Raw genomic sequence first — 55250 nt, forward strand, 5'->3', positions numbered from 1 at the left:
TCCTCGCCGGGCAACGCGAACCATGGCTGGCCATCGACCCCGAACCGCTGGCCGGCGACCCCGGGTTCGACTTGTGGCCGGCGCTGGACAGCCGATGGGAGGAGGCGGTGGTGGCGACCGACGACGTGACCCGTACGGTCCTCCGCCGCTTCGACCTCCTCACCGAGGCGCTCGGCCTGGACCGGCAGCGGGCGGCCGGGTGGACACTTGGCCGCATCCTGCAGAACGCCTTGTGGGACGTCGAGGACGGCAAGACCGTACTGGAACCGGCCCAGGTCGCCCTGGGCATGACTCTGCTACGCCGTTAGGCACCTCCTCTGCGGCCTGCCTGGCCGGGAGCTGTTCCATCGGCTGCGCCCCTGACAGCGGCGGGCCGAGAACGGAAGAGTGTGTCTAGGTGGTGGCCTGGGCTTGGCGGATGCGGTCGTTGAGGGTGCGCCGCACGCTGTCGACGTCGGTGGTGGAGTTCTCGGCCAGGGTGTCCATCAGTTCCGCGCAGGCTTGGGCAGCGGCCTCCGACCGGGGCAGCATGATCTTCTCGTAGGCGGCGGTGGCCTGGTCGAGGTCGGGGTGGGTGGCGATGGCGGTGGCCAGGTCGCTGCCGTCGATCAGGGCGAGGTTGGCGCCGATGCCGAAGGGCGGCATGAGGTGGGCCGCGTCGCCGAGCAGGGTGATGCCGGGGACGTGGTCCCAGGTGTGCCCTTCGGGCAGGACGTGCAGGGGCCGGTTGACGAACCCGCTGTCGTTGTCGCGGAACAGGTCGAGCAGCATGGGGTGCCAGCCGCCGAACAGGCTGCGGAGGTAGTCGCACACCGCCGCGGTGTCGCCGAGGTCGAGGCCGGCGGTGGCGTACCAGTCCGCCGGCGCGTCGAAGGCGGCGTAGAGGCGGATGTGGGCGCCGCTGTTGCGCTGGGCCGAGATCATCTTCCCGTCGGCGCGGGCCGCCAGCGTACCCGGGCCCACCCAGCGGGCCAGGTCGGGGTGGCGAACGTCGACATCGTCCAGGAACGCCTCGACGATCGTGGCGCCCGTGTAGCGAGGGACGGCATCCGAGACGGCGGGGCGGACCCGGGACCAGGCGCCGTCGGCGCCGATCACGAGGTCGAAGTCCGCGGTGGTGCCGTCGGCGAAGCACAGGCGAGCGCCGCCGCCGTCGAGCGGTGCGACCCCGTCCACCGGGCACCCCCAGCGCACGGTGCCGGGGCTGAGGGAGTCCAGCAGCAGACCCCGCAACTGGCCCCGGTCGATCTCCGGGGCGTAGCTCTCGTCGCGGCTGTCGGTGGGCCGCTCGTGGTGTACCAGGGCGGCCGTGAAGGGGTCCAGCCCCCGCAACTCCTGCCCCTGCGCACGGGCCAGCGCGGTGTACTGCTCGAAAAGGCCCACCGCCCGCAGTGCGGCCTGGCCGGTCGGTACGTGCAGGTCCAGCATCCCACCCTGCCAGCGGGCCTCGCGGGAGGCCTCCCGCTCGAACACGACTGCCTGGATGCCGTACGTCTGCAGGCCGCGGGCGCAGGCGAGGCCGCCCACGCCGGCGCCCACGATCGCGATTTCGGGGTTCATGGCACATACCTCCTGTTAGCGGTTCCGAGGGGTTCAGAAAATCATAGTGACTCCGAATTCGCAATAGCTCCGATTTCGCACTCGATCCGGTTTGCCGTACGCTGAGCGCGTGAGCGAAGGAGCCGGACGCCGCGAGCGCAGGAAGGCCCAGACCCGCAAGGCGCTGGCCGACGCCGCGCTGCGGCTGTTCCTGGAACGCGGTTACGACCAGGTGGGCGTCAAGGACGTGGCCGATGCCGCCGACGTGGCGGTGTCCACGCTGTTCGCCTACTTCCCGAGCAAGGAGGCGTTGGTCTTCGACCTCGACGGCGACCTGGAGGCCGAGGTCGTCGCCGCGGTGCGCGACCGTAGCCCCGGCCAGTCCATCCCGCAGGCGCTGCGCGAGCACATCCTCAGGCGAGCGATCGAGGTCGCGGCCTTCCCCCACACCGCCGCCCTCGCCCGCATGGTGGAGAGCACCCCGGCACTTCGCGACTACGCCCGCCGCATGTGGCTACGCCACGAAGCCGCCCTCGCCCGTACCCTCGCCGACGAGCTCGGCGCTCCCCAAGACGACATCACTTGCGCCGCGTTCGCCAGGTTCGCCCTCGAAGCCGCCCACGTCATCCACGGCCACCCCGCCCCCGAACAGGCCGCCAACGCGATCTTCAACCTGCTCGAACACGGCTGGACCACCGCCTATCCCGGCACCTGAACACCGGCGCCCTGAGGATGTTCGGACATGGCGTAGCCGAGCAGCCGGCGGGAGAACAGGTCCTCGACCGCAGGCCGTTGAGGGGTATGCAGAGGTAATGCGCAGGGTGGGCTAATTCCAGGCGCCAGGCACCTGGTAGGGCACCTTGTCCTCGAGTTGCTCCTGGTCGAGCACCTCGCTTCTCAGGGGGAGCAGAACGGTGACCTCGCGTCCCCAAGCGGAGTAGCGGGTGTCCGTCTCGACGCGGAGCAGGGAACCCTTCCAGTGGTGCAGGACACCCCTGGCCGTAACCCGCTCCACCAGTCCGGCCGGGCTCAGCCGGAGGGTGTAGGAGATGCTGCTGACGGGCTTGCTGATGGCGTAGCCGCGGAAGTGAGCGGCGAAGGAACTGGATACCTCAACCAGCTTGTCGGTCTTGATCGTGCCCTTCACTACCCCCTCCCGCCAGGACGTGCGGTGTGCCAGCAGCGCCTTGAGCGTCGCGGGCTCCAAGACCTCCAGCGGCGGGTTGCTGGCGGGCAGATCGGTGGCGGAGTAGCGCACCCAGTTCGTGCCCTGCGGCAGCGCGTCGGCGAATTGGGGGCCTGAGACGTAGTCGTCATAGCGTGACGAGATCACCCTCAGGGGCGTCTCTTCCAGAGCGGCGTCCTCCGCCATGCCGAGTTTCTTCAGGCCGCTCATCATCGTCTTGCTGAACCGCAGGCGCTGGGACGTATCAGCGGCGGTCTCGCCTTGCGGGCCGAACCCGACCGTGCCGTCCACGTCCACGGTGTAGTGCATGCCGCGACCGTAATCAATCTTCGCGGTGGACACGATGTTGACGCCCTTGCCGCGGGTGAACGCGGCTTGAAGCGCCTTTACCGGGTCGATCCGGGGCGCTGCCTGCGCAGGGGTGGCGACGAGCTGTGCCAGACCCGCGATCAGTGTTACGCCGACGATGGTCCGCTTCATCACGATCCCTGGAAATTGGTCGGAGGGTCGCAACAATCTTGTGCATACGAGATCAACTGTCAAACCGAACCGGGATCGTGGGCGAACGGAACGCCGCCCACCTGTCTGAGGTTCTTCTCAGGCCCCGAACTCGCGAACTCGGGGAGGGCTGGTCGCGTCGAGGCTGTCGCGGGCTCTTGCCCACGCTTGGTCGAAAGCGTCGAGAGTCAGCGGCTGGGGATTGTGCCCTTCCCACTCATGGACGGGTTGCTCGGCTATTCGGTCGTAGACGGCTCCGTATCGTCTGACCTCGCCGCTGTCGAAAACCGTCTGCCATTCGGCCAGGGAGGCGGCGGCGAGAGGCCGCTCGTCGGGGCCGCGGAATTCGATCTGCCGGGTCACCCAGCCTTCGTCGTCGGCCTCGATGTAGTACCAGATGTCTTCTTCGGCCCAGTGACTGCGGAACCAGTGCGTCATCGTGGCGTTCCCCCTGGGGCGAGTGGGAGGGCGTGGAGCTTCCCGGCGACGGGTGGGTGGTGCGAAGTCGCTCGTTCTTGAGGCCGAGGATGTCGACGGCTCAGGAAAGCACGGCGTTCATTTCCGGGACCATCGAAGATCAAACCTCGGGAAGCGATCTCTGGGTTCGCCTGTTCCGCCAGGTCATGAAGGCGTCCATGCGCATCCTCCACTGCATACATCTACGCTGTAGACATGAACTACAGCGTAGACGACCCGAACATGGCGAGCGACATGGTGGAAGCGCCCGAAGTGCGATTGCACGTCGAGCGGACCGGCGACGGACCCCCGCTCCTGCTGATCTCCGGAGGCGGGGGCGATGCCGGCATGTACGCGGACGTGATCCCATTCCTGGCCAGAAGCTTCACCGCGATCACCTACGACCGGCGCGGCAACTCGCGCAGCCCGTTCACCGATCCCGCCGCCTCGATCACGGTTGCCCGGCAGGCCGACGACGCGGTCGCCATCCTCGACCACTACGGCATGGAACGCGCCCATGTCTTCGGCAACAGCGGGGGCGCGATCATCGCCCTGGAGATGGTGACCAGGCACCCGGACCGCCTCCTGGGCGCGGTGGTGCACGAGCCGCCGCTGGTGCAACTCCTCGCTCCCGACAGCCCCGAACGGCGCGAGATCGAACACATCGGCCGCCTCGCCCGAGACGGCCACCTGATGCGCGCCTACGCCGCCTTCGGCGCGATGACGCTACCGGACCCGCCGCGCGTGTTCCTGTCGCCATCCGGCCAAGCCATGATCGCTGCCGCCACTCACCTCATGCTCGCCGCCGACGGCCTGGTACGAAAGGTCACCCGGCGTACGCCGGACGCGATGACCCGCCAGCTCCGCAACGCCGGGCTGACGCTGCGCCGCGAACTGCCCGCCTTCTGCTTCGACTACCAGCCGGACCTGACCGCGCTGGCCGCCACCACGGCACCCTGGTGCCTGGCCACCGGCCGCGACAGCGTTGGCAAGCCCTACTACGCTCCCGCACACCTGCTGTCTGAGCGCCTGGGCGTAGCCTGCCAGGAGTTCCCCGGCGGCCACGTCCCCTTCATGCAGCACCCGCACGAGTTCACCACGACGCTCACGAAGATCCTGGAGGGCTTCCAGCCATGACGGCCGACCCCAGCCCGCCGGTCAGGTTGCCAGAGCCGCCCACCCGGCCCACCCTCACCCGCGACTATCTCGCCGCCGCCGCGCTCGCCCTCATCGACGCCCACGGCCTGCGTAAGTTCTCCATGCGCAAGCTCGGCACCGCTGTCGGCTTCGACCCGATGGCCGTTTACCGCCACTACGACGACCAGGAGGACCTCTTCGACGGCGTCGCCGAGACACTGTTCACCGAGGTCGACGTCGACACTCTGCCCTGGGACGGTCCCTGGCGGCAACTAGCCCAGACCTACTGCCTGCGCCTGCGCGACACACTCCTGCGCCACCCCCACGCCGTGCCGCTGTTCGCCACCCGGCCGGTACGCTCACCAGCCTCCATCGACACCGGCGTGAAGATGCTCACCAAGCTCAGCGACGCCGGCATCCCTCCGGCGCAGGGCTTGCGCATCTTCCGTTGCCTGCGAGAGTTCACCGTCGGCCACACCCTCGCCATCGCCGTGACCAAGCTCGGTGCCGACCGGCGCAGCCGCAAGCCCCAGCCCGGCAGCCCCGACTACAACCTGCTCGCCGAAGCCGCCGACGCCACCACCCTCGACGACCACTTCGAGATGGGGCTCACCGCGCTACTGAGCGGCTTCGAACAGCCCGCCCGCTGAAAGGGCGTGGGCTCTTCCTCCTACGCCGAGGCGTCTCGACAGCGGCATCGACGTACGCCGAGGCGTCTCGACGGCGAGTTGCTATTGTGCAGGCAAATATCTGCACAATGGCCGACGTGAGCCTCGACGCGAGAGCGATGGACTCGGTCTTCAAAGCACTGGCCGACCCCACCCGACGACTCCTGCTCGACCGTCTGCGCGAGCACGATGGCCAGACACTGAGCGAGCTGTCCGAACGCCTGAACATGGCCCGCCAGTCAGCGACACAGCATCTCGACGTCCTTGAGCGGGCCGACCTCGTCACCGTCGTACGACGCGGACGGGAGCGGCTGCACTACCTCAACCCGACACCGATCCACGAGATCGAGGAGCGCTGGATCTCGGGGTTCGGCAAGCTTCGCCGGCGAGCGATCAGTGCCGTCGAGAACCAGGCAGCGACCTATGTCCATATCACCTACATCCACGCAAGCGCGGAGCAGGTGTGGCAAGCCCTGACGGACGCGGACCTGACGGCGCGCTACTGGGGACACGCCAACGTTTCAGGCTGGCGGCCGGGCTCGACCTGGGAGCACCAACGCGTCGACGGATCAGGCGTCGTCGATGTCCTCGGCCGGATGGTCAGGGCCGAACCCCCGACGCGCCTGGTCATCACGTTCGGATCGCCGGGAGAGCCGTCGGTCGTCACCTTTCTCGTCGAACCGCACCACGACATCGTCCGCCTCACCGTGACCCACGAGAATCTCCCCAACCAGGAGATGCTCACCGGCGTCTCGCACGGCTGGCCGGCCGCGGTGGCGAACCTCAAGTCGCTGCTGGAGACCGGCGAGGTCCTTCCGCAGGCGCCCTGGGACATGTCTCGCGCGCACGCCTGAGACGGGGCACTCGGGCCGAAGCCGCGAGCGCGCGGCGGCAGGCGGAGTGACGCGCCGGATGTCGTCGCGGCGATGGTTGAGTCCGAAACGTGCCAGTGCCAGCTGCTTCATGACTGCTTGGGTGGAGTTCCCAGTCCACGTGCACCTGCCTGAACGGGAACCATGTCAACCACCACCCTGGCCCCGCCACGCCCGCCTCTCATCAGCTGGCTCGCCGTCACCTCACTCATGCTGGGCATCTTCGCCATCGTCACCAGCGAAATCCTGCCCATCGGCCTGCTGACCGCCATCGGCGCCGACTTCGGCATCTCCGACGGCACCACCGGGCTGACCATGACCCTGCCCGGCATCGTCGCCGCGGTCGCCGCACCCGCCGTCACGCTGACCACCGCGCGCCTGGACCGCCGGGTGATGCTGTGCGTCTTCATGGCGGTGCTCGCCGTGGCCGACGTACTGGCCGCCGTGGCGACCTCCTACTGGATGATGCTGATCTCCAGGGTGCTGGTCGGCCTCACCATCGGCGGCTACTGGTCCATCGGGGCCGGGCTGGCCGGCCGTCTGATGCCGCCGCGCGCCGTCGGCACCGCCACCGCGGTGATCTTCTCCGCCGTGCCGCTGGGCTCCGTGCTCGGCGTACCGGCCGGAACCTTCATCGGCGACCTCGCCGGCTGGCGAACCGCCTTCCTGGTGCTGGCCGCGCTGGCAATCCTGGTCCTGGCCGCCCTGGTGATGCTGCTGCCACCGCTGCCCGCCCACCAGGTCACCAGCCCGCGCGTCCTGCTCGACCTGCTACGCGCCCGAGGTGCCGGCATCGCCCTGCTGGCCACCTTCCTGATCGTCCTGGCCCACTTCGGCACCTACACCTATGTCACGCCCTTCCTCCAGAACGTCACCGGCCTGCCTCCCGTGGCCGTCAGCGCCGTCCTGCTGGCGTACGGAATCGCCGGAATCGCCGGCAATTTCCTGGCCGGCAAGGCCACCGCCACCCGTCTGCGCGCCGCCTTCGCGACCTGCGGCTGTCTGATCGCGGCCACCACCCTGCTGATGCCCTCGGTCGGCGGCACAGCCGTAGGCGCCGTGCTGTTGCTCGTGGCCTGGGGCCTGGCCTACGGAGGTGTGCCCGTCTGCTCGCAGGCCTCGTTCATCAGGGCCGCCCCCCACGCGCCCGAAGCCGCCACGGTCGTCTTCACCTCCTCCTTCCAGGCGACGTTCGCCCTCGGCGCGTTCGTCGGCGGCCGTGTCGTCGACGCCTTCTCGGTCTCCACCGTGATGATCTGCGGCGGGCTGGCCGCTCTGCTGATGGCGGTGTCCCTATGGTCCCTGGCCAAGGTTCGCAAGTGTGGCGACGGCGTGGAGATATGGGACAGGTAGCGTGCAAACGGGCGTATGGGTGAGGCACCGCGCCTACCGTCGCAGGTATGCGGACCGTCGATGTACTGGTCGTGGGTGCGGGGCTGGCCGGGCTGCGCACAGCCCGCTCGCTCGCGCGACGGGAACTGAAGGTGATGGTGGTCGACCGCCGCAGGTCGCTGTCAACGGGCATCCGTACGACGGGCATCTTCGTACGACGCACCCTCGATGACTTCGACCTGCCGGACCAGCTGCTCGGGCCCGGCGTCCGGGACGTGCTGCTGTATCCGCCGTCGCGGCGGTCACCGATCCGGCTCACCAGTGACCGCGACGAGTACCGCGTGGCCGACATGGCGGCCGTCTACGAGCACGCGCGCCGCGCGGCGGAGTCGGCCGGGGCGCGGGTCCTCCTGGGGGTACGGTATGTCGGCGCATCGAGGGGTTTTGTGCGGTTAGCAGGTGCGGACCCGGTGACGACCCGGTTCATCGTCGGCGCGGACGGCGCCCGCTCCCGGGTGGCCCGTGATCTCGGCCTGGATGTCAACCGGCGCTCCCTGCTCGGTGCCGAGATCGTCCACCCGATCGCGCCTGGCACGACCGATCCGGCATTTCACTGCGTCCTGGACCCCCGGGTCGCTCCGGGGTACCTGGGGTGGGTCATCGACGACGGTCAGCACGCGCATGTGGGCGTCGCGGGATATCCGGCCGCGATGCGCACCGGCATCCGCCACCTGCTGGACGCCTTCGCCGCGGACGCGCCCGGCCGTGCGGCGCCGACCGGTCCGGTCGAGCGTCGAGGCGGTCCGATCCCGGTCGGTGGTGTGCTGCGACGGCTGGCGTGCCCCGCCGGGCTGCTCGTCGGAGACGCGGCGGGCGCGGTGTCGCCGCTGACGGCCGGCGGGTTGGACCCCTGTCTACGCATGTCCGAATGGGCCGCGGCGGTCGCCGCCGGGTACCTGCGTACCGGCGATCAACGCATCTTGAGCCGGTACGACGGGGGCGCGTTGCGGGCCCGCTTCCGAGGTCGCCTGTTGCTGCGCCGCGGGTTCGCCGGCATCCGATCTCCCGCTGCGGCAGAGGCGGTGGTGGCCCTGCTACGTGGCCGTGCCGGTCGTGCTTTGGCGGCGCGCGTGCTGTTCGGGGACGGCTCGTTTCCCGATGTCAGCCCACGGCTCGCGGATCCGGCGATCGACCACCTATAAGCCGATCGCCCGGAGTTCGGCGCTCGCCTCCTGTTCCCGGCCGGGCAGCAGCCGCAGGGTGCAGGCGCGCTCGAATCGGGCGTCGATCGAGGTCCACCGTTCGATCGCCTCCGCCAGCGCGGCACGATCGCCGTAGAAGATCGCGCGGGTACGGGCCAGGGTGGCTGCGGCCCAGGCGTTCTGCTCCGCGTACGGCAGGGCGGCGGCAAGCCGGTCGGCGGCATCCGGCAAGCCCGCGACCACGGCCAGCTCGGCGCCGGCGGCGCGGGCATAGGCCTCGTACCAGCGTACGGCGAAGGGGGCGAAGGCGTGCTCGACCAGCGTGGCGGCCCGGTCGTGGGCGCCGGTGTGGAGGGCGACCCTGGCCTCGACGAAGGCGGCGAACGGCGCCAGGACCGGTGCGGAGGCCGCGTCCGCCGCCCTGGCCATCTCCAGCGCGCGCGAGCGCCACAGGTCGAACTCGCCGCTGCCCGCCAGCCCATGGGCCAGCGCCACGGCGGAGACCGCGGTCGACATCCAGGCGCTGCGCGGGCTGCCCGCCTGATGCCAGGCATCCCACATGGCGGGCGCCTGCCGGAAGACCTCCGGGAAACGACCACTCAGCGCGAGCGGCCTGATGGTCTTGGGGATGGACAGGTAGGGGTGCTCGCCGATGGGGTCTTCGCGCTGCGCGCGGTCGGCGACGGCGAGTGCGGCCGGCAGGTCGCCGACACACAGCTCGGCACGCGCCGCGGAGTGGAAGGTGTCGACGATCTCGGCCGCCGCGGCCGGCTCGTGCGCCGGCAGGTGCTCGATGAGCGTGAGCCGCTCCTGGCAGATCCGCTGAACGGTGCGTAACCGGCCGGCCCGCGCGTACGCCCGGGTGAGCACGTCCAGCGCGCCCAGCAGGACGATGGTGTCGCCGCACGCGCGAGCGGCGTCGACGGCGGAGCCGGCGAGCTCCAGGCCGCCCTGATCCCAGGCCCGCGCGGTCGCCACGAGCGCCGCGGTGCGCGAGTCGGCGGGGTCGGCGCTCGCCTTGTCGAGCAGCGCCGACACGGACATCGAGTCGCGATCGTCCGCGCCCCGGTAGCGGTGGGCGACCATGAGGGCGGCGGCGAGCGTGGCGGCCTGCGGGCCGCCGTGTTCGGCCTGGTCGGCGGCCCGCATCAGCAGGCGGAAGGCCAGCGGGCCGTCGGCGATCGAGACGGCCGTGGCGGCCGCGCGCAGGAGGTCCTGATGGCGGTCCGCGGCGTCGCCGGCCCGGTCGGCGGCGGCCAGGTAATGGCCGATCGCCTCGCGGTGGAAGCGCCGCGCGAACGTCAGGTGCGCCAGCGACCTGGCCAGCTGATGCGCCTGCCGGTCCGGTGCGGTGGCCGTGTCGGCGAGCGTGGCCCGCAGATCATCGGCGACCAGATCGAACTGTGGCCGCCAACCGCCGTCGAGCCGTGATTCCAGCGTCGCCGCGGTGCCTGCCGCCCAACGCAGCCGGAGCTGGAGCGTCTCTTCCCTCTCGCCACGGTCTTCGAGTTGGTCGGCGGCGAAAACTCTGATGGTCTCCAGCAACCGCCAGCAGCCGCCGCCCCCCGCTCCGACCAGGCTCTTGTCCGTCAGCCTGCCTATGACGTCGGCTATCGCGCTGGGCGGCGTGTCCGGCATGATCGCCGTGGCCGCCGCCAGGTTGAACCCGCCGATGAACACCGCGAGGCGACGCAGCAGCGCGCGTTCCTCATCGTCCAGCAGGTCGTAGCTCCAGCCGATGACCGCACGCAGCGAGCGGTGGCGTGGCGGCCGGCCACGCGCGCCGGACAGCAGCCGCAGCCGGTCCTGCAGCCCTACGCGCAGGGCGTCGATGCCGAGTGCGGGCACGCGTGAGGCGGCCAGCTCGATCGCCAACGGCAGCCCGTCGAGCCGGGCGCACACCTCGGCGATCGCCGAGGGCTCGGCGGCGAACGCCGGGTCGATGGCGCGCGCCCGATCCAGAAACAGCGCCGCCGCCTCTTCCGCCAGCGGCGGCACCGTGATGACCCGCTCGCCGGCGAGCCCCGGCCGCTCCCTGCCGGCGATCAAGATGCCGGCCTGGGGACAGGCCGAGCGCAGTCTTTCCACCAGATCGCTGACCTCGTCCAGCAGGTGCTCGCAGTTGTCGAGCACCAGCAGCGATCGTCCCAGCGCGACCCGCTCGGTGACCGCCTGCTCCAGCGGCTGGGGCGGACGTTCGGCCAGGCCCAGCGCGTCGGCCACGGCGCGCAGGACGTACCCCTCACCGATCGGGGCGAGATCGACGAACGCCCCACCGGCGGGGAACGACGTCGAGGCCGCCTGCGCCACCACGGCGCCCAGCCGCGTCTTGCCGACGCCGCCGGGCCCCACCAGGCAGACCGGTGTGGCGTGTGCCAGCGCCGCCAGCGCCTCCTGCCGTTCCTGACGGCGTCCGATGAAGGAGGTGTGACTGACCGGGATGCCCTCGATGCGCCCCGGCTTGGCCGAGGGCGATGGCTGATGCCGGGTCATGGCCGCCAGGGCGGTACGGCTGCTCAAGCCGTACTTGCGCAGCAGCGAGGAGACGTGACTTTCCACGGTGCGTACCGAGACCCGCAGCCGGTGGGCGATCTGCGCGTTCGTCAGATGCTCGGCCACCCCCGCCAGCACCTCGGCCTCGCGGGGCGAGACCTCCCGCGGTTTGCCCGGCACCATGCGTCCATTGTGGCCTCCGTGTCTCTTCCGTAGCGAATCAGTGCCGACCTCGTAGTGGTCAGGTGATCTCCACGGATGTCCCGGCATGGCCGGGCGGGCCAAGGTTGCCGGTGTCCGAGGACGACAGCGCCTTCTACCGAGAGGCTCTCATGATCGAACACGCCACCTTCGTGGCCGAGCACGTCTATGACCTTCCACCGGCCGAGGTGTTCTCGGCCTGGGCCGACCCGCTCGTCAAGGCGCGCTGGTCCAGCGGTCCCGCCGAGTGGAATCCGCGGCTCGACGTGGACTTCCGGGTCGGTGGGCTGGAGCGGTATCACGGCACCCCGGTGAGCGGCCCCGCGCACACGATCGAGGCACGTTATCTCGACATCGTGCCGAGCAAACGCATCGTCTACAGCTACGACGTGCTGCTCGACCAGGTACGCAGCCTGGTCTCCCTGGCCACGGTCGAGTTCGTCCGGGACGGGCCGGGCACCAGGCTCGTCCAAACCGAGCAGGTCGCCTTCTTCGCCCCCGAGGACACCGCCCAGTTCGAGCAGCACATGAGGAACGTACTGAAGTCCCTGGACGCGGAGCTGCGCGGCCATCGCTCAACGACGACTCCGGACGCCCGGCACACCGAGAGCCACGAAGCGGGTTCCAGATGACTATGAACGTCGCCCCCTCCACAATCCGCGATGAACGCCGGCTGAGGGCGCTGACCGTCCTGGCGCTGCCCACCCTGCTGGTGGCCATCGACATCTCCGTGATGGGCGCTGCCCTGCCGTCCATAGCGCGCGACCTGCGGCCCAGCGCCGCCGAACTGCTGTGGATCACTGACAGCTACAACTTCCTGGTGGCCGGATCCATGCTCGCCATGGGCGCCGTCGGCGACCGGATCGGCCGCCGGAAGATGATCCTCGTCTGCGCGGCGATCTTCGCGCTGGCCTCCGCCGTCGGCGCCTTCGCCGCCACCCCGCTGCTGGTCATCCTCGCCCGGGCCGTCATGGGCGTGGCCGGGTCGGCCATCATGCCCGCGTCGATGTCGCTCATCGGGGTGCTGTTCACCGAGGAGAAATCACGGGTGCAGGCGATGGGCGCGTACATGACGGTGTTCCTCACCGGCATGGCGGTGGCCCCGTTCGTCGGCGGGCTGCTGCTCGCCCACTTCTGGTGGGGCTCGGTGTTCTTGATCAGCGTGCCGGTCATGGCGATCACCATGGTCGTCGCACCACGGGTGCTCCCCGAGACCCGCTCCGACCAGGCGCCCCGCGTCGACCTCATCAGCACCCTGCAGAGCCTGGCGGCCGTCCTAGCGATCGTCTACGCGCTCAAGGCCTGGGTCAACGACGGCGCCGACGCCTCGGCCTGGCTCACCTTCGCGGTCGGCGTCGTGCTGACCGTCCTGTTCGTCCGGCGGCAACGGCGGCTGGACGACCCGCTGCTCGACCTGGCCCTGATCCGCACCCCGGCAGTCGGCCGTACGCTGGCCGCCCTGTTCCTCACCTCGCTGGTCATGGGCGGCAGCTCCCTGTTCTTCAACCTCTACCTGCAAGACGTGCAGGGCCTGACGCCGCTCGCCGCCGCCTGGTGGACACTTCCGCAGATCATCCTCATGATCGCCGCCTCCAACCTGGGCCCCTGGCTCCACCGCGCCTTCGGCCATCGCACGATCGTGGGGCCGATGCTGCTGATCATGATGCTCGGCTTCATCCTGTACGCCGTCCTGCCCGTCACCTGGATCGGCCGCCCCCTGGCGGCGGCCGGAGCCGCGCTGGCCGCCTTCGGCGTCGGAGCCGCCTTCCCGCTGCTCATGGACCGCGTCATCAGCACCACCCCGCCCCAACGCGCCGGAGCGGGAGCGGCGCTGGCCCAGGTCAGCAACGAGCTCGGCATCGCGGTCGGCCTGACGGTCCTGGGCTCCCTGGGCACCGTCGTCTACCGCGCCCGGCTGAACCTGCCGGACTCGCCGGCCGCCGTCAGCATCGTCGACGGCATCGCCGGCGCCCACGGAGACCCGCATCTCCTGGGGGCTGTACGGGCCGCCTTCACTGACGCCTACAACCTCGTCGGCCTCGTCGGCGTGGCCGTGACCGCCCTGGTATTCCTCCTCACCACCCGCCACCCCCGAAGGAGCTTTCCATGAGGAAGATCGTCGCAGAGTTGTTCTCGTCGCTGGACGGCGTCGTCGCCTCGCCGGACCAGTGGCACGGCCCGTACCACAGCGAGGAGATGGAGCAGGACATCCAGGCCGGTCTGGCGGCGGCGGACACCATGCTGCTGGGCCGGCACACGTACCAGGAGCACGCCGGCTTCTGGCCAGGGGTGAGCGGCGGCCTGGCGGACCTGATGAACGGCATCCACAAGATCGTCTTCTCCGCCACGTTGGCCGCGACCGAGTGGCGCAACTCCACGCCGGCCTCTGGTGACGTCTCCGAGGAGGTCGCGCGGCTCAAGCGGCAGGACGGCAAGGACATCGTGATCACCGGAAGCGTCACCCTGGTCCAAGCCCTGCTGCGGGCCGGCCTGCTCGACGAGCTGCGGCTGCTGATCGACCCGATCGTCGTGGGCGAGGGCAGGAAGCTGTTCGGGGACGAGGGTGGGCGGCTGCCCTGCACGCTCATCGCCTCGCGGGTCTACAAGACCGGCACCATCTCCGCCACGTACTCGCTTACGACCTGACGCTTCAGCGTCCTGGGACCTGGTCGTAGTGCTCGGCGATCTCGTCAGCCGTACGTCGGCGTGGCTGACGATGCACAGGGTCATGGAGCTGTGGCGACCGGGCGCGCTGGGCGTGTGGGACCGGTGATGTGGAAGACCCTGTCAGCCATCGACGAGGACCGGGTGGCGGGGCGGGCCGTCGGCGAGAAGAGCGGTCAGCAGGTGCGGTAGCCCGGCGGGTCGCAGGAGGTCGGTGGTCTCGGTCAGCTCTTGTGCCGTCCACCAGCGGTGGCCGGTGATGCTCGTCCTTTCGAAGTCCTCCATCCGGGTGGTGTCGATCTCGAAGGCGGGGACGCGGGCCAGGTAGTAGCGCTGCCGTACCTCGTAGGTGACGCCGTCTCGATCCATGGTCCAGGGGCGTCCGCGCCACACCTCCGGGCCCAGGCGCACGCCCGTCAACCCAGTCTCCTCGTACAGCTCGCGCAGTGCCGCGTCCTTATGGGTCTCACCGGGTTGGAGACCGCCGCCGGGGGCGTACCAGCGAAGGGTGCCGTCGAGCCGGTTACGGCTGGAGAACAGCAGGAGCCGATCGGCGGCGTCGATGAGGACGACTCGGGCGCTGGGGCGCGCGATCAAGCGGCCCTTCCCATCCTTCGTACGAGCGCGGGGTGCAACCTGATCTCCTTCGGGGCGAGGGGCGAGGCAGGTGACGGGTCTCAGGCGGAGGCGATCAGCCGAAGCCGTTGGGGCAGAGGAAGGCTCTGATGGCGCTCGGCGCGCTCTTGAGGAGTGCCGACTCGTTCTCCAGTGAGCAGAAGTCACTGCCGATCTCGGCGTTGAGGAATCGGCTCGCGTTCCGCTTCGCGATCAGGTCGATGCCGCCGACGCTGGGGGAGTCGAGCTCGGCCGCGACCCAGTAGCCCACGCACCGCTTGCGGGCGACCCTGGCGTCCTGCGGCAGGCCGCCGTTCAGCGCGGCGGCCTGCCGGAGGATCGAGCTCGCGGACGCGCACGGCACGCCGGTGGCCGAGCGGCGTGCGCTGGGGGACGCGCTCGCCTTCTCCCTTGTGGCGGGCGTTTCCTCAGGGGTCTCCGTCTCCTCAGGAGTCTCCCTCGTGCTGGTCGTCTCCTCGGGAGTCGGAGTCGGAGTCGGCGTCGGGGTCTCCGTCGTCTCCTCGGGGTCGGGGTCGCGCTCGTGTCCGGCGTCAGGTTCTCCGCGGGCGTGGACGTGGGAGGGTCGCTCAGGCTCCGGAGTGCCTCCGGTATCCCCTCCGAACCCACCCAGACCAGCGCGCCGATGGCCACGATCGTCGCCAGGACGGCGGCGGCCGGCCACAACGGCACGCGATTGGCAGGTGGTGATACCGGCGGCGGCATGACGATCGTGCCCGACTTGGGTGGGGGCGGCATCGGGGTGGTGCCCGCCGTGAGTGTGGGCGGCATGGGGGTCGTGCCCGCCCTGAGCGCGGTGACCTGGGCGAGCAGCTCGTCCGACGCGGGCCGGGCCGTCCTGTCCTTGGCGAGCGCGCTCCGTACCAGGTCGCGGACCCGCGCGGGCACCCCGGACAGGTCCGGATCGACGCTCATGACGCGATAGGCGAGGACATCGGGGGCTCCGGTGCCGAACGGCGGGCGCCCCGTCGAGGCGTACGCCATCAGCGCGCCCCAGGCGAAGACGTCGGCGGCGGCGTCCGCCTGGTCGCCCCGGTACTGCTCAGGGCTGATCCAGCCGGGCGAGCCGATCAGCGCGCCGGTGCCCGTGAGCCCGCTCTCGTCGAGGGCCCGGGCGATGCCGAAGTCCAGGACCTTCGCGCCGGAGGCGGAGAGGATCACGTTCCCGGGTTTGAGGTCGCGGTGCACGATGCCGGCACGGTGGATGTCGGTGAGCGCCTCGGCGATGTCCACGCCGAACGAGAGCAACTCGTCCGGCGGGAGTGGGGCGTTGTCCTGTACGTACGTGCTGACGGTCGGCCCAGGGACGAACTCGGTGGCCAGCCAGGGCGGCATCGCGGCGGTGTCGGCGGCCAGCACCGAGACCGTGCAGCGCCCCTGTACCCGGGACAGGAGATCGACCTCGCGGACGAAGCGGGCGAGAAACTGCGGATCAGCCGCTAACCCCGGATGGATGACCTTGACCGCGACCCGGGAGCCGTCGTCCGCGATCCCCGCATAGACCACGCCCATGCCACCGGCGCCCATCCGGCCGACGATCCGGTACGGACCGATCGCCTCGTGCTCGTCCTCCATCAGGGGGCCGAAGCCGCCAGGATCACTCATCGAGGCTCCCGATCGCCGGATCATCGCAACAGCAGTGATCTTATTGACGCGTGCCCGGCTGTGTACGCCCGCCCTCGGAGCGTGGTCGTCGGCAGAGTGATCGCGAGCGGCTCGGTCCGGAATTGTCCGGCATTGATAGCCACGTAGATCAATTCCGGTACTCTGCCGGACGTGCGGCGATTGATCACATCCCGCGGGCTATGGCTCGCGCTTTTGGCGGCCATAGCGGCAGCGGCGATCGTGGTGATCGCTCGCTCTCGACGACGCCCGGTCCAGCAGGAGGAGGTGGCTTCCGATCCCCCTTCGATTCCGGCCAGGACCGAGAAATCGCAGTGGCCGCCGGCTCCGATCCTCGGCACTCCCACTGCCGAGGATCTCCAGCGTTACGGCGCCGAAAAGCCCTCCCTCTTCGACCGCGCCGAGTTCACCAGATTCTTCGAAGGCGGCGAACCGAGGGAGCCCCTGGACGACGCCACCCGCCGCCGCCTGACTCGTTGGGGCATCGCCGGACTCGCGATTCTCGTGCTGGCTCTCGGTACTCAAGCCCTTGAATCCGTGGCCTTCCCCGGGCACCCGCCCCCATCTGAGGTTGAGTTCGGGCCATGCCTTGAGAGCACCTCGGATAGCCGTACGGACTGCTTGTTCGCCGGAAACGAGCAGGAGTACGGAAACGAGCAGGAGTATGGTCCGGGCGGCGTTGACGCGTCCGAGTATCAGCAGCCGGCAGAAAGTGGAGAAGCGCAGGTCCGTCTGGACGCGGACTGCCGGCCCGTGGGCACCGCCCCGCGCGTACGGAAACTCGACGCGAAGGTGAAGCGGGCAGTGGACCGGCAGTGGCAGCGCATCGAGGACTGGCTGAAGACCAACGCCCCCCGGAGTTATCGCACGCTCGGCAAGAAGGGAGACGCGGATTCCATCGCGGCCGCGGAGGCGTATATGGGTGTGCGATTCCCCGACGATCTGCGGGCCTCGCTGCTGCGGCACGATGGGGCCGTCTTCCTCGAGGACACCTGGGCCTTCGGTTTCCTGGGCAACTCGAACTTGAGCGTCCGGGAAATGCGTGACACGTGGCGAGAGCTGTGCGACATCGACGGTGAGGAGCAAGGTGATGGGGGATTCTCCGATCCACGATCGGAATGGTGGGACGGGCGAATGCTCCCTGTCGGCGCTGACGGAATGGGCGACCACCTGGTGATCGACTCGGCGCGGAAGGACATCGGGGGCACCGATCACGAGGGCACCATGGACTTCACGCCGGGAGGCATCCGAATCCGCTCGTTCTACGCCCTGCTGAAGACCACCGCCGACGCCATGGAGAAAGGCGGCTCCATCGGCTACTGGAAACCCAAGGCGGTCGACGGCGAGCTCGACTGGGACGTCCTCTGAGCGCCCGATACAGGCAATGATCGGTAGGCGCGCACCATGGGGGTTTTCGTCGATTACTTCACGGTGGACTCCGAGCAGTCCGCCCGGCTGGCCCTGTCCGGTGGGCCGGCCGCCTTGAATCTGCCGTACGTCGACTGCAAGGGCTGGCTCGACGAGCTCGACACGCTGGCCGCCGAGCTGAGCGGACGTGACCTCAGCGAGTTCGGTGACAGCAAGGTTGTCGTCGACGACGGTGAGTCGGCGGGCGTGGAGCTGGCGGCGCCCGAGACCACCGCCGCGCTCGCCGCCGTGGATGACGCGCGGCTGCGCGAGTACGCCGAGGAGGAACTGCTCGACGAGTTCGAGATCGAACGCGTCACGGGCCTGCGGGACCTGGCTCGCGAGGCGGTACGGCTCAACCAGGGGATATATCGCTGGTCGTGCTTCTGAGCGCCGCGAACAGCTCCTCGCGGAGCGCGGGCGGCAGTTTCCGGCCCAGCTTCGAAGGGTTCACCAGCGCGTGGTCGTCGTTGTCCTCGAGTGCCCTCTCCGCGAGGAACTCCAGACTGAAGCGGGCCTGGTTCCGGTGGCGTGGGTCCGGCCAGCGTTCGACCAAGGGCAGCGCCGCCTCCACCCGTGCGCTGATCCGGTCGAGGAGCGCGTAGCCGGGCAGGCCGGGAAAGCGCTGGGCCCGCAGGTCGATGTGCCGGAAGGCGACATCGTCGAGCTCCGCGCCGGTGAAGTCGTTGCCGATGAAGTCATTGCGGTCCCTGCCCAGTGCCGCCTGGTCGTGGGTCGGACGGCCCCAGAAGGTGACATTCCGCACGCGGCCGAGGAAGACGCAGTCGACGAACTCGGCTTCGGACGTGGACGTCTGGTCCCTCAGCCGGGACCCGTCGAACACGCACCTCTCAAACCGGACGTTGCCGAAGGAGGTGTACGGCGCGAATCGGGTGCGGCGGAACACGCAGTCACGGAAGACCGACTGCGGCCAGCGGGCACGGTTCCACCACCCGCGCCCGCGGGTGGCCCCCATCGACAGTTGTACGAAGGCGGTGCCGGAGAAGTCGCAGCCGTCGAACCGGCTGCCATGGACGCTGAAGGAAGCGAAGTGGATCCCGGAGAAGTCCACGCTCACCAGGAGCGCCCTGTCGAAGGTCACACTGGACACTCCGGCGGGGAGGTCGAAACGCTGCTCGCGTAGTGCTCCTTGGACGAGCAGCGACCGTACGTGATCACGCATGCGCGGAGTCTCGCAGCCCGATCCGACAAAACAGCCGGGGAACTGGGGCGGGGCGGCCATCGCGAGCGAGGCACCACCGACTCCTGGGCTCACCCATCGAGTCGGAATATTTCCGTATATGGACAGGCTGACCGGATCATGTCCAGGATTCTTGTGACCGGCGCCGCCGGCAACGTCGGACGGCAGGTCATCGCCCAGCTTGTGTCCGCCGGCGCCCCTGTGCGAGCGCTCGTGAGAGACGCTCAGCAGGCTCGGCTCCCCGAGGGGGTCGAGGCGGTCGAAGGTGACCTGTCCAGGCCGGGCACGCTGGAGGGGGCGCTGGCCGAGGTCGAGACGGTGTTCCTGATCTGGCCCTTCCTCACCACGGAAGGGGCCTCCGCCGTCCTCGACGCGGTCGAGGGTCGTGCCCGCCGCGTCGTCTACCTCTCCTCGTCGGGGGTGGACGACGAGGCCGAGCGGCAGACCGACCCGATCAACCAGCTCCACGCCGACATGGAGGGCCTGATCGAGAGGTCCGGCCTGCGGCGGACCATCCTGCGGTCGAACACGATCGCTTCCAACACTCGCGGGTGGGCCGAGCAGATCCGTGGTGCGGGGGTCGTCCGTGGCCCTGACATCGCCGCCACCGCGGTGATCGATCCGCGCGACATCGCCGCCGTGGCGGTACGTGTGCTGATCGAGGACGGGCATGCCGACGCGACGTACGTGCTGACCGGTCCGCAGGTGGTGACCAGGACCGAGCAGGTGCACGCCATCGGGGAGGCGATCGGCCGTCCGTTGTGCTTCGAGAAGGTGCCCGTGGAGATCGCCCGGCAGCGGATGCTCGCGGACGGCAGGCCGCCGGCCCTGGTAGAAGCCCTGCTGGCCAGCGCCGAAACGCGACCTCGCTCAGCATTGATCACCTCCACCGTGGAAGAGATCACCGGAACTCCGGCGCGTACGTTCCGGGACTGGGCCATCGACCACGCCGACGACTTCCGCTGAGCGGGCCTGAACGGTCTGCCGGAGGGGAGCGGAGCGGGTTCTCTAGGCGTGCAGGAAGCGCGCAAATCGCTGTAAAAGGCGAATTATTGACTATATCTGTACGAAGCGCGTATCGCGCTCCTTGCTCGGCCCCTGCGGGCCTCTGGATCCCCACCCTCACGCAATCTGCCTCGAATGTCCGTTTTCTCCGGTCATGTGTTTGTTTGTCTTTTTTATGGGGCAGGTGGAGACCGGTTGTTCCAGGCGAGCGTGAAGGCAAGGAGCGCTGGTCATGAAAGACAAAGTTCAGATGGGGCTGGCCATCGCCGCGGGCTACTACCTCGGCCGACGCCACAAGCTGCGTTGGGCGACCACGCTGGCCTTGGCCGGAGTGCTCAGCCGGCTGCGCGGTCAGGGAGGCGGCCTGCTGTCGCAGGGAATCAAGATGCTCGGTTCGTCGCCCGAGATGGACAAGATCACCGACCGCCTGCGTGGCGAGCTGATGGACGTCGGCAAGGCGGCAGCCGTGGCCATGACGAGCAGGCAGATCGAATCGCTGACCACGAGGCTGCACGAGCGGGCCGAGGGCCTGCGCCATCCGGGCACGCCTGAGGACACGGACGAAGACGAAGAGGACTACGAAGAGGGCTACGAGGAGGAAGAAGAGGAAGAAGCGCCTGAGGAGGAACCGCCCAAGCCGGCACGGAGAAGGAAGCCCAAGGCCGAGCCCGCACGCGCCACGCGGCCGGTCACCAGGACACGGAGGCGAGCTTGATGGCTCAGGTATCGAAGGCGGGGCCCATCAAGAAGGTCACGGACGCCCTGCCGACAGACGTCAAGAAGGTCGCGGGTGCCCTGCCGACAGAGGCGCTCACCCAGGAGCTCAAAAACCTCGCGCAGGCCTTCATCGAGCGAGCGCTGCGATCCGTGAGCGACAAGGTCGAGGACGTGGCGGGTCGGCTCGCTGATCCCTCGGCAGGCAGCGGGGTCGGCGGTCTGTTCAGCGCGCTCACCGGATCGGATGATTCCGGCGGCAAGTCCGTCAAACGTTCGATGATCGGTGGTGCGATCAAGGGGGCCATCAAGGGCCTGTTCAGCGGCATGACCAAGGGGACCAAGAAGCTGCGCTTCATCAACATCGTCGAATCGATCGACGTCGGCGCTCCCGTACGGGTGGTCTACAACCAGTGGACACAGTTCCAGGACTTCCCGACCTTCATGAAGAAGGTGGAGCACGTAGAGAACGAGAGCGACGAGAAGCTGTCGTGGAAGACGCAGATCTTCTGGTCTCATCGCAGCTGGGAGTCGCACATCGTCGAGCAGGTGCCCGATGAGCGGATCATCTGGCGGTCCAAGGGACCCAAGGGCTACGTCGACGGCGCTGTGACCTTCCACGCCGTAACTCCCAACCTGACCCGGGTCCTGCTCGTACTCGAATATCACCCGAAGGGGCTGGTGGAGCACGTCGGCAACATGTGGCGTGCGCAGGGCAGGCGCGTACGGCTGGAGTTCAAGCACTTCAGGCGGCATGTCATGACGCAGGCCATGCTGCACCCCGACGAGGTGGCCTCTGATGGGTGGCGCGGCGTGATCCACGACGGCGAAGTCGTCAAGGACCACGAGACCGCTTCCCAGGAGGAGCAGGCCGCGCAGGAGGAGGAAGAGGAACGGCCGGAAGAGGAACGGCCGGAAGAGGAACGAGCGGAAGAGGAACGAGCGGAAGAGGAACGGCCGGAAGAAGAGCCGGAGGAAGAGGAAGAAGAGGGAGAAGAGGGCGAGGAACTGCCAGAGGACGAGCTAGAGGAAGAGGAGGAGGAAGAGGAAGAGCCTGAGGAGGAGGAAGAGGAGGAACCGGAGGAAGAGGAAGAAGAAGAGGAAGAGGAGCCGCCTCGCGCGGCCTCCCGGAGGCGGGGGCGCGCCCAGGAGCCACAGTCGCGGCCGGTTCGGCGCAGGGCCGGTTCCCGGACGACGTGACACGGGGCGGCGGCCGCAAAGACCGGCGGGGACGGCGTCCCCAGAGACCGGGGGGCGGTGTCCCAGAAGACCGAGGGAGAAACAATGACCGTGCAACCCGCGACAGGCGGAATATCCGGTGGTCCGTCTCCATCGGGCCTGGCCGACGTCATCGACACGATCCTCGACAAAGGGCTCGTCATCGACGCCTATGTCCGGGTCTCACTCGTCGGCATCGAGGTTCTGACGATCGATGCGCGCATCGTGGTGGCCAGCGTGGACACCTACCTGCGCTACGCCGAGGCCGTGAACCGGCTGGACCTCGCGGAGTCCGGAGGACAAGGGCTGCCCGAGATCATGCAGAACGTGACGCAGGGCAAGGGCAAGAACGTCACCCAAGGAGTCTTGGAAGCGGCAGGGGAGAAGCTGAGCGACTTCGTCGGCGAGCGCGGCGAGAAACAAGAGACGCGCAGCCGGCGGCAAGAGCGAGAGGAGCGCTGAGATGGCGCAGTCTGCGGAAGCCGCGAATGCCGCCGGTCAGGATGTTCCTGAGCAGGTCACCAAGACCGCCGGCGTCTACATCTACGGTCTCGTGCCCGAGGACGTCGAGGTGTCCAGCGACGCGCGGGGCGTAGGGGATGAGACTTCGGAGATCCGGCTGGTACGGCATGGCGAGATCGCCGCTCTGGTGAGCGACGTCACGCTCGACCGCCCGCTCGGCACCCCCGACGACCTGTTCCGGCATGGGGCCTTGCTCGATGCCACCGCCGCCGAGGTGCCCGTCATCCCGCTCCGCTTCGGCTCGGTGATGACCAACGAGGAAGCCGTCGTCGAGGAACTGCTGACGCCGCACCACGATGAGTTCCGCAGCGCGCTGGACGAGCTGGAGGGACGGGCCGAGTACGTCATCAAAGGACGCTACGTCGATCAAACGCTGTTCCGTGAGGTACTGAGCGAGATCCCGGAGGCCGCGCAGCTGCGTGAGCAGATCCAGGGACAACCGGAGGATCTGACGCGGAACGCCCGGATCCGGCTCGGGGAGCTGATCAACCAGGCGGTCGTGGCCAAACGCGAAGCCGACACGCAGGCGGTGGCCGAGGAGGTGGGCCCGCTCGCCACCCTCACCGTCATCCGGGAGCCGTCTCACGAACAGGACGCGGTGCACGTTGCCGTGCTCATGGAGACGGACCGGCAGGACGAGCTGGAGCGGGTGGTGAACGAGTTCGCCGAAAGATGGTCCGAACGGGTGGAGATGCGCATATTGGGCCCGCTGGCACCGTACGACTTCATCACGGCGCGGACACAGGAGTGATGACGGGTGGGACTGATCAGCCTCATCTTCGGCTTGCCGCTCGCGCCGGTCAAAGGGGTGATCCGGCTCGGCGAGCTGATCCAGGAGCAGGTGGAGCGGCAGACGCATGACCCGGCGGTGGTCCGGCGCCGCCTGGAGGAGATCGAGCAGGCCAGGGCCGCCGGCCTGATCTCCGAGGAGGAAGAGGCGCGGGCGATGAAGCAGACGCTCGAATCGATGATGGGCAAGCCCGGCCAGGTGGTGCCCGGCCAGGTTGAGACCGTCGCGCCGGCAGGTGAGGAAGAGGAGGGGTGATCGCATGCCTGTCAGGCGCAGTGTCCGCGAAGAGCGGGCGGCCGGCAGCCAGGCGGCAAGACGCTCACAGGAGGAACCCGACGAGAGACGGACGGAACCACGTCAGAAACGCCGCCCACGCGGCCTGTCGGTGGCGGACGTCGGCGAAGCCGGTTTGGACCACATCGCCGACCTGGTCTCGGGGGAGCCGGAAGGCATCACGATGGTGAAGCCGGTCGAGCGCGGCTGGGTGGTGAACGTGGAGGTCTTGGAAGATCACCGCATTCCCTCTTCCGGTGACATCCTCGCGCTCTACGAGGCCGAGTTGGATCCGGAGGGCAACCTGCTGTCCTACCGGCGGATCCAGCGATACCGGCGGGGCAGCGGCACCAGCGCGGAGGGCGGTTCGCGATGACCGAACCGGGCTCCGTGATGCGTCAGTCCGGCCTGCCTGCCGGGCGGCCCTCCGGCCACGAGCCGGCCAACCTCGGCGACATCCTGGAACGGGTTCTCGACCGAGGCATCGTGATCGCGGGAGACATCCGCGTGAACCTCCTGGACATCGAGCTGCTGACCATCAAGCTCCGGTTGATCATCGCCTCGGTCGACACCGCCAGGGAGATGGGGATCGACTGGTGGGAGCACGATCCGTGGCTCAAAGGGCAGGACCGGGAGCTGCGCGAGGAGAACCGCAGGCTCCGACGACGGCTCGCCGCGGCCGAGGAGGGCGCCGCACTGCCGCGCGGGCCGACCGCGGAGGTCGAGTCCGTCGACGAGCGAACAGCTGAAGTGGACGAGCGAGATGAATGACGAGTGTGATGAATAACGCGGGCACTTACCTGTACGCGGTCACCCGCGACGAGGGTTCCACGCTTCCCGAAGACCTGAAGGGTGTGGCCGGCGAGCGGGTGCGCGCGATCACGCATGCCGGACTCGTCGCGTACGTGAGCACGGTCCCGCTGGACCGGTTCGGGGAAGAGCCGCTGCGGCGGTCCATGGAAGACCTGGACTGGCTGGGCGAGACCGCTCGGGCGCACCATCGCGTGGTGGAGGCGGTGGCCCGGACGACGCCGACGGCTCCGGTCCGCCTTGTCACGGTCTACAGCGGTGAAGATCAGATCCGGGATCTCCTGGACCGGCGGCATGACGATTTCGCCGAGACGCTCGGGCGGATCGCCGACCGGCAGGAGTGGGGGGTGAAAGCGTACGTCGATCCGGCCGCGCCGCCGCCCGCCGAAGCGGGGGAGGAGAGCGCGACCAGGCCGGGACTGGCGTACCTCAAGAAACGGCAGGCGAGCCTGCGCAGTCGTGAGGAGAGCTGGCGCCAGGCCGCCGCGCGTGGGGAGCACATCCATGACGCCCTCAAGTCCGTGGCGGTCGCCAGCCAGCGGCATCGTCCCCAGGACCCGCAGCTGTCCGGTCGTGCCGAGTGGATGGTGCTCAATGGCGCCTACCTGGTCGATCTCGACCGCGGCGCGGAGTTCGCGCGGGTCGTCGACGGGCTGCGGGGCGAGGGAATCGACGTGGAGCTCACCGGTCCATGGGCACCGTACTCCTTCGCCGCCTTCGCCGAGGCACCGGAAAGGCTGGAAGGGGGGACGGGCGATGACGCTTGACGAGCCCCGAGGCGCCGTGCTCGCCCGGGAGGACCGGCTGCCGCCCGAGCGCGTGGCGCTCGTGGACCTCCTCGACCGGCTTCTGGCGGGTGGGGTGGTCGTGAGCGGGGACCTCGTCCTGTCCATCGCGGACATCGACCTGGTGCGCATCTCCGTACGCGCACTGATCATGTCGGTCCGGAGCACCGATGAGGAGTGACCTCGAGAAGGCTTCCTCGGTGCGGAAGGTGCCGTCGCGACGGCTGCGCATCGAGACCGACGCCGAGGCGGTGGAGCGCGACCTGTCACGCCTGGTGCTCACCCTTGTCGAGCTCGTACGCCAACTCGTGGAGCGTCAGTGTGTGCGCCGGATGGAGCAAGGGGACCTGTCGGACGAACAGATCGAGGCACTGGGCGTGACCTTGATGCGGCTGGAAGAGGCGATGACCGAAATGTGCGACAAGTTCGGTCTGTCGCCCTCTGACCTCAATATCGACCTCGGACCGCTCGGGACCCTGCTTCCCCGGGACTAGCTGTCGGCGAGGACCTGCGCCAGCGCGTGTGAGGCCTGGCGGATCATGCCGGGATTGGTCTCCCAGTAGTACGGCAACGCCATCACCGCCTGGGCGAGCGCCCAGCCGCGGCCGCGTAGCCAGGAGGCGTCGTCCACGTCGAGTTCGCGCCGGAATCGCCGGCGGCTGTCACCCGCGAAGACGTTCCACGCGGGCTGGAGGTCGCAGGCGGGGTCGCCCACGTTGAGGCCGCCGAAGTCGATGACCGCCGACAGGCGGCCGTCGACGACGAGCAGGTTGCCCGGGAGCAGATCGCCGTGCAGCCAGACCTCCGGGCAGTCCCAGGCCGGGGCGTCGAGCGACTCCTGCCACGAGCGGAGCGCGGCGTCGCCGTCGATCCGGTCGCCGAGCTGGGCGATCGCCTGACGAACGGATGCGTCGCTCTCCGCGAGCGGGCCGCCCCGGCTGTGCGGGGAGCGCGGCGGCGCACCGGCCGTGGGGAACTGACGGAGCGCGGTCACGAACGCCGCGAGATCGACGGCCGCCTGGTCCAGGTCGTCGATCGTGCCGTTGGCGTTCGCGCCGGGCAGCCACTCGTACACGGACCAGTCGTAGGGATAGCCCTCGGCCGGACGCCCCATGGCCAGCTGCACGGGAAGCGCGAGGGGCAGGTGCGGCGCGAGCCTCGGCAGCCACTCCGCCTCCTTCGCCGCCTGCTTGGTGGCCCACTCGATGCGCGGGAGCCGAGCGACCAAGTGGTCACCGAGCCGGTAGATGTGGTGGTCGGTGCCGTACGAGGCGACGGGAGCGATCGGCAGGCCGGCCCAGCGCGGGAACTGCCCGGCGAGCAGGCGGCGCACGAGGGCGACGTCGGTCTCGATCTCGTCGGCGTGCATCTTGGTTGCGCTCATCGCCGTCATTCTTGGTGAACCGCCTTGATCGTCGCAACGGAGTTTCGCCGGCAACGGCCGGGACCGGCCCGGCCGTTGTCGTGAAAAGTCAGGCCGAGGTGCGCACAGCCGGGTCCTGGGCGGTGGCCGTGGTGTCCCGTTCGGGCCGGCGCAGCACGGTCAGCGCGACGATGAAGGCGGCCACGAGCAGCGCGGCGGAGATGGTGAAGGCCACGTGATAGCCGCCGGTCAGCGCGACCGCCTGGCTCTGCCCGGCGGACAGCAGATCCTCGGTACGGGAGGCGGCCAGCGTGGACAGGACCGCGACGCCGATCGCCATGCCGACCTGCTGCGTGGTGTTGAACAGCCCGGAGGCCAGGCCCGCGTCGTCGGCCTTGGCGCCGGACATGCCGAGCGTGGTCAGCGCCGGCAGGACCAGGCCGCCGCCCGCGATGAGCAGCATGACCGGGAGCAGGTCGGTGACGTAGTTGGCGGTCACCGGGACGCGAGTGAGCCAGCCCATCGCCGCCAGCAGGAGCGCCAGGCCGGCCAGCAGGACGGGGCGGACGCCGAAGCGGGTGTTGAGCCGGGCGGAGACGAACAGCGACACGGCGCCGATGGCCACCGCCGCGGGCAGCATCGCCAGGCCGGTGCCGAGCGCGCTGTAGCCGAGGACCTTCTGCATGTAGAGCGCCACGAGGATCTGGAAGGCGAACATGGCCGACAGCGCCAGCATCTGGACCAGGTTGGCACCGGAGACGGTACGCGAACGGAAGATCCGCAGGGGCATCAGCGGGGTTCTGGCGGTCGCCTGACGGATGACGAAGGCGGCGAGCAGGGCGAGGGATACCGCGCTGAGGCCGAGGGTGTGCGCGGCGAGCCAGCCGTACTCCTCGATCTTGACTACCGTGTAGATGCCCAGCATCAGGCCGCTGGTGACCAGTACGGCGCCGATGACGTCGGCCCCGGCGGCGAGTCCGGCGCCGCGGTCGCCGGGCAGCGCCCGGATCGCCAGCGCGATGGTGGCCAGGCCGATCGGCAGGTTGATGAAGAAGATCCAGTGCCAGCTGAGCGCGTCGGTGATGACCCCGCCCAGAACCTGGCCGATCGAGGCGCCGGCGGCGCCGGTGAAGCTGAAGATGCCGATCGCCTTGCCGCGTTCGGCGGGCTCGGTGAACAGCGTCACCAGGATGCCGAGGACGACCGCGGAGGCCATCGCGCTGCCCACGCCCTGCAGGAACCGGGCGGCGATCAGCAGGCCGGGCCCGGTCGCCGCGCCGGCCAGCAGCGACGCGGCGGTGAAGACCGCGTTTCCGGCCAGGAACATGGTTTTACGGCCGATGAGATCACCCAGCCGGCCGGCCAGGAGCAGCAGTCCGCCGAAGGCGATTCCGTACGCGTTGACGATCCAGCTGAGCCCGGCGGGCGAGAAGCCCAGATCCCGTTGCATGGCCGGCATCGCGACGGTCACGATGCTGCCGTCCAGGACCGTCATCAGCATCGCGGCGGACAACACCATGAGTGCCGGCCAGCGCGATGGTTGGGGGGAAGGTGCGGTATATGACATGGCCATCTCCTGCTCAAAGGGCGAACAAGAGGAACCATAACAGATAGTTCCGTTGCAGACTATATGTCTCGGACCTTCTTAGCCCTTCTGTCGAGCCCTTCGAACCCCTTGCGGCGCCTCGGCGGGAGTGGCCAGATGCCCCGTGACCAGCCGATTCATGGCCCGCAGCAGCACCTCGGCCTCGTCCTCTGGCAGTGAGGCCAGGGCCGCCCGATGCACGCCATCGACGATCGTCTGGCTCTGCTTGGCAACCTCCGCCCCCTTCTCGGTGACGGCGATGATCCGGGCCCGCCGGTCCGTGGTGGACGGGCGGCGCTCGGCGAGGCCCGCCTTCTCCAGGGCGTCGACGGTGACCACCATCGTGGTCTTGTCCATGTCACCGAGCTCGGCGAGCTGGATCTGCGTGCGCTCCTCTTCCAGGGCGTGCACGAGCACGCAGTGCATCCGCGCCGTCAGCCCGATCTCCGCCAGCGCCGCCGCCATCCGCGTCCTCAGGATGTGGCCGGTGTGATCCAGCAGGTACGACAGGTCCGGCGCGGTGCGGGAAGGGGCCATGGCAGTCATGCCGTCCAGTTTAGCAATTAGTTCCGTTACGGATTATCCCCATGCTTCGCGTCGCCCTTCCTGGCGGCTTCGGCCACGCGGCGGACGGCGCTCTTCCCGGCCTCGCCGGGTGCTCGCACCTCTGCTCTGGAGGAAGCGAATCCGGCCGGATCATCGAGCGCCGGGTCCTGGCTGAGGATGCGCTGGTGCAGGCGCTCGATGTCCGCGCCCGGATCGGCCCCGACCTCCTCGGCCAGCCGATTCCGCAGGGCGGCGAACGCGCCCAGGGCCTCGGCCGGTCGGCCGGCGCGGTGGCAGGCCAGCATGAGCAGGCCGGTCAGCTGCTCGTCGGGCGGCCCGGCGCTGGCCAGGTCGAGGATCTCGGGGACGAGCAGCGCATGGTGCCCGAGCCGCAGTTCGGCCTCCAGGCAGTCGATCACCGCGGCTCGGTGCTCCGCCTGCAGCTTGGCACGGGCGTTCGCCGCCGACTGGCCGGTCAGGCCGCTGAGCGGCTCGCCGGGCCGCAGGCCGCGGGTGCCCCACTGACGAAGGGCGTCGCGCAGGATCGGTACGGCCTGCGCGTCGTCACGCACGATCAGCGGCCGCGCCTCGTTCACCAGATCGCGGAAGCGGTAGACGTCGACCTGGTTCCGGTCGGCCAGCAGCCGGTAGCCGCCCTGGTACTTGGGCAGCATGTCGCCCAATTTCGGCCCGGCGGAATGTCCCAAATGGGCGCGCAGGTCACTCGCATAGTGCTGGATGACCTTGCGTGCGCTGTTTATCGGCTCCGCGCCCCAGATCTTGTCGATCAGCTCCTCCATGGTGACCGGCCGGGTCCCGGCGAGCAGGAGCAAAGCCAGCATCAAACGTTGTTTTCGGTCACCGACATAAACCCGCACACCGTCCCGGTAAGCCTCCACGCCGTTCAACAATCGAAACTGCATCGGTCCACTCCTTCGTACTACGTGTATTGGATATGACTAACGGCGTTCATAGAATTCCTATGGCTGACCAACGGCGCGGCACCGAGCCGATACCCAGGCCGACCGGACAGCGGGCGGCACAAGGCTCCCCGGACGAACAGGAGAGAAATAATGGGTACTGCCAAGGAAAGCCGGTCGCAGCGCGCCGCATGGTTCAAGGCGACCTTCAGTGACAACGGCGGCGGCTGCGTGGAGGTCGCGCTGGGCGAGAACGTGGTCGCGGTTCGCGACTCCAAGGACCCCGAGGGGCCGGTCCTCTACTTCAGCGGTGAGGAGTGGGGCGCGTTCCTCGCCGGGGTGCACGCGGGCGAGTTCGACCTGAGGTGATCCGCGGAGGACGCCGTGACGCGCGGGTCGCGGTGTCCCCGGGAAGTGCGCGAGGTGCCCGCTCCCGGGGGCTGGGCGGACGGTCGTGCGCAAGGCGGGGTCACCGATCCGCGGCGCGGACGTCGGCGCTGATCGTGGCGAGGAAGTCCCGCGCCTCGTCGCCGAAGACGGCCATCCGGCTCAGCAGGGACCACTGCCGCTGATAGACCGCGATGTCGTCGGCGTGGCCGGCGGTCAGCCTCACATGCGCGACTTCTATCTCCACAAAAGTATCCGCCGCGCTGCCGTCGCTCTCGTAGACGGTGAAACCGTGCGGGGGGCAGACAAGTGCTTCTGTGTTGTGCGGTATCAAGCCGATGGAGACGTTCTCCAGGGTGCTCAGCGAGGCTATCCGGTCCAATTGGGCGAGCAGGAGTTTGGGCGATCCCGGGCGGCACCTCAGCGCCCCCTCGGTAATGAGGAATTCGAAACGCCGGCTTTCCTCATAGAGGGCGAGCTGCCGTTGCAAACGAGCCGCGACGGCCATGGACAGATTGCCCTCGCTGTACGGCGGGTCGAACAACGCGAAGATGCGCCGGGCATACTCGGCGGTCTGCAACAGCCCCGGAACGACGGTGGGCTGGAATCCCCGCACCAGCTGCGCCTGGTCCTCCTGCTCCCGGATCTCGTCCTGCAGGTGCGCTTGCCGCTGGAGCGCGGCCCGCCAGCTGTGCATCTCGGTGAACGCCGCCTCGGTCAGGTCGGTCAGCCATTCCCGGGTCTGGCTCGAGGCCGCCACCGCCTCGCCCCACGCCGTCACCTCCGGCAGCGAGGGGATCACGCTCCCCGACTCGATGCGGGAGACCTTGGACTGGCTGATGCCTACCCGATGCGCCAGGTCGCGCCCGGAGATCCCGGCCAGGTCACGCAGGCGCCGCAGCTCCGTGGCGAGACGCTCACGCTTGGTGCGCTGTTCCGCGCCGTCACCGTTCATCCGCTCCGCACCCTCGACAGCATCCGGCGCACCATTCTCTACGAACCAGTTTGATGCCAATTGATGATGCACTAAATCAGCTAATGTCGCACACGTCAAACTGGTGGGCAGTGCACGATCCTGCCCTGATCGAGGGAAGGATGGCTGGTCCACGCGTGGAGGGGCTCACATCGGCGGGACGGCAGGGTGATTCATAGTGATTCAGAGGGGGCGGGCTCGGTCTCGGTGGGGGCGAGATCGGCTGCGCGCGGCGGGCTCCGGGCCCGGCCACCGCGTTCTGCGCGCCGCGGTGGCCGGGCAGCCAGAGGTACGCGCGCGGGCGACAACCGGTTCATGCCCAGTAGAGCGCGCTCAACGACAACTGACCAGACCTCAACCGGAGCGTGCCCCATGGCAGCTGGTCAGACCTCATCTGGAGCGCGCCCCACGGCGCTCGGACCCAGCTGGAGCGCGCCCGACGGGCACCTGGTCAGACCTCGGTTTGGGCGCGCCACGACGTCAACTCATGCGGTGCAGCTCCCACGGGTCGTGCGCGGAGAACACCTCCACCCCGTGCACGTTCGCCAGCTCGCGCAGCCGCTCCTGGCTCGTCAGCCGCGCCCCCTCGTCCACCTGCGAGTCGAGCTGCACGCTGTCCATCAGCGGATGCGCTTGCGGGTCGTCGGCCGACAGCTCGCGGTGGTAGAAGTAGGCGTCACCGGCGTGCAGCAGCCACCGGTCGCCGTCCCTGACCGCCACACCCGCGTGGCCCACCGTGTGCCCGCCGAGCGGCACCATCAGGAAGTCCGGCGAGAACGTCGAAGGCCGCACCCCCTCGACCCCGTTCCAGGTGTCGCCGGTGCCGGGGTAGGTGACCCAGCGCGGGCCGTGCGCCCAGTGGCCGGGGCGGTAGCGGCGGTTCGGCGCCTCCGTCAGCGCCGCCTGCAGCTCGGCCGCCATCACGTGCACCTCCGCCTGTGGGAAGTCGGGCAGCCCGCCGCTGTGGTCGACGTCCAGGTGGGTCAGCAGGATGTGCCGTACGTCCGCCGGGTCGTAGCCGAGGCCGGCGATCTGCTGGACGGCGGTCTCCGCCGGCCGGAGCGCGGGCCCGACCAGCTCGACCCACTCGGCCTCGAGCAGCTCGCCGGGCCGCGTCACGTCGTCCAGTCCCAGTCCCGCCTCCACCAGGACGAGCCCCGAGTCGGGGGTCTCGACCAGCAGGGCGTGGCAGACGGCGGGCGCGGAGGGCAGGGACTCGGTCGAATCGATCTCGCGCATCGAGCCGAGATTCAGGTGATGGATTGTCATGTGCTCTAGACTGCGACTTGAAGCGCGGTTCAAGTCAAGTCAAGGAGCGGGCTGTGGACGAGACGTTGCTCGACATCGGCGAGGTGGCGCGGCGGGCGGGTCTGGCGCCGTCGGCGCTGCGGTTCTACGAGCGCAAGGGGCTCATCACGGCCGACGGGCGCAACGGCCTGCGCCGGTCGTACCTGCCCGAGACGCTCGACCGCCTGGCGCTGGTCACCTGCGCGCGTGACGCGGGGTTCACGCTCGCCGAGATCGCCGCGTTCCTGCAGGCCGGGCCGTCCGACGCCGTGTTGCGTGAGCGGATGGCCGCCAAGGAGCGCGAGGTCGACGAACGGATCGCGCAACTCACCCGGCTGCGCGACAGCCTGCGCCATGCGGCGGTCTGTGACCACGATCCGTTCGTGGAGTGTCCCGACTTCAAGCAGGCCATCCGCCGCGTCAGCGTCCCCTAGCGGGGCCGTCCTCCGGGTGGTCCGTCACACGACCGTCTTAGCCCCTGTGACGGTCCTGTGGTGGCTGGTGTCCTTTTGGAGGGATACCCCCTCCGGGGAGAGGAGGAAGCCGGTCCGTGGTGGCTGAGGTCCCTCAGGAAGATGCCCCCTCCGAGGCTGTGGAGGAGGCCGGTCCGTGGTGGTTGGGGTCCTTGGGAGGTGCCCCCGTTCCGGAGAGCGGGGGAAGCCGGTCCGCGGTGCTGGGAGGGGGGACCCTCTCCGGGGGGTCAGCCTGCGCTCACGTACTGCCTCGGTCGCAGTGCGTGGGCGCGGAGGGCGGCCAGCGCCGCGAGTTGGCCGGAGCGGGTCACCCGTACGGCGAGGTCGTCGGCGAAGGCCAGGCCGAGTGCCTTGAGCTGGGCGACCAGGTCGATGACCGGCGTGGCGACGTCCTCAAGGCTCGTCGCCGGATGCCAGCCCTCGCCGCCGACCACCTCGGCCACCCGTTCGCGCAGCTCGGTGGGCGACATCAGGGCGCCGTCGGCCAGCAGCATGAGCGCGGCCTCACGTGCCGAGACCTCGAACTCGTGCTCGCCCCTGGCCAGGAGCAGCTTGGTGACCGCGTCCCACATGGCCTCGGGTGAGTCGAGCAGTCGCCGGCCGTAGTCGGTGATCGACAGCCGGACGCCGGAGCGGCTGATCGCACCCAGCTCGCGTTCGGCCAGCTCGCGCAGCCGGAGTGCCTCCGGTGAGGGGGCCAGGCGCATGGGGAGGCTGCCTTCGGAGGCGGCCAGTGACAGCAGGCCGTGCAGCGCGGGCAGCTTCTGGACCGAGACGGGAGCGTGCAGCCGTACCTCGAAGGGCTGGGCCAGCTCGCGCCGGGCCGGGCCGCGGCCGAGCACCCAGCGGTTGAGGCGTTCGCCGTGCACGCGGTGCAGCCAGCTGTCGCCGCCCAGCTCGGTCCGCGGCGCGGTGAGCCAGCGCTTGGTCAGTGCGCCGGGATCGACGCTCTCGCCCGAGACGATCGCCAGCTCCAGCGCCGCGGAGCAGGCGACGTGCGCGCCCAGCTCCTCGGGGCCCATGATCATGCTCCATTGGAGGTCGGGCACGTCGGGCGGGAGCACGCCGGTGGCCTCGAGCGCCACCTGGTAGGCGCTGGTGCCCGCGTCCTCGCCCTCGCGGGCGTAGGTGCGCAGGATCTTGGCCGTGGTAGCCGATTCGCACAGCCCGGCATAGCGCTCCAGCCCGCCGACCTGCAGCAGCCGCCCGAGCGCGCGGGCCAGCCGCTCATGGTCGCCACCGACCTTGAGCGGCAGTGTGTACCAGAGGAACTCGCAGACGTCGAGCTGCGTAACCGTCTCCAGCGGCTCCCCGCCCGTCAACCACTCCACAGCGGTCCTGGCCTCTTCGGCCAAGTCCGGCTCGGAGCGCTCCAACTCGGCGAGCAGGGCGGTGACGTCTGGTGCACTCATGCCTCGAAGTTTGCCGTATCGACCCCGGGCCTGACGATGACCGAAACCGGTGCGTATTGGGTCTTGCACTGCGACTACCCTATGAAATTAGTAAATATGGAACTGTGACCGGATCAAATCCACCGCTTGTCGAAGAGCATCCGTGCCTTCCACTCGGTGTAGGGGATCAGCTCGGCGGACAGAACCGGATGCAGCCACCAGAAGTTGATCAGTGCGAGTAGTGCGAACGCGCCGACGGCCGCAGCCCCGAGCGTACGCCTCAACGGTACAGCCCCACCCGGTGTCTTCGCTGAGGGGCCTATCAGCAAACCCGCGCACAGGGTGATGGCCAGCACCATGAACGGCACCATCGGCACCGCGTAGAACAGGAACATCGTGCGGTTCTCGGTGATCGCGAAGTAGAACCAGGGCAGCCAGCCCATCGCGTAGGCCAGCAGCACCGCGCCCGCCCGCCAGTCCCGCGTGGCGACGTACCAGGCGATCAGGGCGATCAGCGCGGCCAGCGCGCCGAACCAGATCACCGGCGTGCCCACGCCGAGCACGGCCTCGGCGCAGTCCTTCGCGCCGCAGGCGCCGCCCTTGTTGCCCTCGTAGTAGAAGGCGACCGGGCGCAGCAGCAGCGGCCACTGCCACGGATCCGACATGTAGGGATGTGAGGTCGCCAGCCCGCTGTGGAAGGAGAAGACCTGCCACTGGTACTGCACCCACGACCGCATCGAGTCGATGACGAAGTAGATCGGGCCCGACGAGGTGGCCTGGTCCCAGTTGCGGCCGTAGCCGGCCGCGCTGACGAACCAGCCGGTCCAGGTGGCCATGTACGTGACGAACGGGGTCAGCGCGAAGGCGACCAGACCGGTCGGCACGTCCTTGGCGAAGGCGCCAGAATAGGGGTTGCGCAGGCCGACGGCCCGCCGCGCGCCGAAGTCCCACAGCAGGCTCATGACCGCGAAGGCGGCCAGGAAGAACACCCCTGACCACTTGACCCCCATGGCGGCCCCCAGGCAGAGGCCGGCGGCGATCCGCCACGGCCGCAGCCCCAGCCAGGGCCCCTGCGGCGACAGCGGCGAGGTCTCGTACCAGTCGACCAGCCGCTCGCGCGCCCGGTCGCGGTCGACCACCAGGCAGGCGAACCCGGCCAGCACCCAGAACATCAGGAAGATGTCCAGCAGCGCCGTACGCGACAGCACGAAGTGCAGCCCGTCGAGGGCCAGCAGGAGCCCGGCGAAGCAGCCGAGCAGGGTCGAGCGGGTCATCCGGCGGGCCAGCCGGGCCAGGACCAGGATCGACAGCGTCCCGATCACCGCCGCGGCGAACCGCCAGCCGTAGGGGTTCATGCCGAACAGCCACTCGCCCGCGCCGATCATCCACTTGCCCAGGGGCGGGTGGACCACGTAGGAGGCGCACTTGTCGAGCGTCGCCTCCGTGCACTTCTGCCAGATGTCGGTGTTGCCGGCGATGAGCGCCTTATCGGCATCCTTGATGGTGACCCGCTCCACGAGCCACGTGATCAGCGAATAGCCGTCCTTGGCGTAATAGGTCTCGTCGAAGACGACGGCCTTCGGGTGGCCGAGCCCCATGAAGCGCAGCACCCCGCCGAACACGGTGATGAACAGCGGCCCCAACCAGCCCCACAGCACGCTGCCACGCATCGGCGGGACCATCCGATCTCGGATGGATCGCGTCCCGGGACTGCTCTCGTCCGCCGCCGGTTGGCCACTTGACTGACCAAAGGTTTCGTACGGGAAATCGGTCACCGCCATTCGGACATCGTACGGGCCTCAAGCCAGTGCTTACCCAGGAAACAGAGTCTTATCGGGATGCCCTGCCACAATGGCCGGGTGACAGTAAAGGGCAGGTTGGTGCTGGCAGGGGCCCCCATCGGGCAGGCGGGCGACGTTTCGCCGCGGCTGCGCGAGGTGCTCGAGAACGCCGACGTGGTGGCGGCCGAGGACACCAGGCGCCTGCGCAGGCTGGCCGGCGACCTCGGCGTGGAGATCCGCGGGCGGGTCGTCTCCTACTACGACGCCAACGAGGCCGGACGCGCGGCGGAGCTGGTCGAGACGCTCAAGCAGGGGCAGACGGTGGTTGTCATCACCGACGCGGGCATGCCGGGTGTGTCCGACCCCGGCTACCGCCTGACGCATCTCGCGGTCGAGGAGGGCATCACGGTCACCGCCCTGCCGGGTCCGAGCGCCGTCACCACCGCGCTGGCCGTCTCCGGTCTGGCCAGTGACCGGTTCTGCTTCGAGGGCTTCCCGCCGCGCAAGCCTGGAGAGCGCGCTCGCCGCCTTTCTGCGCTGGCGAGGGAGGAGCGCACGATGGTGTTCTTCGAGGCGCCCCACCGGCTCCAGAGCGCGCTGGAGGCGATGGCGGAGGCCTTCGGCCAGGAACGGAAGGCCGCCGTCTGCCGCGAGCTCACGAAGACCTACGAAGAGGTACGGCGTGGCGGCCTGAGCGAGCTGGCCGCATGGGCGGCGGCCGGCGTCAAGGGTGAGATCACCGTCGTGGTGGCCGGTCACGTCCCGGACGACACCGAGCCCGATATCGAGTCACTGGTCGCCGAGGTGGACCGCCGCGTGGCCGGCGGGGAGCAGCGCAAGGCGGCCGTCGCCGACGTGGCCAAAGAGGCGGGTCTGCCCAAGCGGGAGCTCTACGACGCGGTTCACAGGAGATCGTCCACGCCATAGGGTGCGCATCGTGAAGAAATGGGGGATTTCCGCACAGCGGCTGGTCCCGCCGATGCAAGGGGGCGCCCTCTGGGGGTGGCTGGGGCCGATCGCGGTCGCCCTCTTCGGCGGAATCCTGAGATTCGTCAGGTTGAGCGAGCCGAGGGCCATCGTCTTCGACGAGACGTACTACCTCAAGGACGCCTACTCGCTGCTCAGGTTCGGGGTCGAGCGGGTCACGCTCGGTGACTCCAAGAACCCGGAGGCCGACCACCGGCTGATGGCCGGCAACCTCGACATCTTCAAGCACTGCCCGAACACGACCGACTGCGCCTCCTTCGTCGCCCACCCGCCGCTGGGCAAGTGGATGATCGGCGTGGGCGAGTGGCTGTTCGGCATGAACCCCTACGGCTGGCGGTTCGCCGCGGCGGTGGTCGGGACGCTGTCGATCCTCATCCTGGCCCGGCTGGCGCGGCGGATGACCCGCTCGACGATGCTGGGCTGCCTGGGCGGGCTGCTGCTCTCGCTGGACGGGCTGCACCTGGTGCTGTCGCGTACGGCGCTGCTGGACATCTTCCTGATGTTCTGGGTGCTGGCCGGGTTCGCCTGCCTGGTGGTCGACCGCGACTGGTCCCGGCAACGGCTGGCCGACTGGTACGACAGCTCGCCGCTGTCGCCGCAGGGGCCGGGGCTCGGCCTGCGGCCATGGCGGATCGCCGCGGGCCTCTGCCTGGGGGCGGCCTGCGCGGTGAAGTGGTCAGGGATCTTCTTCTTGATCGCGTTCGCGGTCATGAGCCTGCTGTGGGATATGGGGGCCAGACGGGCCGTCGGGCTGCGCAATCCCTACTCCGGCGCCTTGGCCAAGGACATGCCGTCGGGGCTGGCCGCGCTCGGGCTGGTGCCCGCGCTGACCTTCGTGGCCTCGTGGACGGGCTGGTTCGTCACCGCGGGCGGCTACGGGCGCAACTGGGACCAGGCGACGTCGTCGGGGCCGCTGTTCTTCGTCGTCGACTCGGTGCGGTCGTGGCTGAAGTATCAGGGGCAGGTGCTCGGCTACCACACCGGGCTGCACGACTATCACCCGTACATGTCGGATCCGTGGACCTGGCCGGTCCTGTTCCGGCCGGTCTCCTTCTTCTACCCGACGGACCTGCCGCCTTCGGCGTGCGGGGCGGACAAGTGCTCGCAGGCCGTGCTGGGGGTGGGCACGCCCGCCCTCTGGTACGCCGCCATGCTCGCCCTGCTGGGACTCATCGCCTGGTACGTCGCCACGCGCGACTGGCGAGCCGGGGCGGTGCTGCTGACCTTCGCCGCCGGCTGGCTGCCGTGGTTCTACTACGCCATCGCCGACAAGCGGACCATGTACCTCTTCTACATGATCCCCGTGGTGCCGTTCATGGTGCTGGCGCTCGTCCTGGTCGCGGGGCTGGTGATCGGGAAGGAGAGCGCCCCGCCCGCGCGGCGGGCGGTGGGGGCCGCGGTCGTAGGGGCGTTCACGCTGATCGTCCTGATCAACTTCTGGTGGCTCTACCCGGTGCTGGTGGCCGAGACGCTCACGCAGGCACAGTGGTGGGCTCGGATGCTGACGCGGGCTTGGGTCGTACCCGCGCCCAAGTGACGCCGCGGCGCAGCGTGATCGCCGCCGCGATGCAGGCCAGGGGGACCGCCGGCAGGACGTAGCGGTAGTCGAACTCCGCCGTCGCGGCGGGCGCGAGCAGCAGGCCGAACGCCCCGAGCCAGGGCAGGATCACCGGCCCGCCGAACCGGCGCCAGCGGACCACCGTGCCGTACAGGCCGATCAGCATCACGCCGCCCAGCACGATGCCGGGCAGGTAGACCACCTGCTGGTAGCCGCTCATGATCTGCGCGAAGGGTGCGACGATCTTCGTCTCGGGCGGGCCCTGCTCGTAGGTGTAGGCGTCGGTGTCCGTGCGGCCCTGGTAGGAGGGCCACTGGGGCAGTCGCTTGGGATTGCCGCTGTCATCCAGCTCGTAGAACGGGATGAAGCGATACATGTTGTACGTCTTCTCGTCCGGGAAGCGCGGCCGGCCCCAGTTGAAGGCGCGGAAGAAGTCACGCGCCACCACCTTCAGGTAGTCGCCGGGCTGCGAGGTGATCGCCCGCGTGGCGAACGCGCTGGCGGCCTCGTTGGTGATGTCGGTGAACTTCTTGCCCGCGCCCCAGCGGTGCAGCACCTCACCCGTGCCCTGGCCGTCGCCGTTGCCCTGGCCCCAGAGGTACCACTGCGCGTAGTCCTTGCGCTGATTGACCGGATCGTTGATGCACAGGAGCAGCATCTGGAGCTCCCGATATTTGTCGATGTGCATCTTGTTGCAATCGGCGAAGATCGCCGTGCGCATGTAAAGGATGAGCCCGTCGCTGTTGGTCATCGCGAATTTACCGAAATTTGTTGAGAACCACCCCATGTAGGCGAGGACCGGGACCGCGCAGGCCATGATCACGGCCACGATCGCCTTCCACCCGGTCCGCTTGATGAGCAGGTACGCGACGACCAGGGCGAGGATCGGCAGGCCGATCGAGCGGGTGAGCGCGGTGAGCGCGAGCAGCAGCCCGACGACCACGCCCAGCTTCCAGGACATCCGCCGGTTCCACAGGACGATCGTGATCACGCCCACGACCAGCAGCGTGAACAGCGTGTCGGACATGATGAGCTGTTCGAGCTGGATCTGGTAGGCGTCGAACAGCACCGGGACGGCCGCCAGCGTCGCCCCCCACTTGGGCAGCCCGAACTTCGCGCGCAGCAACGCGTAGATGAGCGCGCCCGTGGCCAGGCCCATCAGGTGCTGGGACATGGTCACCAGGGTGAAACTGTGGAACGGCTTGAGCAGCAGCAGCCAGAACCCGTAACCGTCGGGCCGGATCGGGTGCGGCCGGGGGTGCAGCGCCACGGAGACGTACTCGTAGGAGTCGTTGAACCACATCGCCGGGCCGTAGCCGAGCATGGTGATCAGCCGCAGCACCCCGCCAATGGCGAATGCGGCGGCGAACACCCGATGACGGCCGACGAACGCCCACACGCGCGCTATCCGGCCAGGGGCGGAGGGGTCCCCGGGGGTAATCTCCGCGACGCTCACCATGCTGTAAAGAATGCCAGTCGTTTTTAGGACTTGACCCGACCATCCTCGGGCACAGGGCATGATGGTGGGCTGGAAGAGCCTTAACTGAAGGGTTGAGACGTGGAACTGACGGTGGTCATGCCCTGCCTCAACGAGGCGGAGACCGTGGAAGTCTGTGTACGCAAGGCACTGGCGTGCATGGAAGAGCACGGCATCGAGGGCGAAGTCCTGATCGCCGACAACGGCAGCACGGACGGCTCGCAGCAGCTCGCCCGCGACGCCGGTGCGCGTGTCGTCCACGTCGATGAGAAGGGCTACGGCAACGCCCTCATGGGCGGAATCCGTGCCGCGCGCGGCAAATACGTCATCATGGGCGATGCCGACGACTCCTACGACTTCACCTCGTTGCTCCCATTCGTCGAACAACTGCGCGACGGTGCCGATCTCGTGATGGGCAACCGGTTCAAGGGGGGCATCGCCCCCGGCGCCATGCCTCCGCTCCACCGCTACCTGGGCAACCCGGTGCTGTCGTTCATCGGCCGGCTGTTCTTCCCGTCGGCCATCGGCGACTTCCACTGCGGCCTGCGCGGGTTCCGGCGCGACTCGATCCTGAAGCTCCAGCTGCAGACGGGCGGCATGGAGTTCGCCTCCGAGATGGTCGTCCGCTCCACGCTGTCCGGCCTCGACGTGCGCGAGGTGCCCACCACGCTGTCGCCCGACGGCCGCTCCCGGCCGCCGCACCTGCGCTCCTGGCGTGACGGCTGGCGCCACCTGCGCTTCCTGATGCTGTACAGCCCCAAGTGGCTGTTCTTCTATCCCGGCATCCTGCTGATGATCATCGGACTGGTCGCTGGCACGGCGCTGACGTTCGGCCCGGTCGAGATCGGCGAGCTCGCCTTCGACGTCGACACCCTGGTCGGCGCGTCGGCGGCGGTGGTGATCGGCTTCCAGGCGGCGTTGTTCGCGCTGTTCACCAAGGTCTACGCGGCCGAGGAGGGCTTCCTGCCCGAGTCGCCACGCATCCGCAGGCTCATCGACATCGTCACCCTGGAGAAGGGCCTGGTGGTCGGCGGGTTGCTGGCCCTGGCCGGTCTCGTCGGCCTGGTGATGTCGCTGTCGCACTGGCAGGTCCGCAGCTTCGGCTCGCTGGACCCGCGCGAGTCGCTGCGCATCGTCGTGCCGTCGGCGACGGCGCTCATCATGAGTTTCCAGACCATCTTCGCGGCGCTGTTCATCAGCATCCTGGGCATCCGCCGCACCCGCGAGAGCTCGATAGACGTCGCCGCCAAGGTGGCCGAGGAGGCGGCCGAGGCCGTGTCCCGCGAGGAGTCCCAGACGCGCTGATCGTTCGCCTCGTGCCGGGATTCGGTGCGAGGCGACCGCGGTCGCACCGTAGGCTTGGCCTATGTCCCAGCACATCTTGACCGCCGTAGCGTGGCCGTACGCTAACGGCCCTCGCCACATCGGGCACGTATCCGGATTCGGCGTGCCGTCCGACGTCTTCAGCCGCTACCAGCGGATGGCGGGCAACAAGGTGCTGATGGTGTCCGGCACCGACGAGCACGGCACGCCCATCCAGGTGCAGGCCGACAAGGAGGGCGTGAGCGCCCGCGAGCTCGCCGACCGCTACAACCGGGTGATCGCCGAAGACCTGACCGGCCTGGGGCTGTCCTACGACCTGTTCACCCGCACGACGACGAAGAATCACTACGCCGTCACGCAGGCGATCTTCAAGGGCCTCTACGACAACGGCTACATCTTCCCCAAGACCACGATGGGCGCGATCTCCCCGTCCACCGGACGCACCCTGCCCGACCGTTACATCGAGGGCACCTGCCCCATCTGCGGCTACGACGGTGCCCGCGGCGACCAGTGCGACAACTGCGGCAACCAGCTCGACCCGATCCAGCTCATCAACCCCAAGAGCCGCATCAACGGCGAGACGCCGATCTTCACGGAGACCGAGCACTTCATGCTCGATCTGCCCGCCTTCGCCGAGGTGCTCGGCTCCTACCTGCAGTCCAAGCAGGGTGAGTGGCGGCCCAACGTGCTCAAGTTCGCCCTCAACCTGCTGGGTGACCTGCAGCCGCGGGCGATCAGCCGCGACCTCGACTGGGGCGTGCCGATTCCGCTCGACGGCTGGCGCGACCAGCCCAACAAGCGGCTCTACGTCTGGTTCGACGCCGTCATCGGCTACCTGTCCGCCTCCATCGAGTGGGCCAAGCGCTCCGGCGACCCCGACGCGTGGCGCCAGTGGTGGCAGAATCCCGACGCCCGCGGCTACTACTTCATGGGCAAGGACAACATCGTCTTCCACGCCGAGATCTGGCCCGCGATGCTGTTCGGCTACAGCGGGCAGGGCGCCAGGGGCGGCTCGCCGGGGGCGCTGGGCGCGCTCAACGTCCCGTCCGAGGTGGTCTCCAGCGAGTTCCTGACCATGGAGGGCAAGAAGTTCTCCTCCTCCCGGCAGGTCGTCATCTACGTCCGCGACTTCCTGGCCCGCTACGACGCCGACGCGCTGCGCTACTACATCGCCGTGGCCGGACCGGAAAACCAGGACACCGACTTCACCTGGCAGGAGTTCGTCAACCGCAACAACGGCGAGCTCGTCGCGGCCTGGGGCAACCTGGTCAACCGGTCGATCTCCATGGCGGCCAAGAACTTCGGCGCGATCCCCGAGGCCGGCGAGCTGACCGACGCCGACCGGGCGCTGCTGGAGCGCTCGCGCAACGCCTTCGGGCCCGTCGGGGCGGAGCTCAACCGCTCGCGATTCAAGAACGCCATCACCGAGGCGTTCGACGTGGTCCGCGACGCCAACCGCTACCTGGCCGAGCAGGAGCCGTGGAAGCTCAAGGACGACGCGGAGCGGCAGAAGTCGATCCTGCACGTCGCCCTCCAGGTGGTCGACGACGCCAAGACGATGCTCACGCCGTTCCTGCCCGGCTCCTCCAACAAGGTCCACGCGATGCTCGGCGGCGAGGGCGTCTGGTCCGGCATGCCGGAGATGCACGACGTCGACGAGGACGGCGGCACCCCCTACCCGGTGATCACCGGCGACTACCAGGGGGCGGCTCAATGGGAGCACCGGCAGATCAAGCCGGGCACGCCGCTCGCGCCGCCCGTGCCGCTGTTCAAGAAGCTCGACCCGAAGGTCGTGGACGAGGAGCTGGCCCGGCTGGCCGACTGAGGTCATAGTCCTTGAGCGTGATGGCGCTGGCCGTCTTCCGTGCGGTCCGCGCCATCAGCCCGGTAAAGGGCAGATAGGGCATCAGCTTGTAGTTCTGGTTCATGAACCACCGCATGAACCTGGTCTCCGGCACCATGAACTTGCTGACTCCCTCGCCGGACTTCTGGCAGGTGAGCACGTAGTCGCGCATGGCCGCCTCGTACCCGGCGAAGGCGGTCCGGTGGTCGCGGGCTGCCGCCAGCTCGCCCGCGAGCACGTACGCGCCCACCATGGCGAGCCCGGTGCCCATGCCCGACAGCGGCGAGGCGCACCAGGCGGCGTCGCCGAGCAGTACCACCCGGCCGTGTGACCAGCGGTCCATGCGCACCTGGGCGATGGCGTCGAAGTAGAAGTCGTCGGCCCGCCGCATGTCCCGCAGCAGCCGGGGCGCCTCCCAGCCGACGCCCGCCATCGCCTGTTCCAGCAGGTCCTGCTGCCGGCGGGTGTCGTGGCGGTCATAGGTCAGCTCCGGCGAACCGAACCAGAACATGGCCTTGGCCTCGGTGTTCTGCCTGGCGCTGTAGAGGGCGACCATCTTGCCCGGTGTGTTGTAGGCGTGGCCGCTGTGGTCGAGGCCGAGGTAGTTCTCCGTCGTGAAGACCGCGCAGTACAGGCCCAGGTACGAGATGAACTCCCGTTCGGGACCGAAGGCCAGCTCGCGCACCTTCGAGTGCAGGCCGTCGGCGCCGACCACCAGGTCGAAGCGCCGGCTCGGACCCCGCTCGAACGTGACGGTGACCCCGTCGGCGTCCTCGTCGAGCGCGGCGACGGAGTCGTTGAAGATGTACTCGGTGCGGTCCCTGGTGAGGTCGTAAAGGATCTTGGCGAGGTCGCCGCGCAGGATCTCGACGTCGCCGGCGAACAGGTCGGCCGGCAGGGCGCTCAGCTTCTTGCCCGCCTCGTTGACGTTCCACATGGCGCCCATGTTGGTCTGCTGCCGCTGGATTTCGTGAAGTATGCCCATCTTGCGGAGCACGGTCAGGTGGACGTCGCCGCGGAAGTCGACGGAGTAGCCGCCCTCACGCAGGGAGGGCGCCCGTTCGACGATCGTGGTGGAGTGCCCGGAGCGGTTGAGCCAGTAGGCCAGGGCGGGGCCGGCGACGCTCGCGCCGGAGATCAGGATGTCCATGCCGACGAGCCTCGCCTGGCGCGCTCACCGGAGGCTCACCCCGAGCTCACCGGGCAGGGTGGCGATCGTGCGCAACGGTGAGACGGCGATCACCGCCTCGGACACGCCCGCCAGGAGGGCCGCTTGGGAGTGAGTGAACGCCGCGCCCTCGTTCCAGGCCCGCTCGTACGCCTCCTCGCCCAGGACGGCCCGCGCCCGGGCGGAGGTGTCCTCGCCGATGGGTGTGCCGGGATGGATCCCGCCGAGCATCACGGTGGCGGCCCCCAGCAGCTTGGCGGCCATGCACGCGCCGTCGGCGGCTGCTCGCGAGTCGCCGGGGCCGGGCCGCCCGTCGCCCGCGCCGAGGTCGTTGAGCGCGAGCCGGGCGAGCAACTCGAACGCGCCGGCGCTCTCCGGCGCCGGGCCCGTCGCGACCGCGACCTCGACGGCCTGCCGGTAGGAGGTCCTGGCCGCGTCGCGGTCGTCGGCGGCCTCTGCGAGCCGGCCCAGCCCGACCAGGATCCGGATCCTGTTGCCGGCGCTCCTGAGCCACCGGGGATCCGAGCGCCGCAGCGCCTCCTCGTAGAGCTCGCGGGCCGTGACCAGCTCGCCCTCCTCCAGCGCCAGGTCGCCGAGCCCGCGCAGCGCGGACGCCACGTTCGTCGGCACGCCCACGCGCCGGGCCAGCTCGGCGGCCCGCTCGTAGTCGGCCCTGGCGGCGGCCGGGTCGGCGCGCAGGTTGTGGTCGCCCCGGTTGCACAGCAGATCGGCCAGGTCCTCGGTCGCGCCCAGCTCCTCGGCCAGCGCGATCGCCTCGTCGGTGTGGGCCAGCGCGGTCTCCCGGCTGCCGTGGAGGCCCGCCAGCATGGCCAGCGCGTCGAGCGAGAGCATCGAGCCCCACCGGTCGCCGAGAGCGCGCAGGTCGTCGAGCGCCGAGACCAGATCGGCCTGCGCCCGGGTGTGCTCGCCACGGGCCAGCAGCGAATAGGCCCACATGAACCGGGACATCGCGCGTTCCCAAGGGTCGGGGCTGTGCGCGGCCCTGGAGATCACCGCGAGCGCGGCCTCGGGGGCGTGCGTGGCCGCCGTGATCATCGGCCACAGGAACGTGAGGACGGGATAGTCGCGCGCCCCCCCGCTCGCCGACACGATCGCGTCGGCCGCGGCGGAGTGCCGGGTCCACAGCTCGCCGGCCGTCTCGTCGCCGGCCGTGGCCAGAAGGCAGAGCACGTACGCGTCGCCGAGGTCCGGATCCGGCCCCGCCGTGTTGAGCAATTCGATCGCCGAGGCCGTGGCCGTGCCGCGCATCCCGCGCATCCACAGGTATGTGGACTGCGCCGCCAGCAGCCGCATGCCCAGCCGCACCTCGCCCGCCTCGGCCGCCCAGGTCAGGGCGGCCCGGAGGTTGTCGTGCTCGGCGGACAGCGACTCCAGCCAGTCGAGCTGCTCGGCCGCGCGCAGGTGCGGGTCGGCCCGCTCGGCGAGGGCGAGGAAATAGCGGGCGTGCGCACGCCGTACGGAAGCTTCGCCGGTCAGTTCTTCCGCGCAGAAGGCGCGGATGGTCTCCAGCATGCCGTAGCGGCCGTCCGTGACGGTCACCAGTGACTTGTCGGCGAGCGAGTCGAGCAGGTCCTCGGCGTCGGGCAGGCCGCACACCTCGGCGGCGGCCCCCGCCGTCGCGCCGCCCGCGAACACTGTCATCCGCGCGGCCATCGCGCGTTCGCCCTCGGTGAGCAGCTCCCAGCTCCACGCGACGACCGCGCGCAGTGTCTGGTGCCGGGCGTCGGCGGTGCGGCTGCCGCGCGACAGCAGCTTGAAACGGTCGGTGCCGAGGCGTTCGGCCAGCTCGCGGGCCTCATGCGTGCGTACGCGGGCGGCGGCCAGCTCGATGGCCAGCGGCAGGCCGTCGACCGCCGCGCAGATCTCGCCGACCGCCTCGTCAGCCACGAAATCTGGGCGAACCGCCTTCGCCCGGTCGGTGAACAGCCGCACAGCGTCCGCCTCGGACAGTGGACGGACCGGCCAGAGGTGCTCGGCCGTGATGCCCAGCGGCTCGCGGCTGGTCGCCAGGACGCGCAGCTGGGGACAGGCTTCGAGCAGCCGTTCGGCCAGGGCGGCGATGTCCTCGATCAGGTGCTCGCAGTTGTCCAGGACCAGCAGCGACGGCCGGTCGGTCAGCACGGTGACCAGCCGGTCGAAGAAGCCGTCGGACGTGGCGGACCGGGGGCCGAGCAGCCCGCCTTCGCGTATGCCCAGCGCGGTGAGCAGCGCGCGCGGGAGGTCGTCGCCCTCGGTGAGGGCGGCCAGCTCGGCGAGGCAGGCGTCGGGGCGCCGCCCGGCGACCTCGACCGCCAGCCGCGTCTTGCCCGCGCCGCCCGGCCCCAACAGCGTCACCAGGCGGGCCGAGCCGAGCAGCGTATCGACCGCGGCCAGGTCGTAGTCCCGGCCGACCAACGTGGTGAGCCGGGCCGGCATCCCCGACCTGGCGTTTCGTTCGGCCGGCCGCTGCTCGGATGCTCGGGGCGCGGTCTGTTCCGCTGGTCCGGCGGTGGGTGGCGTCAGGTGGGTGAGTTCGCCGCGTAAGAGGCTCTGGTGCAGGCCGGACAGCTCGGGCGAGGGGTCGGCGCCCAGCTCGTCGGCCAGCAGCCGCCTGGCCTGCTCGTACGCGACCAGCGCCTCGGCCGGCCGGCCGTCCGCGCTGAGCGCCCGCATGAGCTGGCCGCGCAGCCGCTCGCGCAGCGGGTGGCGTTCGATCAGCTCGCCGAGCTCCGGGATCGCCGCCCGCTGCGCGCCGCGCCGCAGGTCGGCCTCGATCCGGTCCTCCTGGGCGGCCAGGTGCCGCTCTTCGAGGGGTACGGCGTGCGTCGCGTCGAGGTCGGAAAGCGCGGGGCCGCGCCACAGGGACAGCGCCTCGCCCAGCAACGCGGCGGCCCGGCCGGGATCGGCATCGAGTGCCTGCCGCCCCTCCTCGGCCAGCCGCAGGAACCGGTGCGCGTCGACGTCGCCCGGATCGACGGCCAGCCGGTAGCCCGTGGCCGCCCGCTCGACCATGATGCCGTCGCCGCGCAGCCTCGACACCTGGGAGTGCAGGGCATGCTGGGCGTTCTTGGGCGGCTGCTCGCCGTACAGGACGTCGATGAGCCGGTCGTGGGGGACGACCTCGCCGGGCCGGATGAGCAGCAGGGCCAGCAGGGCTCGCCGGGACCGGCCGCCGAGTGGCACCTCGGCGCCGTCCGCGCGCCAGGCACGGGTGCTGCCGAGAATGCCGAAGCGCATGGACGTTACTTTAGAGGGCGTGAGCAAGATTCCCAGCCCGCCCGAGCCGCTGTCCGCACCGGTGTTCGACAGTCACTGCCACCTCGACATCATGGTCGGCAACCGGCAGGCGTCCTCGGGCGATCCCGTGGCGCAGGCGGCGCAGGCGGCTTCGGCGAGCGTACGGAGCATCCTCGACGACTCGCGGGCCGTCGGCGTGACCCGGCTCGTCACGATCGGCTACGACCTGCCGTCCTCCCGGTGGAACGCCGAGGCGGCCGCGGAGCACGAGGGGATCTACGCCGGCGTCGCCATCCATCCCAACGAGGCGCACGCGGCCACGCCCGAGACGCTGGCCGAGATCGAGGCGCTGGCCGGGCGCGCCGAGGTGCGGGCGGTGGGGGAGACCGGGCTCGACTACTACCGCGACTGGGCGGCCAAGGAGGACCAGCACGCGAGCTTCCGGGCGCACATCGAGATCGCCAAGCGCACCGGTAAGGCGCTGGTCATCCACGACCGTGACGCGCACGACGACGTGCTGAAGGTGCTGGCCGAGGTGGGTGCGCCGCCGGTGGTGGTGTTCCACAGCTTCTCGGGCGACCCAGAAATGGCGAAAAAGTGCGCCGAAGCCGGATATTTCATGTCTTTTTCCGGTCCGGTCACCTACAAGAACGCCTCCTACCTGCGCGAGGCGGCTCGGGTGGCGCCGACGGAGCTCATGCTGGTCGAGACCGACGCCCCCTACCTGCCGCCGGTGCCCTATCGGGGCAAGCCCAACGCGCCCTACCTCATCCCTCTCACTCTCCGCTGTCTCGCGGAGGTCAAGGGGGTCCATCCGGATCAGCTGTGCGAGGCCATCAGCGTCAATGGAGTCACGGTCTTCGGAGAGTGGTGACCATCTTTCCGTGAACCGGTAGAGGCGACGGCGCGGGCGCCACTAGCGTCGTGCCGCCCGAAGCCACTACCGGAGGTCAGTCCGTGCGCGGAAAGAGGCGCGCCCCGCGCCCTCGTATTGCCTGGCGATCACCGTGGACACCGGTGATCTGCCTGCTCGCGGTCGTGGCCGTGGGCGGCATCGGGACCGTCGCGACACTGGTCAAGAGCGTGGTGCTGGTCGTCGACGGCAAGCCGATGGCGCTGCGCAGCTTCGCCGGCTCGGTGCAGGAGCTCCTCGGTGAAGCCGGGGTGTCGGTGGGGTACGGCGACTCCGTACGCCCGGCCGGGCAGGTGGAGCTCGCCGACGGGACGCGGATCGTGGTACGCCACGCCCGCCCGATCACGCTGACCCTCGACGGGCACACCACCCGCCGCCTGGTGACCGCCACGAACGTGGGTGACGCCTTGGCCGAGCTCGACATCAGCCCGGCGGGCGGCCGGCTGTCGGCCCCGCCAACCAAGCACGTGCCGCTGTCCGGGATGTCGCTCTCGGTGTATACGCGGCGTGAGGTGTACGTCGAGACGGGCGGCGTCCGGATGGCGATCACGACCACCGGCCGGACCGTCCGTGAGGTGCTCAGGCAACGCCGCATCCCGCTGCGCCCCGGCTACCGGGTGCGCCCGCCGCTCGACAGCTTCCCGGCGCAGGGGACCGTCATCAGGGTCAGCCCGCCCGAGCCGCCGCACACCGTGGCCGTGCCGGCGGCCGTGGCGGCGCTCGACTGGGCGGCGCTGGCCCACTGCATGTCGAATGGCGACCCGCTGGCGGTCAATCCCGCCGGGCCCTATTACGGGATGTACGGGTTCAGCGTGGCCATGTGGACGGCCGTCGGCGGGACCGGGCTACCGCACGCCTGGCCGCCGGAGGAGCAGACCTATCGGGCGCAGCTGCTCTACCAGCTGGTCGGCGGGCGGTGGCAGGGGCAGTGGCGGGAGTGCGGGGCCAGGCTGTTCGACTGACCGCTTCCTGCCGGGTGGATCAACCGGCGATGGATGTGCCGAAGTCGGCTCCCTTGGGTGGTTGGAGCGGCCGCAGCTCGTCGGAGTTGCGGGCCAGCACCATGACCTTGCCGGCCGGGACGGCGTCGGGCTGGCCGATGAAGAGCTTGTTGCCGCTGTAGGCCAGCGACCAGCCGAACAGGCCGGCCACTGTCGGGAGCCTCTTGTCCTCGGCCTCGTTCTTGAACGACAGCACCCGTACGGCTCCCTCGTAGGGCGAGCCGACGGCCACCCTGCCCTCGGCCGAGGCGGCCAGCGAGAAGCCGAACCCGGCGGCCTGCCCCACCCGCCTCGTCGGGCGCATGGCCTGGTCGTAGAGCTGGACGTAGCCGTGGCCCGGCGCGGTCACCGCGAACCCGGCCCCCTCGGCGTACGCCACCGCGTAGCCGTACCGGTCTCCGGCCTCCTTGGTGGGCGAGTCGACCTTGACCCCCGAGAGCCTCGGCGCCAGCGCGTTGTCGATGCGGACCGCGGCCCCCGAGTCGGACTTGCCCTGGTCGACCTGGCGGCCGGCGCCGTCGTCGTTCTCGTACGGGACGCCGACGAGCAGGCTGTTGCCCGGTCCGACCGCCACCGACCAGCCGAACTGGTCACCCACCTCGCCGTTGCCCGGCACCTCCACCGAGTCCTGATTTATCCGGATCAGCCGCCCCATGCCCTGGCGTACGTAGACGGAGCCCGCGTCGGCGATCTGGGCCTGGTCCTCGTACGGCGCGCCGATCGCCACCAGGTCGCCCCGGGCGGCCAAGGACCAGCCGAAGTGGGCGTTGCGCTGCGGCTCGGGAGCCGTCAGGCGTTCCGGTCCCTTGCTGTTCCCGCCATACACGACATAGACCGCGCCCGCGTCCCTGACCCCGTCCACATCGGTGTAGGGCGCGCCCACCACCAGGTCGGCGCAGGCGTTGCCGGGGTCGATCTTGGCCAGCGTCACCGACCAGCCGAGCGCGTCGCCCTCGATGCGGGGCACGGGCACGGGGATCACCTTGTCCCCGGAGAGGACGTACACCGCGCCCTTGCCGTCATCGGCGAACGGATCGCCGACCGCCACGTCGTCCAGGCCGTCGCCGTCGAAGTCGCTCGTACCCGAGCACGCGGCCTTCTTGGCAGCGGCTGTCGCCGCGGTGCTCATGCCGCCTATGAGGACGGCCAGCGCGAGAAGCGCCGCACCGATCATCTTCACAACCGGACCTCGATCTGGTTACCGTTCTTGAGCCTGGTCGCGATGAGTTGTACCGGTTTGCGGTACAACGGCAGGTCGAACACGAACGCGTTGTCGATGCGGTCACCTGCGGTGATCGCCGCCGGGAACGCCGCCTCCACCGGGTCGTGGCGCCCGCCCTTGTCGTCGAGCAGCGAGACGATCGGCTCGCCGATCTCCTGGCGCTCGCCTCCGGGGTTCAGCATCGTCCAGCGGACCACGCACAGCTGGCCCAAGGTCTGCGTCTTGCCTTCGTACTCCTTCAGGCCGCACTGCGGGGCCGCCGCGATGATGAGCTGCGGGTCGTCGAAGGACTTGCCGAGGGCGAACCGGTGACCGAGGTCGTTGGGCCGCGCCGAGGCGGACGCCGACTGGGTCTGCGACTGGACGGGCGGCGAGATGTTGCGGCTGGAGGTCACGATGAGGACGCCGAAGGTGACGGCGATGGCCGCCACGGCCGCGGCGGCCGCGATGAGCCAGCGGGTGCTCAGGGAACGGCCGGGGGCGGGGGCCTGGGTGTCGTCCGAGGACAGCGCCTCTGCCTGGATCCCCGGGTTCGTCTGGCGAGCCTGTACGTTCGGCTCGTCCTGACGGGCCTGGGCCTGGGCTTGGACCTCGGCCTGGCCCGGCTGGTCCGCCTGGCGGGCCTGCTCGGCTAAGCGGGCCTGCTCCTTTTTGGCACTCGGTTTTTTGAGCGTCGGCTTCTTGAGCGTCGCTTTCTTGGCGGTCGGCTGCTGGGGGGTGGGCACCTCCCAGCGCGCCAGCTCCTCGCGAGCCGCCTGCTCCTCCCGGCGAGACAGCTCCGCCAGATCGGGCTGCTCCTGACCTGGCGACGACTGCGCCTGGAACGCCTGCTGCGGCTGTGACCCCGACTGTGACCCCGACTGTGACCCCGACTGTGACCCCGACTGTGACCTCGGCTGTGATCCTGACGGGGACCCCGGCTGGGAGCCCGGTCGAGATCCCGGCTGGGACTCCGGCCGAGATCCCACCCGGGACGGGTCGGTGGTCACGGCGGCGGGTCCCTTGGCCGTCGTGTCGCTGGGCGGCGGCGTGGCGAACGTAGCCGTGATGTCGGGCTCGTTCACCACGTTCTGCGGCGGCTCCCAGTCGTCGAGCAGCCCGGGAGCCACGAGAGTCGGCGGATCGGCCGCCGATGTCGCCGATGGCGCCGCGGGTGCGGGCGCAGTGCCCCCGACCAGGGCGATCAGCAGGTCCTGGGCCGTGGGCCGCTGAGCCGGATCCATGTCGGTAGCCCGCCGGACCAGCTCATCGAGCGGCGCGGGCAGAGCGCCCAGGTCCGGCGGCGCGTTCAGTACGCGTGTGGCGAGCGTGATGGGGTCGCCGCGCCCGAACGGGTGGCGCCCATTACCGGCGTACGCGATCAGACAGCCCCAGGCGAAGATGTCGACGGCCGGAGTGACCGTTTCCCCCCGTACCTGCTCGGGCGCCCACCAGCCAGGACTGCCCAGCAGCTCACCGGACATGGTGAACCCGGTCTCCCTGTCGAGCGCCCTGGCGATGCCGAAGTCGATCACTCGCGGCCCGGACAGCGACAATATGACATTGGCCGGCTTGAGATCCCTGTGCACCAGCCCGGCTACGTGGATCGCCGCCAGCGCCGCCGCGACTCCCAGCGCGACGCCGTGCAGCGGCCCCGGGTCCAGCGCGCCGTACTTGGCGATCTGGTCCGACAACGGGGTGCCGCCGATGTACTCGGTCACCATGTACGGGCGGCTGTCGCCGGTGTTGCCGTTGTCGAGCACCTGAGCCGTACAGAACGATGCCACCCGCCGCGCGTTCTCCACCTCGGCATGAAAGCGGTCCGCGAACCCTTGCTGGTTGGCGAACTCGGCCTTCACCACCTTGACCGCGACGAACCGCCCCGTCGGTGCCCTGGCCAGGAACACCGTACCCATGCCGCCCTCGCCGAGTCGGCCGAGCAGCCGGTACGGGCCGATTTCCCGCAGATCCGTCGGGCGGAGCGGCGCGGCGCCCGTTGGCTCCATCAAGGACGTCCCTTCCTGTTCCACGCCCATCCTCCCCTGTGGTGCCCCCATCCGCCATCGCAGGTTCTTCGATGCGGGAGACTGGTTGGATGATGAGCCTGTTGGGCCCTGCGGAAATACGTATTTTGGCGGATAAGCTAAATCTTCGTCCGACGAAAAAGCTAGGCCAAAACTTCGTGATCGACGCGGGAACCGTGCGGCGCATCGTCAGAGTGGCCTCACTGGCCCCAGACGACGTGGTCATAGAGGTGGGCCCCGGCCTCGGCTCACTCACCCTCGCGCTGCTCCCCGAGGCCCAGCACGTGGTGGCCGTCGAGATCGACCCGGTGCTCGCGGGCCAGCTCCCGGTGACCGTCGCGGACCGCGGCCTCAGCGACAAGCTCACGGTCGTGGAGGCCGACGCCATGCGCATCACCTCCGCCGACCTGCTGGGCCACACGCCCACGGCCCTGGTCGCGAACCTCCCGTACAACGTCGCGGTGCCGGTCGTCCTCCACCTGCTGCAGGTGCTGCCGTCACTGCGCAAGGGCCTCGTGATGGTCCAGTCGGAAGTGGCCGACCGCCTCGCGGCCGGCCCCGGCTCCAAGGTGTACGGGGTGCCGTCGGTGAAGGCCGCCTGGTACGCGGACGTACGGCGGGCGGGCCCGGTGGGGCGGACGGTGTTCTGGCCCGCACCGAACGTTGATTCCGGCCTCGTCTCCATGGCCCGCAGGGACCCACCCGAGACCTCCGCCTCACGCGAGGAGGTGTTCGCGGTGATCGACGCCGCATTCGCCCAGCGCCGCAAGACGTTGCGCGCCGCGCTGGCGTCCTGGGCCGGCACCCCCGCCCAGGCCGAAACCGCCTTGCGGGCGGCCGGGGTGGACCCGTCCGCGCGGGGGGAGCAGCTCGACGTGACAGCCTTCGCCCGAATCGCGGAGGCCAAGCCCTCGTAGATCGAGCGGGACGACTCGCGAGCCTTAGGCGATCGGCGCGCCTGAGGGGATCTGCGCCCGGGAGGATCTGCGCCTGAGGGGATCTGCGCCTGAGGGGATCTGCGCCTGAGGGGATCTGCGCCCGGGAAGATCCGCGTCCGAGGAGATCCGCGTCCGAGGAGATCCGCGTCCGAGGAGATCCGCGTCTGAGGAGATCCGCGTCTGAGGAGATCCGCGTCTGAGGAGATCCGCGTCTGAGGAGATCCGCGTCTGAGGAGATCCGCACCCGGCGAGGGTCGCGTGCTTAGGGAATCGGGCTTCGGGGCCTGGAAGCCACAAAAGCCATCCCGGGCAACCCTGGTTATCCACAGAGGGTCGCCTCCGCAACCCCGGATATCCACAGAACCCCGCTCGGCTCCCCGACGCCATGCCCGCTCACAAGATCCTGAGGCCTCCGTTCCGCAAATCGCAGGAGGCCCACATGACCCCCGGCTCCGCCCAGACCCCCCGCTTCGTCCGGACCCCCCGCTCCGTTCTGGGCACCCGCTCCGTCATGTCCACCCGCTTTGGCCTGGGCACCCGCTTTACCTTGGCCATTCGCCCCGCCGTGAACCCTCGCCCCGCCGTGAACGCTCACCCGGTCCCGAGCATCCGCGCCAACCCGGCCACAGGCCCCGCAGTGAGCCCACGCTCCGCCCTGACTGCCCGCCCCGCCCTGAGCATCCGCCCTGCTCTCACTGGGCTCGCGGTCGGAGGAGGCACCCTCGCAGCCCTCCTCGCATTCCCCAACACGGTTGCAGCCGCGAGTGCCAACGCGACCTCACTCAAGCCACCGACCACCCAGTGCTTCCACCTGATCGCCCTACCCACCAAACCCGTGAGTGGCGGGCGCGATATGAGCCCCGTGAAGGGCACACGCGATACGAGCCCCATAAATGGCAGACGCGATACGAGACTCTCCCAGGACGTCCCGCCAGAGATGCTCTTTGCCCTGCCTCCTGAGGGCGCGGACCATCCTGAGGGCGCCGACCATTCCGGGGGCGCGGACCAGCAGCCCATCTACGTTCTCATCCCCCTTCCTCCAGAAGCCTGCTTTGCCCCCCATCCCCCGGCCAAGACCCCCCGGGACCCCGGAGACCCCCGGAACCCCGGTGACCGAGACCCCCGAGACACCGAACACCCCGAAGATGGAGATCCCCGAGACCCCCGAAGCACTCCGCCCGAGCCAAGCCCCACCAAGCCCCGGCCCAAGGGCGACATCGCAGCGGCAGCCGCCATCGACCAGTTGGGCACCCCGTTCTCATGGGGCGGCGGCACCCCGTCAGGCCCCACCACAGGCATAGGCAGGGGAGCCCACACCAAGGGCTTCGACTGCAGCGGCCTGACCCTCTACGCCTGGTCCAAAGCCGGCATAAGGCTCGGCCACTACACAGGCACCCAGTTCCGCCAGGGCCGCAGAGTCACACTCGGCGAGCTACGCAAGGGCGATCTGGTCTTCTTCGGCGGCGGCACCGGCGACCCCACCCACGTCGGCCTCAACCTCGGCGGTGGCGTAATGATCCACGCCCCCAAAACCGGCGACGTGGTCAGAAAAACCCCGTTCCTAACCTCCACCTACTATCGCCCCCTCTACCGAGGCGCCGTACGCCCAGGCTGACCCCGCCAGCCGCCAGCCGCCAGCCGCCAG

General features: G+C 69.6%; 54 protein-coding genes (1 of these 54 running past the window's edge). 33 read left to right on the forward strand and 21 right to left on the reverse strand.

Going from position 1 to position 55250, the window contains the following annotated elements; all coding sequences use genetic code 11:
* Positions 1-308: the 3' portion of an aminoglycoside phosphotransferase family protein gene (locus LDL49_RS31150; RefSeq protein ID WP_225296186.1), read on the forward strand. The gene continues 610 nt to the left of window position 1, outside the view; only the last 308 of its 918 coding nucleotides appear in the window; its start codon lies off the left edge, out of view; the stop codon is at positions 306-308.
* An 85-nt stretch (positions 309-393) separates the two neighbouring features.
* Here the strand turns inward: LDL49_RS31150 and LDL49_RS31155 are convergent, their stop codons facing one another.
* The gene (locus tag LDL49_RS31155; protein ID WP_225296188.1) at positions 394-1560 is read right to left on the reverse strand and encodes an FAD-dependent oxidoreductase; all 1167 of its coding nucleotides are present in this window, start codon (positions 1558-1560) and stop codon (positions 394-396) included.
* A 109-nt stretch (positions 1561-1669) separates the two neighbouring features.
* Between LDL49_RS31155 and LDL49_RS31160 the strand changes: the two genes are divergently transcribed.
* Positions 1670-2254 (forward strand): TetR/AcrR family transcriptional regulator, encoded by a 585-nt coding sequence (locus LDL49_RS31160; RefSeq protein WP_225296191.1) that lies wholly within the window; start codon positions 1670-1672, stop codon positions 2252-2254.
* 111 nt (positions 2255-2365) lie between these two features.
* Here LDL49_RS31160 and LDL49_RS31165 read toward each other — a convergent pair whose 3' ends face one another.
* Together LDL49_RS31165 and LDL49_RS31170 are read right to left on the reverse strand one after the other, a co-directional pair.
* Positions 2366-3205: a hypothetical protein gene (locus LDL49_RS31165; RefSeq protein WP_225296193.1), complete on the reverse strand. Its 840-nt coding sequence runs from the start codon at positions 3203-3205 to the stop codon at positions 2366-2368.
* A gap of 117 nt (positions 3206-3322) precedes the next feature.
* Positions 3323-3661, reverse strand: a complete 339-nt coding sequence (locus LDL49_RS31170; RefSeq protein WP_225296196.1) for a hypothetical protein — start codon at positions 3659-3661, stop codon at positions 3323-3325.
* A 234-nt stretch (positions 3662-3895) separates the two neighbouring features.
* Between LDL49_RS31170 and LDL49_RS31175 the strand changes: the two genes are divergently transcribed.
* From LDL49_RS31175 to LDL49_RS31195, 5 genes are all read left to right on the forward strand, one after another.
* On the forward strand, positions 3896-4816 hold the full coding sequence (locus LDL49_RS31175) for an alpha/beta fold hydrolase (protein WP_225296197.1): 921 nt from the start codon (positions 3896-3898) through the stop codon (positions 4814-4816).
* Positions 4813-5466, forward strand: a complete 654-nt coding sequence (locus LDL49_RS31180; protein WP_225296199.1) for a TetR/AcrR family transcriptional regulator — start codon at positions 4813-4815, stop codon at positions 5464-5466. The genes LDL49_RS31175 and LDL49_RS31180 overlap by 4 nt, the downstream gene beginning before the upstream one ends.
* 116 nt (positions 5467-5582) lie before the next feature.
* On the forward strand, positions 5583-6338 hold the full coding sequence (locus LDL49_RS31185) for an ArsR/SmtB family transcription factor (protein WP_225296201.1): 756 nt from the start codon (positions 5583-5585) through the stop codon (positions 6336-6338).
* A gap of 162 nt (positions 6339-6500) precedes the next feature.
* Entirely contained in the window at positions 6501-7709 is a 1209-nt protein-coding gene (locus LDL49_RS31190; RefSeq protein WP_225296203.1) for an MFS transporter, read from the forward strand.
* Positions 7710-7756: 47 nt separating this feature from the next.
* Positions 7757-8890 (forward strand): FAD-dependent oxidoreductase, encoded by a 1134-nt coding sequence (locus tag LDL49_RS31195; protein WP_225296204.1) that lies wholly within the window; start codon positions 7757-7759, stop codon positions 8888-8890.
* Here the strand turns inward: LDL49_RS31195 and LDL49_RS31200 are convergent.
* A complete protein-coding gene (locus tag LDL49_RS31200) occupies positions 8885-11566 on the reverse strand; it encodes an ATP-binding protein (RefSeq protein ID WP_225296206.1) in 2682 nt (893 codons plus the stop codon). The two genes, LDL49_RS31195 and LDL49_RS31200, sit on opposite strands and share 6 nt — an antisense overlap.
* Positions 11567-11676: 110 nt before the next feature.
* Here LDL49_RS31200 and LDL49_RS31205 point away from each other — a divergent pair, with 110 nt between their 5' ends.
* From LDL49_RS31205 to LDL49_RS31215, 3 genes are read left to right on the forward strand one after another with little or no spacing between them, the layout of a single operon-like run.
* Positions 11677-12216, forward strand: coding sequence for an SRPBCC domain-containing protein (locus LDL49_RS31205; RefSeq protein WP_225296208.1), 540 nt, complete (start codon positions 11677-11679; stop codon positions 12214-12216).
* Positions 12213-13694 (forward strand): MFS transporter, encoded by a 1482-nt coding sequence (locus tag LDL49_RS31210; RefSeq protein ID WP_225296210.1) that lies wholly within the window; start codon positions 12213-12215, stop codon positions 13692-13694. The genes LDL49_RS31205 and LDL49_RS31210 overlap by 4 nt, the downstream gene beginning before the upstream one ends.
* Positions 13691-14230, forward strand: a complete 540-nt coding sequence (locus LDL49_RS31215; RefSeq protein WP_225296213.1) for a dihydrofolate reductase family protein — start codon at positions 13691-13693, stop codon at positions 14228-14230. Before LDL49_RS31210 ends, LDL49_RS31215 begins: the two co-directional genes overlap by 4 nt.
* Before the next feature lie 141 nt (positions 14231-14371).
* On the opposite strand, the gene LDL49_RS31220 is transcribed toward LDL49_RS31215, so the two are convergent.
* From LDL49_RS31220 to LDL49_RS31230, 3 genes are all read right to left on the reverse strand, one after another.
* Positions 14372-14845 carry an NUDIX hydrolase gene (locus LDL49_RS31220; protein WP_225296214.1) on the reverse strand — a complete coding sequence of 158 codons (474 nt, stop codon included), beginning with the start codon at positions 14843-14845 and terminating at the stop codon, positions 14372-14374.
* 94 nt (positions 14846-14939) lie between these two features.
* Positions 14940-15227: a hypothetical protein gene (locus LDL49_RS31225; RefSeq protein WP_225296216.1), complete on the reverse strand. Its 288-nt coding sequence runs from the start codon at positions 15225-15227 to the stop codon at positions 14940-14942.
* The gene (locus tag LDL49_RS31230) at positions 15179-16486 is read right to left on the reverse strand and encodes a serine/threonine-protein kinase (RefSeq protein WP_225296218.1); all 1308 of its coding nucleotides are present in this window, start codon (positions 16484-16486) and stop codon (positions 15179-15181) included. The genes LDL49_RS31225 and LDL49_RS31230 overlap by 49 nt, the downstream gene beginning before the upstream one ends.
* Before the next feature lie 171 nt (positions 16487-16657).
* Here LDL49_RS31230 and LDL49_RS31235 point away from each other — a divergent pair, with 171 nt between their 5' ends.
* Entirely contained in the window at positions 16658-17872 is a 1215-nt protein-coding gene (locus LDL49_RS31235) for an SMI1/KNR4 family protein (protein ID WP_225296220.1), read from the forward strand.
* A 36-nt stretch (positions 17873-17908) separates the two neighbouring features.
* Complete coding sequence (locus tag LDL49_RS31240; protein WP_225296222.1) at positions 17909-18301, forward strand: hypothetical protein; 393 nt, start codon at positions 17909-17911, stop codon at positions 18299-18301.
* On the opposite strand, the gene LDL49_RS31245 is transcribed toward LDL49_RS31240, so the two are convergent.
* On the reverse strand, positions 18267-19094 hold the full coding sequence (locus LDL49_RS31245) for a pentapeptide repeat-containing protein (RefSeq protein WP_225296224.1): 828 nt from the start codon (positions 19092-19094) through the stop codon (positions 18267-18269). The two genes, LDL49_RS31240 and LDL49_RS31245, sit on opposite strands and share 35 nt — an antisense overlap.
* Before the next feature lie 138 nt (positions 19095-19232).
* Here LDL49_RS31245 and LDL49_RS31250 point away from each other — a divergent pair, with 138 nt between their 5' ends.
* The 11 genes from LDL49_RS31250 to LDL49_RS31300 all read left to right on the forward strand — a co-directional run bounded on the left by LDL49_RS31250 (position 19233) and on the right by LDL49_RS31300 (position 25723).
* Positions 19233-20078: an NAD(P)H-binding protein gene (locus tag LDL49_RS31250; protein WP_225296227.1), complete on the forward strand. Its 846-nt coding sequence runs from the start codon at positions 19233-19235 to the stop codon at positions 20076-20078.
* Positions 20079-20349: 271 nt separating this feature from the next.
* Positions 20350-20832 carry a hypothetical protein gene (locus LDL49_RS31255; protein ID WP_225296229.1) on the forward strand — a complete coding sequence of 161 codons (483 nt, stop codon included), beginning with the start codon at positions 20350-20352 and terminating at the stop codon, positions 20830-20832.
* Positions 20832-22031, forward strand: coding sequence for an SRPBCC family protein (locus tag LDL49_RS31260; protein WP_225296231.1), 1200 nt, complete (start codon positions 20832-20834; stop codon positions 22029-22031). The genes LDL49_RS31255 and LDL49_RS31260 overlap by 1 nt, the downstream gene beginning before the upstream one ends.
* Before the next feature lie 84 nt (positions 22032-22115).
* Positions 22116-22511: a gas vesicle protein GvpJ gene (gvpJ, locus tag LDL49_RS31265; protein WP_225296233.1), complete on the forward strand. Its 396-nt coding sequence runs from the start codon at positions 22116-22118 to the stop codon at positions 22509-22511.
* A gap of 1 nt (position 22512) precedes the next feature.
* Positions 22513-23322, forward strand: a complete 810-nt coding sequence (locus LDL49_RS31270; protein ID WP_225296235.1) for a GvpL/GvpF family gas vesicle protein — start codon at positions 22513-22515, stop codon at positions 23320-23322.
* Between the two features lie 6 nt (positions 23323-23328).
* The gene (locus LDL49_RS31275; protein ID WP_225296237.1) at positions 23329-23616 is read left to right on the forward strand and encodes a gas vesicle protein GvpG; all 288 of its coding nucleotides are present in this window, start codon (positions 23329-23331) and stop codon (positions 23614-23616) included.
* 4 nt (positions 23617-23620) lie between these two features.
* On the forward strand, positions 23621-24010 hold the full coding sequence (gvpO, locus tag LDL49_RS31280) for a gas vesicle protein GvpO (protein WP_225296240.1): 390 nt from the start codon (positions 23621-23623) through the stop codon (positions 24008-24010).
* Complete coding sequence (gene gvpJ, locus LDL49_RS31285; RefSeq protein WP_443689893.1) at positions 24007-24405, forward strand: gas vesicle protein GvpJ; 399 nt, start codon at positions 24007-24009, stop codon at positions 24403-24405. The genes gvpO and gvpJ (LDL49_RS31285) overlap by 4 nt, the downstream gene beginning before the upstream one ends.
* An 8-nt stretch (positions 24406-24413) precedes the next feature.
* On the forward strand, positions 24414-25211 hold the full coding sequence (locus tag LDL49_RS31290) for a GvpL/GvpF family gas vesicle protein (protein ID WP_225296242.1): 798 nt from the start codon (positions 24414-24416) through the stop codon (positions 25209-25211).
* Positions 25201-25410, forward strand: a complete 210-nt coding sequence (locus tag LDL49_RS31295; RefSeq protein ID WP_225296244.1) for a gas vesicle protein — start codon at positions 25201-25203, stop codon at positions 25408-25410. Before LDL49_RS31290 ends, LDL49_RS31295 begins: the two co-directional genes overlap by 11 nt.
* On the forward strand, positions 25400-25723 hold the full coding sequence (locus tag LDL49_RS31300) for a gas vesicle protein K (RefSeq protein ID WP_225296246.1): 324 nt from the start codon (positions 25400-25402) through the stop codon (positions 25721-25723). Before LDL49_RS31295 ends, LDL49_RS31300 begins: the two co-directional genes overlap by 11 nt.
* Here LDL49_RS31300 and LDL49_RS31305 read toward each other — a convergent pair.
* The 4 genes from LDL49_RS31305 to LDL49_RS31320 all read right to left on the reverse strand — a co-directional run bounded on the left by LDL49_RS31305 (position 25720) and on the right by LDL49_RS31320 (position 29565).
* Entirely contained in the window at positions 25720-26613 is an 894-nt protein-coding gene (locus LDL49_RS31305; RefSeq protein WP_225296249.1) for an aminoglycoside phosphotransferase family protein, read from the reverse strand. The genes LDL49_RS31300 and LDL49_RS31305 overlap by 4 nt on opposite strands.
* Positions 26614-26701: 88 nt before the next feature.
* Positions 26702-28165: a DHA2 family efflux MFS transporter permease subunit gene (locus LDL49_RS31310; RefSeq protein ID WP_308016216.1), complete on the reverse strand. Its 1464-nt coding sequence runs from the start codon at positions 28163-28165 to the stop codon at positions 26702-26704.
* Between the two features lie 72 nt (positions 28166-28237).
* On the reverse strand, positions 28238-28723 hold the full coding sequence (locus LDL49_RS31315) for a MarR family winged helix-turn-helix transcriptional regulator (protein WP_225296253.1): 486 nt from the start codon (positions 28721-28723) through the stop codon (positions 28238-28240).
* A gap of 26 nt (positions 28724-28749) precedes the next feature.
* Positions 28750-29565 carry an AfsR/SARP family transcriptional regulator gene (locus LDL49_RS31320; RefSeq protein ID WP_225296255.1) on the reverse strand — a complete coding sequence of 272 codons (816 nt, stop codon included), beginning with the start codon at positions 29563-29565 and terminating at the stop codon, positions 28750-28752.
* A gap of 231 nt (positions 29566-29796) precedes the next feature.
* On the opposite strand from LDL49_RS31320, the gene LDL49_RS31325 reads away from it, so the two are divergent.
* Positions 29797-30012 carry a DUF397 domain-containing protein gene (locus LDL49_RS31325; protein WP_225296257.1) on the forward strand — a complete coding sequence of 72 codons (216 nt, stop codon included), beginning with the start codon at positions 29797-29799 and terminating at the stop codon, positions 30010-30012.
* Positions 30013-30112: 100 nt separating this feature from the next.
* Here the strand turns inward: LDL49_RS31325 and LDL49_RS31330 are convergent, their stop codons facing one another.
* Both LDL49_RS31330 and LDL49_RS31335 read right to left on the reverse strand, forming a co-directional pair.
* Complete coding sequence (locus LDL49_RS31330) at positions 30113-30985, reverse strand: helix-turn-helix domain-containing protein (protein ID WP_225296259.1); 873 nt, start codon at positions 30983-30985, stop codon at positions 30113-30115.
* A gap of 498 nt (positions 30986-31483) precedes the next feature.
* A complete protein-coding gene (locus LDL49_RS31335) occupies positions 31484-32272 on the reverse strand; it encodes an MBL fold metallo-hydrolase (protein ID WP_225296262.1) in 789 nt (262 codons plus the stop codon).
* Positions 32273-32325: 53 nt separating this feature from the next.
* Here LDL49_RS31335 and LDL49_RS31340 point away from each other — a divergent pair, with 53 nt between their 5' ends.
* Positions 32326-32724 (forward strand): MerR family transcriptional regulator, encoded by a 399-nt coding sequence (locus LDL49_RS31340; RefSeq protein ID WP_225296264.1) that lies wholly within the window; start codon positions 32326-32328, stop codon positions 32722-32724.
* Between the two features lie 266 nt (positions 32725-32990).
* Here the strand turns inward: LDL49_RS31340 and LDL49_RS31345 are convergent, their stop codons facing one another.
* Both LDL49_RS31345 and LDL49_RS31350 read right to left on the reverse strand, forming a co-directional pair.
* Positions 32991-34175, reverse strand: coding sequence for a hypothetical protein (locus LDL49_RS31345; protein ID WP_225296266.1), 1185 nt, complete (start codon positions 34173-34175; stop codon positions 32991-32993).
* 113 nt (positions 34176-34288) lie between these two features.
* Positions 34289-35824: a dolichyl-phosphate-mannose--protein mannosyltransferase gene (locus LDL49_RS31350; RefSeq protein ID WP_225296268.1), complete on the reverse strand. Its 1536-nt coding sequence runs from the start codon at positions 35822-35824 to the stop codon at positions 34289-34291.
* Between the two features lie 189 nt (positions 35825-36013).
* Here LDL49_RS31350 and rsmI point away from each other — a divergent pair, with 189 nt between their 5' ends.
* Positions 36014-36862: a 16S rRNA (cytidine(1402)-2'-O)-methyltransferase gene (rsmI, locus tag LDL49_RS31355; protein ID WP_225296270.1), complete on the forward strand. Its 849-nt coding sequence runs from the start codon at positions 36014-36016 to the stop codon at positions 36860-36862.
* A 10-nt stretch (positions 36863-36872) separates the two neighbouring features.
* Positions 36873-38459 carry a dolichyl-phosphate-mannose--protein mannosyltransferase gene (locus LDL49_RS31360; protein ID WP_225296272.1) on the forward strand — a complete coding sequence of 529 codons (1587 nt, stop codon included), beginning with the start codon at positions 36873-36875 and terminating at the stop codon, positions 38457-38459.
* On the opposite strand, the gene LDL49_RS31365 is transcribed toward LDL49_RS31360, so the two are convergent.
* Positions 38395-39939 carry a hypothetical protein gene (locus LDL49_RS31365; RefSeq protein ID WP_225296274.1) on the reverse strand — a complete coding sequence of 515 codons (1545 nt, stop codon included), beginning with the start codon at positions 39937-39939 and terminating at the stop codon, positions 38395-38397. The two genes, LDL49_RS31360 and LDL49_RS31365, sit on opposite strands and share 65 nt — an antisense overlap.
* Positions 39940-40038: 99 nt before the next feature.
* Here LDL49_RS31365 and LDL49_RS31370 point away from each other — a divergent pair, with 99 nt between their 5' ends.
* Together LDL49_RS31370 and metG are read left to right on the forward strand one after the other, a co-directional pair.
* Positions 40039-41262, forward strand: coding sequence for a glycosyltransferase family 2 protein (locus LDL49_RS31370; protein ID WP_225296276.1), 1224 nt, complete (start codon positions 40039-40041; stop codon positions 41260-41262).
* A 61-nt stretch (positions 41263-41323) separates the two neighbouring features.
* A complete protein-coding gene (gene metG, locus LDL49_RS31375; protein WP_225296279.1) occupies positions 41324-43105 on the forward strand; it encodes a methionine--tRNA ligase in 1782 nt (593 codons plus the stop codon).
* On the opposite strand, the gene LDL49_RS31380 is transcribed toward metG, so the two are convergent.
* Together LDL49_RS31380 and LDL49_RS31385 are read right to left on the reverse strand one after the other, a co-directional pair.
* The gene (locus tag LDL49_RS31380; protein WP_225296281.1) at positions 43050-44273 is read right to left on the reverse strand and encodes an FAD-dependent monooxygenase; all 1224 of its coding nucleotides are present in this window, start codon (positions 44271-44273) and stop codon (positions 43050-43052) included. The genes metG and LDL49_RS31380 overlap by 56 nt on opposite strands.
* A gap of 24 nt (positions 44274-44297) precedes the next feature.
* Positions 44298-47528, reverse strand: coding sequence for an ATP-binding protein (locus tag LDL49_RS31385; protein ID WP_225296284.1), 3231 nt, complete (start codon positions 47526-47528; stop codon positions 44298-44300).
* Here LDL49_RS31385 and LDL49_RS31390 point away from each other — a divergent pair.
* Positions 47527-48402 carry a TatD family hydrolase gene (locus LDL49_RS31390; protein ID WP_225296286.1) on the forward strand — a complete coding sequence of 292 codons (876 nt, stop codon included), beginning with the start codon at positions 47527-47529 and terminating at the stop codon, positions 48400-48402. The genes LDL49_RS31385 and LDL49_RS31390 overlap by 2 nt on opposite strands.
* 143 nt (positions 48403-48545) lie before the next feature.
* A complete protein-coding gene (locus tag LDL49_RS31395; RefSeq protein WP_225296288.1) occupies positions 48546-49403 on the forward strand; it encodes a resuscitation-promoting factor in 858 nt (285 codons plus the stop codon).
* Between the two features lie 19 nt (positions 49404-49422).
* Here the strand turns inward: LDL49_RS31395 and LDL49_RS31400 are convergent, their stop codons facing one another.
* A complete protein-coding gene (locus tag LDL49_RS31400; protein ID WP_225296545.1) occupies positions 49423-50616 on the reverse strand; it encodes a hypothetical protein in 1194 nt (397 codons plus the stop codon).
* A 2-nt stretch (positions 50617-50618) separates the two neighbouring features.
* Positions 50619-52649 (reverse strand): serine/threonine-protein kinase, encoded by a 2031-nt coding sequence (locus tag LDL49_RS31405; RefSeq protein WP_225296290.1) that lies wholly within the window; start codon positions 52647-52649, stop codon positions 50619-50621.
* Positions 52650-52720: 71 nt separating this feature from the next.
* Between LDL49_RS31405 and rsmA the strand changes: the two genes are divergently transcribed.
* Positions 52721-53584 (forward strand): 16S rRNA (adenine(1518)-N(6)/adenine(1519)-N(6))-dimethyltransferase RsmA, encoded by an 864-nt coding sequence (rsmA, locus tag LDL49_RS31410; RefSeq protein ID WP_225296292.1) that lies wholly within the window; start codon positions 52721-52723, stop codon positions 53582-53584.
* A 1264-nt stretch (positions 53585-54848) separates the two neighbouring features.
* Positions 54849-55220: an NlpC/P60 family protein gene (locus LDL49_RS31420; RefSeq protein ID WP_225296293.1), complete on the forward strand. Its 372-nt coding sequence runs from the start codon at positions 54849-54851 to the stop codon at positions 55218-55220.
* Positions 55221-55250: the final 30 nt, after the last annotated feature.

The sequence above is a fragment of the Nonomuraea aurantiaca genome, from assembly GCF_020215705.1.
GTDB classification, from domain to species: domain Bacteria; phylum Actinomycetota; class Actinomycetes; order Streptosporangiales; family Streptosporangiaceae; genus Nonomuraea; species Nonomuraea aurantiaca.

Excerpts from the sequence above, each read along its gene's own strand:
- LDL49_RS31155 (WP_225296188.1), bottom strand. The coding sequence starts at position 1,560 with ATGAACCCCGAAATCGCGATCGTGGGCGCCGGCGTGGGCGGCCTCGCC.
- LDL49_RS31165 (WP_225296193.1), bottom strand. The coding sequence starts at position 3,205 with ATGAAGCGGACCATCGTCGGCGTAACACTGATCGCGGGTCTGGCACAG.
- LDL49_RS31170 (WP_225296196.1), bottom strand. The coding sequence starts at position 3,661 with ATGACGCACTGGTTCCGCAGTCACTGGGCCGAAGAAGACATCTGGTAC.
- LDL49_RS31175 (WP_225296197.1), top strand. The coding sequence starts at position 3,896 with ATGAACTACAGCGTAGACGACCCGAACATGGCGAGCGACATGGTGGAA.
- LDL49_RS31180 (WP_225296199.1), top strand. The coding sequence starts at position 4,813 with ATGACGGCCGACCCCAGCCCGCCGGTCAGGTTGCCAGAGCCGCCCACC.
- LDL49_RS31190 (WP_225296203.1), top strand. The coding sequence starts at position 6,501 with ATGTCAACCACCACCCTGGCCCCGCCACGCCCGCCTCTCATCAGCTGG.
- LDL49_RS31195 (WP_225296204.1), top strand. The coding sequence starts at position 7,757 with ATGCGGACCGTCGATGTACTGGTCGTGGGTGCGGGGCTGGCCGGGCTG.
- LDL49_RS31200 (WP_225296206.1), bottom strand. The coding sequence starts at position 11,566 with ATGGTGCCGGGCAAACCGCGGGAGGTCTCGCCCCGCGAGGCCGAGGTG.
- LDL49_RS31210 (WP_225296210.1), top strand. The coding sequence starts at position 12,213 with ATGACTATGAACGTCGCCCCCTCCACAATCCGCGATGAACGCCGGCTG.
- LDL49_RS31215 (WP_225296213.1), top strand. The coding sequence starts at position 13,691 with ATGAGGAAGATCGTCGCAGAGTTGTTCTCGTCGCTGGACGGCGTCGTC.
- LDL49_RS31230 (WP_225296218.1), bottom strand. The coding sequence starts at position 16,486 with ATGAGTGATCCTGGCGGCTTCGGCCCCCTGATGGAGGACGAGCACGAG.
- LDL49_RS31240 (WP_225296222.1), top strand. The coding sequence starts at position 17,909 with ATGGGGGTTTTCGTCGATTACTTCACGGTGGACTCCGAGCAGTCCGCC.
- LDL49_RS31245 (WP_225296224.1), bottom strand. The coding sequence starts at position 19,094 with ATGCGTGATCACGTACGGTCGCTGCTCGTCCAAGGAGCACTACGCGAG.
- LDL49_RS31250 (WP_225296227.1), top strand. The coding sequence starts at position 19,233 with ATGTCCAGGATTCTTGTGACCGGCGCCGCCGGCAACGTCGGACGGCAG.
- LDL49_RS31255 (WP_225296229.1), top strand. The coding sequence starts at position 20,350 with ATGAAAGACAAAGTTCAGATGGGGCTGGCCATCGCCGCGGGCTACTAC.
- LDL49_RS31260 (WP_225296231.1), top strand. The coding sequence starts at position 20,832 with ATGGCTCAGGTATCGAAGGCGGGGCCCATCAAGAAGGTCACGGACGCC.
- gvpJ (WP_225296233.1), top strand. The coding sequence starts at position 22,116 with ATGACCGTGCAACCCGCGACAGGCGGAATATCCGGTGGTCCGTCTCCA.
- LDL49_RS31270 (WP_225296235.1), top strand. The coding sequence starts at position 22,513 with ATGGCGCAGTCTGCGGAAGCCGCGAATGCCGCCGGTCAGGATGTTCCT.
- gvpO (WP_225296240.1), top strand. The coding sequence starts at position 23,621 with ATGCCTGTCAGGCGCAGTGTCCGCGAAGAGCGGGCGGCCGGCAGCCAG.
- gvpJ (WP_443689893.1), top strand. The coding sequence starts at position 24,007 with ATGACCGAACCGGGCTCCGTGATGCGTCAGTCCGGCCTGCCTGCCGGG.
- LDL49_RS31290 (WP_225296242.1), top strand. The coding sequence starts at position 24,414 with ATGAATAACGCGGGCACTTACCTGTACGCGGTCACCCGCGACGAGGGT.
- LDL49_RS31295 (WP_225296244.1), top strand. The coding sequence starts at position 25,201 with ATGACGCTTGACGAGCCCCGAGGCGCCGTGCTCGCCCGGGAGGACCGG.
- LDL49_RS31300 (WP_225296246.1), top strand. The coding sequence starts at position 25,400 with ATGAGGAGTGACCTCGAGAAGGCTTCCTCGGTGCGGAAGGTGCCGTCG.
- LDL49_RS31305 (WP_225296249.1), bottom strand. The coding sequence starts at position 26,613 with ATGAGCGCAACCAAGATGCACGCCGACGAGATCGAGACCGACGTCGCC.
- LDL49_RS31310 (WP_308016216.1), bottom strand. The coding sequence starts at position 28,165 with ATGGCCATGTCATATACCGCACCTTCCCCCCAACCATCGCGCTGGCCG.
- LDL49_RS31315 (WP_225296253.1), bottom strand. The coding sequence starts at position 28,723 with ATGACTGCCATGGCCCCTTCCCGCACCGCGCCGGACCTGTCGTACCTG.
- LDL49_RS31320 (WP_225296255.1), bottom strand. The coding sequence starts at position 29,565 with ATGCTGGCTTTGCTCCTGCTCGCCGGGACCCGGCCGGTCACCATGGAG.
- LDL49_RS31325 (WP_225296257.1), top strand. The coding sequence starts at position 29,797 with ATGGGTACTGCCAAGGAAAGCCGGTCGCAGCGCGCCGCATGGTTCAAG.
- LDL49_RS31330 (WP_225296259.1), bottom strand. The coding sequence starts at position 30,985 with ATGAACGGTGACGGCGCGGAACAGCGCACCAAGCGTGAGCGTCTCGCC.
- LDL49_RS31335 (WP_225296262.1), bottom strand. The coding sequence starts at position 32,272 with ATGACAATCCATCACCTGAATCTCGGCTCGATGCGCGAGATCGATTCG.
- LDL49_RS31345 (WP_225296266.1), bottom strand. The coding sequence starts at position 34,175 with ATGAGTGCACCAGACGTCACCGCCCTGCTCGCCGAGTTGGAGCGCTCC.
- LDL49_RS31350 (WP_225296268.1), bottom strand. The coding sequence starts at position 35,824 with ATGCGTGGCAGCGTGCTGTGGGGCTGGTTGGGGCCGCTGTTCATCACC.
- LDL49_RS31365 (WP_225296274.1), bottom strand. The coding sequence starts at position 39,939 with ATGGTGAGCGTCGCGGAGATTACCCCCGGGGACCCCTCCGCCCCTGGC.
- metG (WP_225296279.1), top strand. The coding sequence starts at position 41,324 with ATGTCCCAGCACATCTTGACCGCCGTAGCGTGGCCGTACGCTAACGGC.
- LDL49_RS31380 (WP_225296281.1), bottom strand. The coding sequence starts at position 44,273 with ATGGACATCCTGATCTCCGGCGCGAGCGTCGCCGGCCCCGCCCTGGCC.
- LDL49_RS31390 (WP_225296286.1), top strand. The coding sequence starts at position 47,527 with ATGGACGTTACTTTAGAGGGCGTGAGCAAGATTCCCAGCCCGCCCGAG.
- LDL49_RS31385 (WP_225296284.1), bottom strand. The coding sequence starts at position 47,528 with ATGCGCTTCGGCATTCTCGGCAGCACCCGTGCCTGGCGCGCGGACGGC.
- LDL49_RS31400 (WP_225296545.1), bottom strand. The coding sequence starts at position 50,616 with ATGATCGGTGCGGCGCTTCTCGCGCTGGCCGTCCTCATAGGCGGCATG.
- LDL49_RS31405 (WP_225296290.1), bottom strand. The coding sequence starts at position 52,649 with ATGGAGCCAACGGGCGCCGCGCCGCTCCGCCCGACGGATCTGCGGGAA.
- rsmA (WP_225296292.1), top strand. The coding sequence starts at position 52,721 with ATGCGGGAGACTGGTTGGATGATGAGCCTGTTGGGCCCTGCGGAAATA.